This window comes from Acutalibacter sp. LFL-21 (assembly GCF_025630755.1).
Classification (GTDB): Bacteria; Bacillota; Clostridia; order Oscillospirales; family Acutalibacteraceae; genus Acutalibacter; species Acutalibacter stercoravium.
Window position 1 is genome coordinate 1 of the sequence record NZ_JAOTNT010000013.1, and the last position, 53,896, is coordinate 53,896.

Sequence of the window (53,896 nt, forward strand, 5' to 3'; positions counted from 1 at the left end):
AGATTCAGATTTACCCGGAACGCCAAGCCAATGGACAGTGGTTAAAATCCATCAAATTTAAGCTGCCGATTATCGAGGAAGACATGAGTATTAGTTTGGACAATGAAGAACAAGTCGAGTGCGTGGTGCGGCTGACCCGGAAGTGACCTACAGCCGCAGCCCCTTGATGTCCTTAATCCGGGAGAGGATGACGTTGCAGCTGCACTTCTCCAGGCCGGGCAGGGGGTCGATGACGCTGCGGAGCAGGTCCTCCATCTCCTGGTTGGTGGCGGCCACGGCGTGGACGTGGAGCTTGTGGCTGCCGGTTACCCGGTAGATTTGGGTGACGGTGGGGCAGGCCTCCAGCCGGGCCACAGCCTCCCCAAAGCCTACGGGGGAGAACTCCAGCTCAAAGTAGCAGGACACCGCCCCGCTGATTTTCTGGGGGTTGATGATGGTGGTGTACTCCTCGATGACGCCCCGCTGCTCCAGGGCCTGGATGCGGCTTTTCACCGCCACCCGGGAAAGGCCCACCTTTTCCCCAATGTCCGAGTAGGAGAGCCGGGCGTTCTCGATGAGCAGGGAGACAATCTGTTGGTCCAGGGCGTCCAAACCTTCTAAAAACATGGCGCTTCCTCCTTTGCGTGATAGCTCGATTATACAGGGTTTCTTTCTAAAAGTAAAGAGCAGATTGACTTTGGAAATTTGTTTTGCTATAATCCTTTCGTAATGTAACATTTAAATTACGAAAGGTTTGAGAAGCGGATGAATCGAGATTTGACCCGGGGCCCTGTCACCAAAGGGATGCTGCTGTTTGCCCTGCCCATGATTTTGGGCAACCTGCTCCAGCAGTTCTACAACGTGGCCGACACCCTGATTGTGGGGCAGTTTTTGGGGGCCACGGCCCTGGCGGCGGTGGGGTCCTCTTACACGCTGATGACCTTTCTCACCTCCATCCTGCTGGGGATGTGCATGGGCAGCGGGGCGGTGTTCTCCATCCGCTTTGGAGAGGGGGACCGGGCCCGGCTGAAAAACAGCCTGTCCCTCTCCTTTTTGATGATTGCCGGGTTCACCGTGGTGATGAACCTGGCGGTGTTCCTGCTCATCGACCCCATGATGGGGCTGCTGCAGGTGCCGGAAGAGGTCTATCCCCTGATGCGCTCTTACCTGTGGGTGATCTTCTGGGGCATTGGGGGCACTTTTCTGTACAACTACTTTGCCTGCCTGCTGCGGGCCATTGGCAACTCCGCCACGCCCCTGTTGTTTTTGGGTGTCAGCGCTGTGCTGAACATTGTGCTGGATTTGGTGTTTGTGGTGGTGGTGCCCTGGGGCGTGGCGGGGGCCGCCTTTGCCACCAGCCTTTCCCAGTGGGTGTCGGGGCTGGGGCTGCTGGTGTTTACGCTGGTTAAAATGCCCCAGCTGCGCCCCAGCCGACAGGACGTGCGCTGGAAAAAGGACCGGGTGCTGGAGATTGCCCGGTTCTCCCTTCTCACCTGCGTGCAGCAGTCGGTGATGAACTTTGGCATTTTGATGGTGCAGGGGCTGGTCAACTCCTTTGGCACCGTGGTGATGGCCGCCTTTGCCGCCGCGGTGAAGATCGACTCTTTCGCCTATATGCCCGTGCAGGACTTTGGCAACGCCTTTTCCACCTTTATCGCCCAGAATTACGGCGCCAAGCGGATGGACCGGGTGGGCCGGGGCATCAAAAGCGCGGCGGTCTCCTCGGTGGTGTTCGCCCTTCTCATCTCCGTTCTGGTGTTTGTGTTTGCCAAGCCCCTGCTGCTGCTCTTTGTCAAGCCAGAGGAGACAGAGATCCTGGCGGTGGGGGTGCAGTACCTGCGCATTGAGGGGGCCTTCTACTTTGGTATCGGCATCCTGTTTTTGCTGTACGGCCTGTACCGGGCCATCGAGCGGCCGGGCATGAGCTTGGTGCTGACGGTCATCTCCCTGGGCACCCGGGTGGCCCTGGCGTATATTCTGTCGGCCATCCCGGCCATTGGGGTGGTGGGCATCTGGTGGAGCGTGCCCATTGGCTGGGCCCTGGCGGATGTTACGGGTGTGCTGTATTATAAAAAGCTCAGGGGGCAGCTGGCGGGCCGCCCTTGACGTTTGGAAAGGAGAAAAAACTATGAAATCGGACCGGCCCTATCCCTTTGTGACCATCGACGCCCGGGGCGCCAAGCGTGCCCAGCAGGGCCACCCCTGGGTGTTCGACAACGAGATCACCGCCCAGGAGGGCGCCCTGGAGGACGGCGCCCTCTGCGACGTGCGCAGCCCCAAGGGGCGGTATCTGGGCACGGGGTATTACAACTCCCACTCGAAAATCCGGGTGCGGCTGCTCTCTCAAAACGCCAACGACAAGTTCGACCAGGCCTTTTTCGCCCGGCGGGCCCAGTACGCCTGGGACTACCGCAAGACCGTTATGGGCCCGGACGCGGGCAGCTGCCGCGTCATCTTTGGGGAGGCGGACCGCTTCCCCGGCCTGACCGTGGACAAGTTTGGGGACATCCTGGTCACCCAGACGTTGTGCCTGGGCACCGAGCTGCGCAAGGGCTGGATCTTCCCCGCCCTGGTACAGGCCATCGAGGCCGGCGGCGAGCACATCCGGGGCATTTATGAGCGCAACGACGTGAAGATTCGGGAGCTGGAGGGCATGGAGCAGAACAAGGGCTGGTATCCCCTGGAGGGCAAGCCCCTGCCGGAATCCACCCAGACGGAGATTGTGGAGAACGGCATCCGCTACCTGGTGGACTTTGAGAACGGCCAGAAGACCGGCTTTTTCCTGGACCAGAAGTACAACCGGGCCGCGGCGGCCCGCATTGCCCCGGGGAGGGCCGTGCTGGACTGCTTCACCCACACGGGCTCCTTTGGGCTCAACTGCGCCAAGGCCGGGGCCAAGCGGGTACACTCGGTGGACGTGAGCGAGACGGCCATTGCCTGCGCCAAAGAGAACGCCGCCCGCAACGGCCTCTCGGTGGAGTATGAGGTGGCCAACGTCTTCGACCTGCTGCCCAACCTGACCCCGGGGGAGTACGACTACATCATCCTGGACCCGCCTGCTTTCACCAAGTCCGGCAAGACGGTGAAAAACGCGGAGCGGGGCTACAAGGAGATCAACTACCGGGCCATGAAATCCCTGCCCCGGGGCGGGTACTTGGCCACCTGTTCCTGCTCCCACTTTATGACGGACGCCCTGTTCCGGAAGATGCTGCAAAGCGCCGCCAGCGACGCCCAGGTGGAGCTGCGCCTGGTGGAAGCCCGCGCCCAGGGCCCGGACCACCCCGTCCTATGGAACGTCCCGGAAACAGACTATTTGAAATTTTATATTTTCCAAGTGGTCTAGGTCCGTGACCGGACTGGACAAGACGCGAACGGCGCTTTAGGGCGCCGGGGCTTGCTGAGGGCGGCTGGCAAGCGGCCCGCGCTTGGGTCCGTGACCGGACAGGACAAGACGCGGCGGGTGACCCCGCGGGACAATTCGCGCTATGGGGTGTTGGTGCCCAGTGGGCACCGTTAAACACCGACCGAGGCGGCAGCCGAGACCGGCGGCTACGGCCGCGCCTGTGCTGACAGCCAGCGCACGTCCGCGCCGTAGGCGAGTAAAAGTTTTTGGTCCAGCTTTTTTCAAAAAGGTGGCAGAGCGCGAGACAGCGTCTCGCGGCCTTCTTCGCCTCCGGCAAACGCAGGAAGACCTTGGGGCTTGGTCTCGCCTGCCGGCTCGGTTGGCCGCTGGGCAACGTCCCACCGGGACGTAGCGGCCCCCAAACCCCGCAGCTTTTGAAAAAGCTGGCAAAACTTTTACTTGTCTTTACCCAACTTGAGCGCGGGCCGCTTGTTCGCCGTCCCCCGCAAATTCCGGCGCCTTTAAGCGCCGTTCGCGACATGTCCTGTCCGGCCACGGACGGCTTGAGAGAGAAAAAATGACAAGTTAACGATTTTCCTAGGAAACATGCGGGTTTTGAACTTGTCATGTGACAAGTTAACCGCCGTAAACTTGTCACTTTCAAAGTGAACTTGTCAGAGTGACAAGTTAGCAACCCCGCATAAACACTGGGTTTTTCCTTAACTTGTCACTTTTCTGATCTCAAGTAGGGGCGCCCCTTGCGAAAAGCAGGTGCGGCGCCCTTTTTTTGCGCCTGTTCACCCTTTCCCTTTTGGGAAAGCTGTGGTATAGTATATTTATAATACCCGGAAGGAGGCGGCGCCTGTGGCGGACTTTTTCACGGCAGCCTTGCCCTTTATCGCCATCGGCCTGGCCATTGCGCTGCTGGCGGCCAATGCCCGGCGGGGCAGGGAGCGGAAGAACTACCTTACCGAGGGCATGTGCCTGGGCCTGGCCCTGGGCGCGGGGCTCTCTGGCCTGCTGCAAATGGAGCTGGGGCTGGCCATGTCCCTGGGCCTTCTGCTGGGGGCGGCTTTGGGCCAGCTGGTGCCCAAGGGCGAAGTAGACAAAACAGAGGAGGAAGAACGGGATCATGGCGAAGATTGACGCATTTTCCTATAAACTGGGGGCAGCGGACTGCTTCTGCGAAATGGTGCAGACCGGGGTGAAGCAAATCGCCCTGGCCCATCCCTGCGATACCAGGGAGGAGCGGGACAGCTTTCTGCCGGAGTTTGAAAAGCTGTGCCAGGAGTACGGCGTGAAGATGTACCTGGAGGACGAGGGCTTCCTCACCGATTTGTTCCCGGTTTCCATGAACAAGGACCGGTTCAACACCATTTTTTATGTGGAGGACGGGGTGCTCCAGGCCTATCTGGATTTGAAGGCGGAAAAGAAGCGCGCCCAGGAAACGGGGACTTATACCCCGGAAAAGCGGTACGACATCGCGTACCGGTACGGCAAGCTGCTGTCCTATACCGACGCGGGCATCCAGCGGCTGCTCCGGGAAAACCAGGAGAAAGAGCCCTGAGCCCCTTTGACAAAAACCAGAGAAAGAGTGTGAGTATCCATGTCTATGAGGTATAACCGGCAGCTGCCCAGCCCCCAAGAGCTGAAGAGGGAGTATCCCCTCTCCGCCAAGCTGCACCTGGGCAAGTCCCAGCGGGATGAGGAGATCCGGGCGGTGTTTGAGGGCAGAAGCCAGAAGTTTCTGGTGGTGGTGGGGCCCTGCTCCGCCGACCGGGAGGACGCGGTGCTGGAGTACGCCGTCCGCCTGGCCCGGCTTCAAGAGCAGGTGAAGGAGAAACTGCTCTTGATCCCCCGGGTGTACACCAACAAGCCCCGCACCACCGGCGCGGGCTACAAGGGGATGCTCCACCAGCCCAGCCCGGACAAGGCCCCGGACCTGCTGGGGGGCATCATCGCCATCCGGCGGCTGCACCTGCGGGTGATGGAGGAGAGCGGCCTCACCGCCGCCGACGAGATGCTCTATCCCGAGAACCGCAGCTATCTGGACGACGTGCTCTCCTACGAGGCGGTGGGCGCCCGGTCCGTAGAGAACCAGCAGCACCGGCTCACCGCCAGCGGCATGGAGATCCCCGTGGGCATGAAGAACCCCACCAGCGGCGACCTTTCGGTGATGCTCAACTCCATCCAGGCGGCCCAGAGCGGCCACACCTTCCTCTACCGGGGCTGGGATGTGTCCACCACGGGCAACCCCCTGGCCCACGCCATCCTGCGGGGCGGCGTGGACAAGTACGGCACCTGCGTGCCCAACTACCACTACGAGGATTTGATGCGCCTGTGGGAGCTGTACCAGAAGCGGGGGCTCTCCTTCCCGGCGGCGGTGGTGGACGCCAACCACTCCAACTCGGACAAGAAGTACAAGGAGCAGCCCCGCATTGTCAGCGAGGTGCTCCACAGCCGCAGCCACAGCCCGGAAGTAAAGGCTCTGGTGAAGGGCGTGATGATCGAGAGCTATTTGGAGGAGGGCTGCCAGCCCATTGAGGGAGAGCGGGCCTACGGCAAGTCCATCACCGACCCCTGCCTGGGCTGGAAGGACACAGAGCGCCTGCTGCTGGAAATGGCCGGGCGGGTGTGACAAGGCGATGAAAGGAGGACCTCCCATGAAGGAGCGGATTGTGAACAAGCTGGTGCGGGACTACATCCCCGATATCATCCAAGAGCAGGGGCAGACCCCTGTCTTTCGCACGTTGGACGACCAGGAGTACGCCCAGTGCCTGGAGCAGAAGCTGCGGGAAGAGGTGGGGGAGTTCCTGCAGGAAAAGAACCTGGATGAGCTGGGGGACATTTTAGAGGTGCTGGAAGAGCTGGCCCACCTGCAGGGCTGGACCGACGGGGAGATCCGCCACACCCGGGAGGAAAAGGCCCAGACCACCGGCCTGTTCCGGGAGCGGGTGTTCCTGGAAAAGGTCATCGAGGAGTGAGGCCCATGGAAGCCCAGGAGCGCACCCGCCAAAAGCTGGCTGCCGCCATCAAGGAGGAGATGGAGCACACCTCTCTGGACAAGATCACCGTCACCCAGATTGTGGAGCGGGCGGGGGTCACCCGGCAGACCTTCTACCGCAACTTTAAGGACAAGTACGACCTGGTGAACTGGCACTTTGAGCAGCTGGCCCAGAAGTCCTTCAAGCAGATGGGCGCCGGCCTCACCCTGCGGGAGGCCCTCATCAAAAAGTTCCAGTTCCTCAAAGGGGAGCGCACCTTCTTCACCCAGGCCTTCCGCTCTCAGGACTGCAACTCTGTGGTGGCCTATGACTACCAGTGCATCTTGGAGTTTTACACCGGCATCATCCAGCGGAAGCTGGGGGTGGAAAAGCTGCCCCCGGACATCGCCTTTCTGCTGCGGATGTACTGCGAGGGCTCCATCCACATGACCGTGGAGTGGGTGACCACCGGCATGGAGCGGCCCATCCCCCAGCTGGTGGACCTGCTGATCGAAGCCATGCCCCAGCGGCTTCAGGAGCTGCTGTCGGATCTGGGCAAATGACAACCGGATAAAACGCTTTCCAAGTGACACTTTCCCCAAAGTGTCACTTGTTTTTTGAAAAACTTCTTGCTACAATTTTTTCAGAAGCAACCAACCGGGGGCCGCCACGGGCCCCAGCGTACAGAGAAAGGAAGTTTTTTCTATGGCCAACCGTTTTGTTTTGAACGAGAGATCCTACCACGGCAAGGGCGCGATCCAGGAGATCGCCGGAGAGGTGAAGAGCCGCGGCCTGCAGAAGGCCCTGGTCTGCTCCGACCCCGACCTGCTGAAGTTCGGCGTCACCCAGAAGGTCACCGCCGTGCTGGACGCCGCCGGCATCGCCTATGAGGTCTACTCGGAGATCAAGCCCAACCCCACCATTGAGAACGTGAAGGACGGCGTGGAGGCCGCTAAGGCCGCCCAGGCCGACTGCATCATCGCCATTGGCGGCGGCTCCTCCATGGACACCGCCAAGGCCATCGGCATCATCATCACCAACCCGGAGTTCGCCGACGTGCGCTCCCTGGAGGGCACCGCCGACACCAAGAACCCCTGCCTGCCCATCATCGCCGTGCCCACCACCGCTGGCACCGCCGCGGAGGTCACCATTAACTACGTCATCACCGACGTGGAGAAGAACCGCAAGTTCGTCTGTGTGGACCCCCACGATATCCCCGTGGTGGCCATTGTAGACCCGGACATGATGGCCTCCATGCCCAAGGGCCTGACTGCCGCCACCGGCATGGATGCCCTGACCCACGCCATCGAGGGCTACATCACCAAGGGCGCCTGGGAGCTCTCTGACATGTTCCACCTGAAGGCCATCGAGATCATCGCCAAGTCCCTGCGGGGCGCGGTGGAGAACACCCCCGAGGGCCGGGAGGGCATGGCCCTGGGCCAGTACATCGCCGGCATGGGCTTCTCCAACGTGGGCCTGGGCGTGGTCCACTCCATGGCCCACGGCCTGTCCGCCCTGTATGACACCCCCCACGGCGTGGCCTGCGCCATCATCCTGCCCACCGGCCTGGAGTACAACAAGCCCGTGGCTGGCAAGCGCTACCGGGCCATTGGCAAGGCCATGCAGGTGCCGGGCATCGACAACATGACCGATGAGGAGGCCGCCGACGCCGCCATCGCCGCGGTGAAGCAGCTCTCCGCCGATGTGGGCATCCCCGCCGACCTCCACGGCATTTTGAAGGAGGAGGACGTGGCGTTCCTGGCCAAGTCCGCCTACGCCGACGCCTGCTGCCCCGGCAATCCCCGCGACACCAGTGAGGCGGAAATTGCGGAGCTGTACAAGAGCCTTTTGTAAAGAGTGTAACCGCGAAGCGGCGTTAAGTTTGCCCGTGACCGGGCAGGACAAGCCGCCCTCTTGCCTGCGGCAAGGGCGGAGGCGCGACGCCGTAGGCGTGTAAAAGTTTTTGGTCAAACTTTTTTCAAAAAGTTTGCGGTTGGTAAGGCGGAGCCTTACGGCCTTAAAAGCAACGCAAAGCGTTGCAAAAGAAAAACTAGGGAAACAGGGGGTCCTGGTCCCCAGTGGGGACCGTTCAGGACCGGTCTACGTTGCCACTTCGGTCGGTGCTGGGCGTCTGCCACTGGCAGACAGCACCCGAGGCGGCAGCCGAGAAACAGCTCCGCCTTTCCCGGCCGTCAAGACAGCCCGCTTAGAAGGGAAAAACCCATAAAACAAGAAGCCCAGGAACGCCCTGGGCTTCTTTTCTGTGAGGAGGAATTTCTATGGAATACACCTTGCGGGAGGAGCTCTCCCCCCAGGAGCGGGCCGCCATCGCTTCCGGCATTCTGGCCGCGTTGCCGGAGTGGTTCGGCATCCCGGAGTCCACCGCGGAGTATGTGGAGGGCTGTAAGTCCCTGCCCTTTGTGGCTGTTTGTGACGGGGAGGCCCCCGTGGGCTTTTTGGCCCTGCGGCAGACCGCGCCCCAGGCGGGGGAAGTGTATGTCATGGGCACGCTGCCCGCCTATCACCGCAAGGGCGTGGGCCGGGCCCTGCTGGCCTGGGCGGAGCAGTACGCCCGGGCCGCCGGGTGGAAGCTGCTCCAGGTGAAGACCCTGGACGCCGCCCACCCCAGCCCGGAGTATGCCCGCACCCGGGCCTTTTACCACGCTATGGGCTTTGTGGATCTGGAGTGCTTCCCCACCCTGTGGGATGAGGGCAACCCCTGCCTGGTGCTGGTGAAGGCGCTGTGAGTCCATGGAGGAAATTCTGAACTTCCGGAATTTGTAAATTTTCGTGCCCAAGTCTTGCTTTTTTGCGTGCTGTGCGCTATTCTGTAAATACGAAATTCCGAAATTACAGAACAGGAAGGAGAGGCGCTATGGAGCGGGACTATGGGCAGGAACTGGACCAGCTGAAAGAGCAGATGGAGGCCCTTAGGCAGGAGATGGCCTCCCAAGTGGAGCGTTTGCGGGAGGAGGCCCAGGCCGCCCTTCCCAACCAGCCCACCATGGAGCGGCTGGGCCGGGTGGAGGTGCCCCGGGGAATGCACCCGGACAGCCGCCTCAGCCAGCAGATGGAGGAGCTGTGCCGCCGCACGGAAGCCCAGGGCGCCAGCGGCTATGTGACCTACCTGGGGGTGTACAACGCCGGGGGGCGGCAGTCCAACTGGATTCGGAACGCCGTTTCCACCGACGGGCTGCTGGCCCAAATCGAAAGCGGCGTGGCGGAAAAGGTGCTGGCCTGCATCGGCAACGCCAACCGCCTCGCGCTGCTGCTGGAAATCCTGCGGGGGCCCAAGACGGTAGCCCAGCTGGTGGATACGTGCGGGTTTGGCTCTACCGGTCAGGCGTACCACCACATGAAGCCCCTGCTGGCCGCCGACCTGATTCAAGAGGAGGGCCGCGGGGTGTACGTGTGCTGCCCCCACAAGGTCCAGGGCATCATCATGCTGCTGGCGGGCATCAGCGACATGGTGGACGAAACCTATACCCAGGGCGCTTGGGATAGCCCCCAGGAGGAGTAAAAACGAGAAAAGGGAGGAGCCAAAGCTCCTCCCTTTGTCTATCCAGCTTCTCAGCCAAAGGCCGCCTGGTTCTGATTGGGGCTGGAGCGCTTCTCCAGGTCGGGGAAGCGGTGCTCGATGGCGGCCAGGGAGATCTCGATGTCCTCCTCGGCCTCTTGGGCGGAGAAGGCCCCCACGGTGACCATGTCCTTTTCCCGGATGGCGTTCCAGGAGAAGGTCAGCCCCACATAGGGGCTGCACCGCCCGGCGGCCATGGACTTGATGGTCATGACAGGCTTTTTGGCGTTCTGGATGATGGAGGCCACGGTCTCGATCTCCACCTGCATCAAAAAGCCCATGCAGTTGAAGATCTGGATGTAGGTCTCCACGTCATAGCCGTTTGCGTCAGAGTAGACCACCAGCTCGGGCATGTGGGCGGAGAGGCCGGGGATCATGCCCGCGTCCCGGATCATCTTGGTGTAGTCATCCAGCCGGTCGATGATGCCCTTGTTCTTGTTCACCAGCTGCTCGGCGCAGGAGTGGTGCAGCAGGCAGAACTTGGCCCCCCGCCGGGCGGATTCCTTCACCAGGGCCTCGGCCTCCTGCCGGGCCTGGGGGTTGTTGTCCACGTTCAGGGTGGGGGTGTCCACCAGGATGATGCCCCGGCCCATTTTCTGCTCTGTGTCCCGAATGGCGTCCATCAGCTGGGGAGAGGCCCCGAAAGGTGCCATGATGGTGTCCACCCCATGGCGCAGGTAGGCCTCCAGCACGGGCTTAAAGGCCTGGGCGCTGTCGTAGCGGCGGCGGATCATCTCGTCGGCGGAAACGCTGGTGTGGCTCCAGCCCAGCAGCCAGTTGGTGCCAATCAGCATGCGGGAGAGGGAGACCCCTCCCACGGTGGTGCGCGGAAATTCTTTCATAGCAGTACAGCTCCTCTTGCCTGGGGGCGCCCCAGGGATTTCAGCGCGGGGGCAGCCCCGGCGCCGGTTTTTCTCTCTACGTTATTCATACTGGAAACACCCAAAAAAGTCAAGGGCTTTTTTGAAAATGTAAAGATTTGTGCTTAAAATCATGGATTTGTGAAAGCGGCTGTGCTACAATGGCATCATATTTTAGGGGGAGGCGGCAGCCATGCAGAACACCTTATACGTTTCCGACCTGGACGGCACCCTTTTGGGCCCACAGGGGCGGGTGACGGACTTCAACGCCCGGGTGATCAACCGCCTGGTGGACCGGGGGGTCCGTTTTACCTATGCCACCGCCCGGTCCCTGTACTCCTCGGGGGCTGTCACCCAGGGGCTTACAAAGAGGCTGCCGGTCATCCTGTACAACGGGGCCTTTGTCCGCTGGGCGGACACCGGGGAGGACGTGGCCTCTTTGGGGTTTTCCACCGCCCAGCGCCAGGCGGTGGAGAAAATTCTGAAGAGCCGGGGGCTGTCCCCTCTGGTCTACACCGTGGACCGGGGGGCGGAGCGGGTGCTCTGGCGGCCGGACCGGGCCTCTCCCGGCGTCGCCCGGTACATCGCCTCCCGGAACGGGGACCCCAGGCTGCTGCCTGTGGAAGCGGGGGAGCCCCTCTGCCGGGGCGGCGTCTTTTATTTCACCTGCATCGGCCGGCGTGAGGAGCTTCTCCCCGCCTGGGAGGCCCTGCGCCGGGAGGAGGGGGCCTGCGCCCTGCTGCAGGAGGAAATCTACCAGCCGGGGGAGTTCTGGCTGGAGGTCATGCCTGCCGGGGCCACCAAGGCCAACGGGGCCCGCAGGCTGAAAGAGGGCCTAGGCTGTTCTTCCATAGTGTGCTTTGGGGACGGCCTCAACGACCTGCCCCTGCTCCAGGCCGCGGACCACGCCTGCGCCGTGGCCAACGCCGTGCCGGAGCTGCGGGCCGCCGCGGACGAGGTCATCCCTTCCAACGCCCAGGACGGGGTGGCCAAGTGGCTGCTGGCGGACACGGCCCCCGCCCTGGCCCTGGGGGAGCGGGCCGGGGCCTTCCGGCTGCGGCTGTACCGGCCGGAGGACCTGGAGGAGCTGGTCCAGCTGTTCTATGAGACAGTGCACACCGTGAACCTGGGGGACTACACCCGGGAGGAGACAGACGCCTGGGTGCCTTCCCCGGCGGCTGTGGACCGGGCCGCCTGGGGGGAGAGCCTTTCCGCCCACTACACCGTGGTGGCGGAGCGGGAAGGCCAGCTGCTGGGCTTTGGGGACATGGACGCCACCGGCTATTTCGACAGGCTCTACGTCCACCGGGAGTTCCAGGGGCGGGGGGCGGCTTCCGCCATTGCGGAGGCCCTGGAGGGTTACGCCCTGGGCCTGGGCCTGGGGCGGGTCACGGTCCACGCCTCCCGCACGGCCCGGCCCTTCTTCCAGCGGCGGGGCTATAAGACGCTGTACGCCCAGCAGGTGGAGCGCCGGGGCGTGCTGCTGGAAAATTTCGCCATGGAGAAAACGCTGTAAAGGGGGAAGACGCATGGGAGCGATCAAGGCGCTGCGGGCCCTGCTGGGGGTGCTCCTCTGTGCCCTGCTGGCCCTCAGCCTGTGGCTGACGGCCCAGCGGCAGGTGCTGGGCCGGGAAGAGGCGCAACTGTTCGGCTATACCTTGAAGGCGGTGGAGACCTCCGCTATGGAGCCAGCCCTGCCCCAGGGCGGCCTGGCGGCGGTGGCTGCCAGCCCCTCTTATGAACTGGGGGACCCGGTGCTCTGCGGGGACGGAACCCTTACCCGGCTGGTAGGCGCCGTGGACGGGGACTTCATCGCCCGGGGCGACGGGCAAGGAGAGGAGGCGGAAGCCCTTCTTTCCCCCGGGGACATCCGGGGAAAGGTGGAGGCCCTGGTTCCCGGGGCAGCGGGGGTTTACGGGTTCCTCAGCTCTTGGTGGGGGCCGCCGGCGGTTCTGGCGGCGGGGGCGCTGCTGCTGTCCCTCCCCGCCCTTCTGGGCCTGGGAAGGGACCCGGACGCCCCGCCCAAAAGGGGCAGGCACAGAGGCCGCCACGCCCGCAGGGATTGAAAAAGCGCCTTCCCCGTTGGGGGAGGGCGCTTTCTTTGCGGCCACGGATCAGCGGTCCAGATACCACCGGAAGGTCTCCTTCCGGTGGGAGAGCAGCCAGCTTTCTGGGTACATGTTGTTCTGCCAGTCCAGGGGGTAGGCCCCGGCGCTGCTGTGCTGGGAAGCCATGGCGTAGGCGGCCCGCACCTCTTCCTCCTGCTCTGGGGTGAGCACGCCGGGCTGGATAGAGGTGAACAGGGGGGTGCCGCTCTCCGCCAGCAGCTGAAGCCACTGGCGGTTCAGCTCCCAGGGGATCTCCCCGGTGACGCCCACGCAGTCCGCATCAATGGCGAACAGGGCGCCGTGCTGGGGCAGGGAGAAAGAGAGGGTGTTCACGCCCATTTTCCGGGTCTGCTCCCAAGAGCGGCCGCTGGTGTCATCGCCGGTGCGGTTCAGGTGCATCAACCCGGCGCCCAGGTGGCCGATGCAGTTGCAGCCCAGGATCAGCCCGTTGCCGGCGGCCTCCCGCACGGCCTTGTAAAAGTTGAGGACAGCCTCAGCGCTGGTGACGGTCTCGTCGGCAAAGCGCCAGCCCCCGCCGGTGATTTGGCTGCCCATTTGGAAGCCCCAGCGGCCGAAGATGTCAAAGGTGGAGAAATCGTGCTTGATGAGCTCATAGCCCCAGCGGCGCAGGGTGCGCAGGTCCTCCTGGATGTAGGAGAGCACCTCCGGCACGGTGGGGTCCAGGTATTCCCGGTCCCGCTTCGAGCGCCAGCTCTCCGGGATCTGGGGGTCACGGTTCCACAGCAGGCGGATCCAGATGCCGGGCCGCGCCCCCCGATTGGCGATCTCCCGGGCCAGGGCGCCCATGTCCGGGAACTTTTCGTTGCCCGCTCTCCAGGGGCCGCCGTTGTAGCCCGGTTCCATGTTGTGAAGGCTTTGCCAGCCGTCGTCGATGACCATGTAGGGCCGGTTCTCCAGCCCCTGGGTCAGAGAGGCCAGGTAGTCCGCGTCCTGTAAAATATCCTGATGCGAGCTGTTCCCATAGGCATAGTACCAGTTGTTAGAGCCGTACACGGGGTGGTCCGGCAGGAGCGGTACGGGGCAGAGCTCCTTGAAGAACCGCTGCAGCGCCTGGAAGGCCGTGGCCCCGCTGCGGCGGAACACCACGCTGGCCGCGGGCAGGGTGCGCCCCCGCAGCTTTACCCCTTCGCCGCCGCAGCGCAGGTCCAGGTGCAGGGAGAAGCCGTGGGGGTCGGCGCTCCACCAGCAAAGGGCGTGGGGCTGGGCCTTCACGCCGAAGCACAGCACCTCTTGGCCGTTGTCCGCCGCAAAGTACCAGGCCATCACCCGGTCGGGGGCAAAGCCGCGCCACTCCTGGCTGCCGTAGCCCCGCTCCCAGGGGCCGCCGAGGAACCGGCAGCCTTGGGGGAAATCCAGGTCCCAGCGGAGGACCAGCTCCTTTAGGGGCGTCTCCTGGGCGGTGATGGAGACATCCAGGCCGTGGGTGGTTTCGGCCAGCTCCCAGGAAATGTCCCGGAAGCGGCGGGCGGCCAGCTGGCTGCTGGAAAGGGGCACCTGCTCCTCTTGAGTGCGCAGCAGGGCCCGGTCGGGCAGATGGTGGAAGGGAGAGATCATACGGCAAAACCTCCTATAAGCAGGATATTTCCTATTCTGCCCACCATTGTAACGCGAAATGGGGAAAAGCGCCAGGGCTTTTTTGGGCGCGCCCTGTTCTAGAAAAAATTTTGGGCGCCCGCTTTGTGTTTTCCCCCGGATGTGCTACAATGGCAGAAGAAGGGAGTGTTGCGGGAATGACGGCGGTATGGGTGCTTTTGGGTGTGCTGGCGGCGCTTTTGGCGGCGCTGCTGGGGGCGGCGGCGTTCTTTTTCAAGTTCTCCATCTGCCGCTATAAGCGGGAGCGCGCGGACGAGCAATATGAGGAACAGGATTCCATCTGGAACCCCTTCGCGCCGCGGATGAAGGAGGCCCAGGCCTTTATCCGCGCCCATACCGCGGAGCATGTGAAGCTGACCTCCTTTGACGGGCTGGCCCTTTCGGCCCTGTACCTGCCCGCCCAGGGGGAGTCCCGGGGGACGGTGGTGGCCTTTCACGGCTACCGTTCCCTGGCCACCATCGACTTTGCCCTGGAGGCGGAGTTCTTCCACGGCCTGGGCTACGATGTGCTGCTGCCCTACCAGCGCTCCCACGGGGAGAGCCAGGGCAAGTACATCACCTACGGGGTGAAAGAGCGCTTTGACTGCCGGGATTGGGCCCGCTACGCCGCCCAGCGCTTTGGGGAGGACAAGCCCCTGTTCCTGATGGGCATTTCCATGGGGGCGGCCACGGTGCTGATGGCCTCTGGGCTGGAGCTGCCGGGGAACACCCGGGGCATTGTGGCGGACTGCGGCTTTACCACCCCCTGGGACATTATGGCCCATGTGGCCCGGCGGGATTACCGCCTGCCCCCCTTCCCGCTGCTGTACCTGCTGGATGGGCTGGCCCGGCTGCGGGCGGGCTTCCGCCTCAAGGGGGCGGACACCCGCAAGGCCCTGGAGCGGAACCGGATTCCGGTGCTGTTCCTCCATGGGGAGGAGGACAGCTTTGTGCCCCTCTCCATGACCGAGGAGAACTTTGCCGCCTGCCGGGCGGAAAAGCGGCTGTACACCGTGCCGGGGGCGGGCCATGCCCAGAGCTTTGGCGTGGACCCGGAGGGCTGCAAACGGGTGCTCCGGGAGTTTTTAGAGCGCTGTGGAACGCAGCGCTGAGGCGGGGAGCGGGGAAAAATATTTTTTCCCCGCCGCCCAAATAGTGATTGCAAAGCGGCATGAGACATGGTAAGATACTCTGAGAACATACGGCGTAAGTGGAGACCGGGGGACCGGGAGCTGCCTTCGTCGTACTTTTTTCGCCTGGAAACAGGCGCAGAATGAAGAAAGGGGTCGTTTTATGGCACAACGGATCCGCAGTATGACAGAAGGTTCTCCCACCCGGCTGATCTTCACCTTTGCCCTGCCGCTGATGGTGGGCAATGTGTTCCAGCAGCTGTACACCGTGGTGGACACGGCTGTGGTGGGCCAGTTTGTGGGCGTGGGCGCCCTGGCCTCCCTGGGCGCGGCGGACAGCCCCAACTGGGGGGTGCTTGGCATCATCCAGGGCCTGACCCAGGGCTTTTCCATTTTGATGGCCCAGCACTTTGGCGCCAAGGATTACCGGGAGCTCTCCCGCACGGTGGGGGTTTCCACCACGCTGTGCGTCCTTTTCACGGTGCTGCTGGGGGTGGGGGGCCAGCTGTGGGCCGGGCCCCTGCTGCGGGTGCTGAACACCCCGGAAGACGTGCTGGGAGGGGCCCTGCTGTACCTGCGCATTGTGTATGGGGGCATTCCCGCCATTATGGCTTATAATTTCCTGGCGGCCATCCTGCGGGCCCTGGGGGACAGCAAAACGCCCCTGTACGCCATTGTGGTGGCGGCCCTGATGAACGTGGTTCTGGACCTGCTGTTCGTGGTGGGCTTCCACTGGGGCATTGCGGGGGCGGCCATTGCCACGGTGGTCTCTCAGGTGGCCTCTGCCGTTTACTGTTTCCTGAACGTGCGGCGCATCTCCATCCTCAGCGTGCAGCGGCAGGACCTGCGGCCCGAAAAAGTCCTCACCCTTACCCTGCTGAAGCTGGGCTTCCCCATGGCGCTGCAGAACGCCATCATCGCTGTGGGAAGCATGGTGGTGCAGTTTGTCATCAACGGCTACGGGATGCTGTTCCTGGCGGGCTTTACGGCCACCAACAAGCTTTACGGCATTTTGGAGATCGCCGCCACCTCCTACGGCTTCGCGGTGACCTCTTATGTGGGGCAGAACCTGGGGGCGCGGCTGGTGCACCGCATCAAGCAGGGGCTGCGCTCGGCGGTGGCCATTGCCCTGGTCACCTCGGTGATCATTGGGCTGGCCATGCTGCTGTTTGGCCGGCTGGTGCTGGGGCTGTTTATCTCTGGCGAACCCCAGCAGGTGGAGGCCTCCATGCAGATTGCCTACCACTACCTTTCCATTATGAGCGTGTGCCTGCCCATCCTGTACATGCTGCATATCTACCGCTCGGCCCTGATGGGCCTGGGGGACACAGTGGTTCCCATGTTCTCCGGTGTGGCGGAGATGGTGGTGCGCATTGGCGTGGCCCTGCTGCTGCCCCTGGCCCTGGGCCAGGAGGGCATCTACTACGCAGAGGTGGGGGCCTGGACCGCCGCGGCCGTCATCCTGGTTACGGCCTATTACCTGCGGATGAACGCCCTCTCCAAGCGGAAGGGCTTTGCCTTGGATGAAAAACAGTGAAAGGAGCGCGTTTATGGAGCAAACGGTCAAGGAAAACAGCATCACCCAAGGGGTGATCTGGAAACAGCTGCTCATCTTCTTTTTCCCCATCCTGATCGGGACCTTCTTCCAGCAGCTGTACAACACGGTGGACACCATTGTGGTGGGGCAGTATGTGGGCACTAGCGCCCTGGCGGCGGTGGGCACCACCAGCACGCTGATCAACCTGCTGCTGGGCTTTTTTGTGGGCGTCTCCTCTGGCGCCACGGTCATCATCTCCCAGTTTTTCGGCGCGGGAGACGCTAAAAACGTCAGCAAGGCGGTGCACACCTCCATGGCCCTGGCCCTGGCGGGGGGCCTCATCATCATGGTGCTGGGGCTGCTGACGGCCCGCCCCTCCCTGGTCATGCTGGGCGTGCCCCAGGAGATCATGGGCGACGCGCTGACCTATGTGAACGTGTATTACTGCGGCATCATCGCCAGCATGATCTACAATGTGGGCACGGGCATTCTGCGGGCCATCGGCGACAGCCGCATGCCCCTGTATGTGCTGATGGTCTGCTGTTTGGTGAACATTGTGCTGGACCTGCTGTTTGTGCTGGCGTTTCACTGGGGCGTGTTCGGCGTGGCCATTGCTACGGTGCTCTCCCAGGTGGTCAGCGCGGTGCTCATCATGGTGCGCCTTATGCTCACCCGGGAGTCCTACCGGGTGGAGATCCGCAAGATCCGCTTCGACCGCGGCATCCTGCGCAACGTCATCCGCATCGGCCTGCCCGCGGGGCTGCAGTCGGTGCTGTACTCGGTCTCCAACCTGGTGGTGCAGGCCAGCATCAACTCCTTTGGCACGGACGCCATCGCCTCTTGGGCGGCCATCGGCAAGATTGACGGCTTTATCTGGATGGTGATGAGCGCCTTTGGCATTGCCATCACCACCTTTGTGGGGCAGAACTTTGGCGCCCAGAAGTACGGCCGGGTGAAGCGGAGCATCAAGATCTGCCTTGTTATGGCCCTGAGCACCACCATTGCCTTGAGTATCCTGCTGCTGCTGTTTATGGAGCCCTTGCTGCGGTTCTTCACGGGGGATGAAACCGTTATTGCCATTGGCCAGAACTTTTTCTGGGTGCTGGCCCCCAGCTACTTCACCTATGTGTTTATTGAGATCCTCTCCGGCGCCATTCGGGGCGCGGGGGAGTCCTTCCAGCCCATGCTCATCACCTGCTTTGGGGTGTGCGGCCTGCGCATCATCTGGCTGGCGCTGGTGGGCTTTATCCCGGCCATGCACTCCATGCAGATGGTGGCCATGAACTACCCCATCACCTGGGTCATTGCCGCGGCGGTGTTTATCGTGTATTATCTGCGGATGAACTGGCTGCGCCGCTGCATCCAGCGCAGCGGCCAGCCCGTGCCGGAAGCGCTGTGAGGGGCGTTTTCCATAAAGGAGCGCGGTCCCTGCGGGGGCCGCGCTTTTTATGGCTCTTTTCCCGGGAAAAAGGGGAAACCCGGCCTCTGGGGCACTTTTCCCCATTGCTTTTTTGCGGGATCTGCGGTATGATAAGAACACAAATTGGTGCGTACAACCTGCGCACGGAAATCTCAGTTTTGAATATGGGAGGAATTGCAAATGACCAATATCCCGCAGGTAAAGCTGGGCATTGTGGCGGTCTCTCGAGACTGCTTCCCCATCGGGCTTTCCCAAAGCCGCCGGGCCGCCGTTGTGGCCGCCTGCGCCCAGAAGGGCCTGGAAGTCTATGAGGCCCAGACCACCGTGGAAAACGAAAAGGACATGCTGGCTGCCGTGGAAGAAGTCACCAAGGCTGGCTGCAACGCCCTGACTGTGTTTTTAGGCAACTTTGGCCCCGAAACCCCCGAGACCCTCATCGCCAAGTACTTTGACGGCCCCTGCATGTTTGTGGCTGCCGCCGAGGGCGACGGCGACCTGATCAACGGCCGGGGCGACGCCTACTGCGGCATGCTCAACTGCTCCTACAACCTGGGGCTGCGGGGCCTGACCGGCTACATCCCCGAGTACCCCGTGGGCACCGCCCAGGAGCTGGCGGACAAGATGGAGGAGTTTGTGCCCATTGCCCGGGCCATCATCGGCATTAAGAACCTGAAGATCATCACCTTTGGCCCCCGGCCCCAGGACTTCTTCGCCTGCAACGCCCCCATCCAGGGCCTGTACGACCTGGGCGTGGAGATTGAGGAAAACTCCGAGCTGGACCTGCTGGTCTCCTACAAGGAGCACGCGAAAGATCCCCGCATCCCGGATGTGTGCGCCGACATGGCCCGGGAAATGGGCGAGGGCAAGTACTACCCCGACATGCTGGAGCGCATGGCCCAGTTTGAGCTGACCCTGCTGGACTGGGCGGAGAACCACAAGGGCAGCCGCCAGTATGTGGCCTTTGCCGACAAATGTTGGCCTGCCTTCCCCAGCCAGTTCGGCTTCGAGCCCTGCTACGTCAACTCCCGCCTGGCCACCCGGGGCATCCCCGTGGCCTGCGAGGTGGACATCTACGGCGCCCTCTCCGAGTACATCGGCATGTGCGTCTCCGGTGACACCGTCACATTGCTTGACATCAACAACTCCGTGCCCGCCTCTATGTACGAGGCCCAGATCAAGGGCAAGTTCGGCTACGACTACCAGCTCACCGACACCTTTATGGGCTTCCACTGCGGCAACACCCCCAGCTGCAAGCTGTGCGCCGACCGGGCCGTGAAGTACCAGCTCATCCAGCACCGCCTGCTGGAGCCCGCCGGCTCTGACCCGGACTTCACCCGCGGCACCCTGGAGGGCGACATCGCCCCCGGCGAGATCACCTTCTTCCGGCTGCAGAGCACTTCCGACGGGAAGCTGCGCTCCTATGTGGCAGAAGGCGAAGTGCTGCCCGTGCCCACCTGCTCCTTCGGCGGCATCGGCGTGTTCGCCATCCCGGAGATGGGCCGCTTCTACCGCCATGTGCTCATCGAGAAGCGCTATCCCCACCACGGGGCGGTGGCCTTCGGCCATCACGGCAAGGCCCTGTTCGAGCTGTTCAAGCTGCTGGGCGTGCAGGACATCGGCTTCAACCAGCCCAAGGGCATGCTTTACAAGACCGAGAACCCCTTCGCGTAAGGGAAAACACATCCGGATAAAACAGAGGAAGGCCGTCCATTTCTTGGACGGCCTTCCTCTTTTCAGCGAATTTTCAGCGAAGCCAAAGGGGTTTATGGCGGGATTTTACATTTCAAAGGTTACGTCGCTGAGGCCAGCGTTCACATGGAGCAGGGTGCCCAGCTCGGTTTCCTCGGCTTCGGCGCCGTTCAGGGCCTTCACACCCTTCACGTTGCGCAGGAGCACTTTCAGCCCTTCGGCCTTGCCCTCGAAGGTGAGGGTGACTTTGCCCCCGTCGTTCTGGGCCCAGGCCTTCAGCAGGTCGTTGCCGTACATGTCCTTCACGTCGGCGCTGGCCCGGTCCTTCAGGGCGAACAGGTGCAGGGTCAGGTCCTTGCCGTAGTCGTACTCCACCTCCTGGTCGTTGCAGCCCACGGGGATGAGGGAGTTCTCCCGGGCCATCAGGGGCAGGCTCATAAAGCCGTGGACCTCATGCTGCCACTTGCCGCCTTCCACCACCCGGTTGTCCAGGAAGCTGGTCCAGGTGCCCTCGGGCAGGTAGTAGTCCACGTCCCCCTCCTTGGTGAAGACAGGGGCCACCAGCAGGTCGCCGCCCAGCATGTACTGGCGGTCCAGGTCGGCGCAGGGGATGTCCTGGGGGAACTCCAGCACCATGGCCCGCATGGTGGGCACGCCGGTTTTGTGGGTGTACACGGCGTTGGAGTAGAGGTAGGGCATCAGGGTGCACTTCAGGTTGGTGAACCTGCGCAGCACATCCACGGCCTCCTCGCCGAAGAGCCAGGGCACCCGGTAGGAGTTGGAGCCGTGGAGACGGCTGTGGGTGGAGAGCAGGCCGAAGGCCGCCCAGCGCTTGTATACATCGTCGGGAGCGGTGCCCTCAAAGCCGGAGATGTCGTGGCTCCAGAAGCCGAAGCCGGACATGCACAGGGAGAGGCCCCCCCGCAGGGACTCGCTCATGGAAAGGTAGTTGGAGGAGCAGTCGCCGCCCCAGTGCACGGGGAAGCGCTGGCCGCCCACGGTGGCGCTGCGGGCGAACAGGCAGGCCTGCCCCTTGCCCTTGTACTCCTCCAGCAGCTGGAACACGCACTTGTTGTACAGGTGGGTGTAGTAGTTGTGCATCAGCTCGGGGTCGCTGCCGTCGTAGTAGGCCACGTCGGTGGGGATGCGCTCGCCGAAGTCGGTCTTAAAGCTGTCCACGCCCTGGTCCAGAAGGGCCCGCAGCTTGTCCTGATACCATTTCCAGGCGCCGGGGTTGGTAAAGTCCACCACCGCCAGGCCGGCCTGCCACAGGTCCCACTGCCACACGTCGCCGTTGGGGCGCTTCAGCAGGTAGCCCAGCTCCATGGCCTCCCGGAAGAGGGGGGACTTCTGGCCGATGTAGGGGTTGATCCACACGCAGATGTGCAGGCCCCGCTCCTTCTTCATCCGGGAGAGCATGCCGGGCACATCGTCGAACATGGCCTCGTCCCAGGTGAAGTTGCACCACTCGTTCTCCTTCATCCAGTAGCAGTCAAAGTGGAACACATGCAGGGGCAGCTGCCGCTGGGCCATGCCGTCCACAAAGCTGCGCACGGTCTTTTCATCGTAGCTGGTGGTGAAGCTGGTGGTCAGCCACAGGCCGAAGCTCCAGGCGGGCAGCAGGGCGGGCCGGCCGGTGAGGGCGGTGTAGTTTTGCAGCACGGTCTTGCCGTCGCCGCCGCCCACCACCATGAAGTCGATCTTCTCCCCGGGCAGGGAGAACTGCACCCGGGTGACCATTTCCGAGCAGACCTCATAGGAGACGCGGCCGCTGGAGTTGACCAGCACGCCATAGCCCCGGTTGGTCATGTAGAAAGGGATATTCTTGTAAGAGATCTCGGTGCAGGTGCCGCCGTCCTCGTTCCAGATGTCCACCACCTGGCCGTTCTTCACAAAGGGAGTGAAGCGCTCTCCCAGGCCGTAGACCTTCTCGCCGATGCCCACGTCCATCTGCACCCGCATGAAGGGGCCCTCGGGAGTCTTCAGGGTGCTGATCATGGCGTGGCCGAACCGGTCGCCAATGCGGGTGAGGTACTTGTCCTCATAATAATAGACAAAGGAAGCGGGGTTTTTGGTGATCCGCAGCTCGGTTTTGCCGCTCTTGATGGAGAGGCCGCCCTCGAACTCCTCTACCTCCAGGGTTCGGGCTTCCGCGTCCAGCTCGAACTGGGGCTCCTTTTTGGCGCTGCCCATGAAGTGGAACGCCTGGGTGCGGAGGATGTCCTCCTTGGGGGAGGAGATGAACATTTCCAGCACAGGGCCGCCCATGCCCCGTTCGTCCTGGGGATAGGGCACCGCGTAGAGATACACCTTGTCTGGGAACACCTTCACCTCCCGGATCTGCACGCAGTCGGCGCACTCCACGCCGGGTTGGTTCATCCAATAGCCTTTTGTGAATTTCAAGATGCCAGCTCCTTTCAAGCAGGCGGGCCCTTTCTAGGGCCCGCGAAATGGGGGGACTTTTTCTTGCCCGGGCGGGTTGAAAAACCTGCCGGGATGCTATATAGTATTGATATATGCCCTTTGTGGGCGGGCCCTTGGGCCCCTGTACCTATTGGGGCTATTCTACCGCGTTTTTCCGGAAAATGCTTGTGGGAAACAGACGGCTTGTTGCACGATTTTGATTTTTTATTGGGAAAGGCGGGGCTTGCGTGGTGGACAAACGGCTGAAAGAGGCGCGGCAGCACGGGGCCATGGGCCTTCCGGTGGGCTGTTACCGCATCCGGCCGCCCTATCCCGCCCACTGCGAGGAGCTGGAGTGCCACTGGCACGACGAGATGGAGCTCTTCAAGGTGGAGCGGGGCACGGTGCGGGTGCGCTGCGGCAGCGAGTATTTCGAGGCCCGCGCCGGGGAGATGGTGTTCTTCAACAGCGGAGAGCTCCACGCCGCCCAGCCCCTGGAGGGCGGCCCCCTGGACTACACGGCGGTGGTGTTCCGCCCAGAGATGCTCTGCGGCGGCGAGGACGACATTGCCCGGGTGAAGTATGTGGCCCCGGTGCTGGAGGGGAGGCTCCATCCCCAGCGGGTGACGGACGGCTCCACCCCCCAGGGCCGGCGGGCCCTGGAAGCCTTTGACCAGGCGGCGCTGCTGCTGGAGCAGCGGCCCCCGGTCTATGAGCTGCGGGTGCGGGCCCAGCTGCTGGAGGTTTTCTCTGTGCTGGCAGAGGGCGGCGGGCAGAGCCCTGCCCCCAGGGAACAGGCCCCAGCCCAGGGGGTGAAGGCGGCTATCGAGTACATTCAGGAGCACTACCGGCAGCCCATTACCGTCTCTCAGCTGGCGCAGCTCAGCCACATGAGCGACGGGCACTTCTGCCGCCTTTTTAAAAGGTACACGTTTAAGACGCCGGTGCAGTATGTCAACGGGGTGCGGCTCTCCGCGGCGGCGGACCTGCTGTTGGAAAGCGGCCGCAAGGAGCTGGATATCGCCCTGGAGACGGGCTTTAACAGCCTGAGCTACTTTATCGGGGTCTTTAAGCAGAACATGGGCTGTACGCCCACGGAGTTCCGACGCCAAGGCGGGCGGGACACAACAGGGAGGAATGAATAGATGACGGCTGTTTTGATTGCGCTGGGAATTGTGGCGGCGGCGGGGGCGCTGTTCTGGCTGTGGGCCATTGCCCCCTCTCTGCCCCGGGCGGACTTCTCCGCCTTTCACAGGTTTGACTACGCCCACCGGGGCCTCCACGACAAGGACAAGGGCGTGCCGGAGAACTCCCTCATGGCCTTCGACCTGGCGGTGCGGGGTGGCTTTGGCATGGAGTTCGACCTGCAGCTGACCCGGGACGGCCAGGTGGTGGTCCACCATGACCGCTCCATCGCCCGCACCTGCGGGGTGGACAAGAACATCGACGAGATGACCTATGAGGAGCTTTCCGGCTACCGGCTGCTGGGCACGGAGGAGAGGGTACCCCGGTTTACAGAGGTGCTGGAGCTGGTGGGCGGCCGCACGCCTCTCATCATCGAGCTGAAGAGCTACACCCGCCAGCAGGAGCTGTGCGAAAAGACGGTGGGGCTGCTGGAGGGCTATCAGGGCCTGTACTGCGTGGAGTCCTTTGACCCCCGCATCGTCCGGTGGTTCAAAAAGCACCGGCCCCAGGTGGTGCGGGGCCAGCTGATGTGCCGCATGCCGGAGAAGGGCATGTCCCCCCTGGCGGACTTCATCGGCCGGAACCTGATGACCAACTTCCTGACCCGCCCCCACTTTGAAGCCTATGACTTCCACCTGCGCCGCAACCCGTCCCTGCGGGCCGCCCGCAGGGTGTGGGGCATGCAGGAGGTCAGCTGGACCCTGCGCTCCCTGGAGGATTACCAGGCCGCCAAGGCTGACGGCTGCCTGTGTATTTTCGAGAAATTCCTGCCCCTGGAGACCTCTGCCAGCAAGCACCCTTCTTTCTCTGACCTTTTGAAACAGTACCAGACGGCGGTGTGCCTGCGGGCCGCTGAGCCGCCCCAGGGAAAGAGCAGCGCGGCCAAGTGAAATCTGTAGGTCTTTCCCAGGAAAAGAGGGGGATTGCCCCCTCTTTTTTGGCAGGAGGGGCAAAGGCGGGGGGCTCCGGAAAAATTCTGAAAAAATTTCGAAAAATCCTTGCAAAACCTGGGGTTGTATGGTATTATAATCAAGCGTGACTGCACAGGCGTTCCAGACAAGGGGACGCCAGATATGCGATGAAGCGGGAGGTTGCGGCCCACAGCGGCCGGTTTTTCCGTGGAGTATGTCCGATTTGAAACCGGGCGAAGGAATTTGAAGGGATGGGAACCGCCGGGCGTGCCCGGAAGGCCAAGATTATGCCCTTTGAAGGATCAATATGGGTTTGTCCTTGCCCCGGAGTCCGTGAAACGCGGATTTCCGGTTTTCTTATGTCCAGGGTGGAAACACCCGGAACAGTGTTGAAAAACCCAGCCCGCCTAAAAGAAATGTATAGGAGGCGATTCTAGTGGCAGTCAAGGAAAAAATTCGCATCAGGATCAAGGGGTACGATCATCAGCTGGTGGACCAGTCTTCTGAGAAGATCGTCGCCACCGCAAAGCGCACCGGCGCCCGGGTCTCCGGCCCCGTGCCGCTGCCCACCGAGAAGCAGATCATCACCATTCTGCGGGCCGTTCACAAGTATAAGGACAGCCGCGAGCAGTTTGAGATGCGCACCCACAAGAGACTGATCGACATTCTCCGGCCCAGCAACAAGACCGTTGAGGCTTTGATGGGCCTGGAGCTCCCCGCCGGCGTAGAGATCGAGATTAAGCTGTAAGGCTTGTTCTTAAACTACACCGGAGCAGGAGGGTCATGTTGGAGGAATCCAACCAATAACTCTACAGGAGGAAAAGAAAGATGAAAAAAGGGATCATCGGCAAGAAGATCGGCATGACGCAGATCTTCGACGAAAAGGGAAGAGTCATTCCCGTCACGGTCATCGAGGCAGGCCCCTGCGTGGTCACCCAGAAGAAGACCGAAGAGAACGACGGCTACAACGCCGTGCAGATCGGCTTCGGCGACCAGAAGCCCCAGCGGGTCTCCAAGCCCCTGACCGGCCACTTCAAGAAGGGCGACGTGGCCCCCAAGAAGACCCTGCGCGAGCTGCGCCTGGACGACATCAGCGCCCTGAACGTGGGCGACCTGATCAAGGCCGACGCCTTTGAGGCCGGCGAGAAGGTGGACGTCACCGGCAAGAGCAAGGGTAAGGGATACGCCGGCGTCATCAAGCGGTGGAACTTCCGCCGCCTGAAGGAGACCCACGGTTCCGGTCCCGTTGCCCGCCACGGCGGTTCCAACGGCGCCTGCTCCACCCCCTCCCGTGTGTGGAAGGGCCTGAAGATGGCCGGCCACCTGGGCGCTGAGACTGTCACTGTGCAGAACCTCACCGTTGCCAAGGTGGACGCCGAGAACAACCTGATCGCGGTCAAGGGCGCCATCCCCGGCCCCAACGGCGGCATCGTCGTGGTCCGCGACAGCGTGAAAGCGTAAGGGAAGGAGGAAACAAGCATGCCTAGTATCGCAGTTTTGAACATGCAGGGCAAGGAAGTCGGCCAGCAGGAGCTTTCCGAGGCTGTGTTCGGCATTGAGCCCAACGTGTCCGTGATGAACGACATGGTCAAGAATTACCTGGCCAACCAGCGCCAGGGCACCCAGTCTGCCCTGACCCGCTCTGAGGTTTCCGGCGGCGGCAAGAAGCCGTGGCGCCAGAAGGGCACCGGCCGCGCCCGTCAGGGCTCTACCCGGGCTCCCCAGTGGACCCACGGCGGCATTGTGTTTGCCCCGAAGCCCCGGGAGTACCGCTACACCCTGAACAAGAAGGTGCGCCGCCTTGCAATGAAGAGCGCCCTGTCTTCTAAGGTGCGGGACAATGAGATGATCGTCATTGACCAGATCACTGCCGATTCCTATAAGACTAAGACCATCGCCGACATGCTCAAGGCGGTGGGTTCTGAGAAGAAGGCCCTGATCGTGCTTTCCACCATGGATGAGAAGGTCATCGCTTCCGCTCGGAACATCCCCGGCGTGAAGACCGCCCAGGTCAACACCCTGAACGTGTACGACATCCTGGGCGCCGATAAGTTCATCGTCGTCAAGGATGCAGTCGCTAAGATCGAGGAGGTGTATGCATAATGGCAGCCCAGGATATCATCATCCGCCCCATCATCACCGAGAAGACCATGGACGGCAACAGCCAGAAGAAGTACACCTTCGAGGTGAGCAAGGACTCCACCAAAATCGACATCAAGAGAGCTGTGGAAGAGCTCTTCGGCGTTAAGGTCAGCAAAGTGAACACCCTCCACGTCAGGGGCCGCATGCGCCGCCAGGGCCGGTATGAAGGCTACACCAGAAGCTGGAAGAAGGCCGTTGTCACCCTGACCGAAGACAGCAAGACCATCGAGTTCTTTGAGAGCATGATCTAAAAGCCGCCGGCGCGTCCGGCGCCTCCGGGCGGGGCCCGGGGGATCATGTAAGCCCAAAGATGGGCACGAATGGGGGCAGACGCCGCCCCCGCAAAGCCAAACTTAGGAGAGTGAAAACCAAATGGCAATTAAGAATTACAAGCCGACCACCGCGGCAAGGCGGAACATGTCCGTAACGGACTACACCAGCCTTTCCAAGAATGGTCCTGAGAAGAGCCTGCTGGCTCCTCTGGATAAAAAAGCCGGCCGCAACAGCTACGGCCGCATCACCGTCCGCCACCGGGGCGGCGGCAACCGCAAGAAGTACCGCATCATCGACTTCAAGCGCCAGAAGCACAATGTAGAGGCCACCGTGCTGGGCATCGAGTACGATCCCAACCGCTCCGCCTTCATCGCCCTGGTGCAGTATGAGGACGGCGAGAAGCGCTACATCCTGGCTCCCCACGGCCTGAAGGCTGGGGACAAGGTGGTTTCCGGCGCGGACGCCGACATCAAGCCCGGCAACGCCCTGCCCCTGAAGAACATCCCTGTGGGCACCTTCATCCACAACGTGGAGCTGTACCCCGGCAAGGGCGCTCAGCTGGCCCGGGCCGCCGGCATCATGGCTCAGCTGATGGCCAAGGAGAACGGCATGGCTCTGCTGCGGCTGCCCTCTGGCGAGCTGCGCAACGTGCCTGAGACCTGCATGGCCTCCATCGGCCAGGTCTCCAACATCGACCACGAGAACGTGAAGATCGGCAAGGCCGGCCGCAAGCGCCACATGGGTTGGCGTCCTACCGTGCGCGGTTCTGTGATGAACCCCAATGACCACCCCCACGGCGGCGGCGAGGGCAAGAGCCCTGTGGGCCGTCCCGGGCCTGTCACTCCCTGGGGCAAGCCGGCCCTGGGTTATAAGACCCGCAAGAAGAAGAACCGCAGCGATAAGTTTATCGTGAAGCGCAGAAACGGCAAGTAAGGCGCACGGGAAAGGAGCAGAGATACTATGAGCAGAAGCCTGAAGAAGGGACCCTTTGTACAGCCCGTGCTGCTGAAAAGGATCCAGGCCATGAACGAGGCCGGCGAGAAGAAGATCGTCAAGACCTGGAGCAGGTCTTCCATGATCTTCCCGGATTTTGTCGGCCACACCATCGCCGTCCACGACGGCCGCAAGCATGTGCCGGTGTATATCACCGAGGACATGGTGGGACACAAGCTGGGCGAGTTTGCCCCCACGCGGACCTTTAAGGGCCACGCGGGCGCGAAGACCTCCAAGTAAGGGAAAGGAGAGAAGAAGCAATGGAAGCGAAAGCAACACTGAACTACACCCGCATCTCTCCCCGCAAGGTCGGAATCGTCCTGGACCTCATCCGTAACAAGCCGGTGGACCTTGCCGCCGCTATTTTGAAGCACACCCCCAAAGCCGCCTGCGAGGACCTGGAGAAGCTGCTGAAGTCCGCGGTGGCCAATGCGGAGAACAACTTCAATATGGACCGGAACAGCCTGTATGTTTCTCAGTGCTATGTCACCCCCGGCCCCATTCTGAAGCGGATCCGTCCCAGCGCCCACGGCCGGGCGTTCCGGGTGTTGAAGAGAACTTCTCACATCACCATTGTGGTGAAGGAAAAAGAAGCGTAAGCGGTAAGGAGGCAAAGATATGGGTCAGAAAGTGAATCCCCACGGTCTCCGTGTGGGTGTTATCAAGGACTGGGATTCCCGGTGGTTTGCCAATGACAGCCAGTTCGGCGACATCCTGGTGGAGGATTACAACCTCCGTAAAACGCTGAAGAAGCAGCTGTACGCCGCCGGCGTTCCGAAGATTGAGATTGAGCGCGACGCCTCTAAGGTGCGCATTCACATCCACTGCGCCAAGCCGGGCATGGTCATCGGCAAGGGCGGCTCTGAAATTGAGAAGCTGCGCCAGCAGTGCGAGAAGATGCTGGGCAAGCCCGTTGTCATCAACATTGTGGAAGTGCGGCAGCCCGACCTGAACGCGCAGCTGGTGGCCGAGAACATCGCCTCTCAGCTGGAGCGCCGGATCTCTTTCCGCCGCGCCATGAAGGGCTGCATCGGCCGCAGCATGAAGCTGGGCGCCAAGGGCATCAAGACCAAGGTTTCCGGCCGTCTGGGCGGCGCCGAGATCGCCCGCAGCGAAGAGTACCATGACGGCACCATCCCGCTGCAGACCATCCGCGCCGACATCGACTATGGCTTTGCCGAGGCCAACACCACCTACGGCCGCATTGGCGTGAAGGTTTGGCTGTACAAGGGCGAGGTTTTGAATGACCGCGGCGGCGAGCGCCGCGAGCGTCCTGAGCGCCGGGAGCGCCGCGACCGCCGGGATGACCGCCGGGACCGCCGTGACCGCCGCCCCAATGGAAATAGGGAAGGAGGCCGCAGATAATGTTACTTCCAAAGCGCGTAAAATACCGCAGAGTTCAGAGAGGCCGCATGAAGGGCAAGGCCCTGCGCGGCAATAAGGTGACCTATGGCGATTTTGGCCTGCAGGCCCTGGAGCCCGCTTGGATCACCTCTAACCAGATCGAGGCCGCCCGTGTGGCCATGACCCGTTACTGCAAGCGTTTCGGCAAGGTCTGGATCAAGATTTTCCCCGACAAGCCCGTCACCCAGAAGCCCGCTGAAACCCGAATGGGTTCTGGTAAAGGCTCTCCCGAGTACTGGGTGGCCGTTGTAAAGCCCGGCAGGGTGATGTTCGAGCTGGGAGGCGTCAATGAGGCCACGGCCCGCGAGGCCCTGCGCCTGGCCGCCAACAAGCTCCCCATCAAGTGCAAATTCGTCATGAAAGAAACGGAGGCCAGTGAGTGATGAAAGCTGCAGAAATCAGAGAATTGACCGCTGACGAGCTGAACACCAAACTCGCCGACCTGAAGGCTGAGCTCTTCAACCTGCGTTTCCAGCTCGCTATCAATCAGCTTGACAACCCCATGCGCATTTCGGCTGTGAAGAAAGACATTGCCCGTGTGAAGACTGTCATCCGGGAGAACGAGCTCCGCGCCGACAACGCCTAAGGGAAGGGAGGATTAACAAGTGAGCGAACAGAGAAACATGAGAAAGACCGTTGTGGGCCGTGTTGTCAGCGACAAGATGGACAAGACCGTGGTCGTGGCCATTCAAGACAGCGTGAAGCACCCCATTTACAACAAGGTCATTAAGCGCACTGTGAAGCGCAAGGCCCATGACGAGAACAACGAGTGCCGCGTGGGCGACCGGGTCCGCATTATGGAGACCCGCCCCCTCTCCAAGGACAAGAGATGGCGCCTGGTGGAGATCATCGAAAAAGCCAAATAAAAACTGTTTGGCAGCTTTTTCAAGAACAAAACTATTTGGCTTTTAAGCAAAGGAGGAACGCACTGTGATTCAGCAGCAGTCTTACCTCAAGGTGGCCGACAACACCGGCGCGAAGGAGCTTATGTGCATCCGTGTGCTGGGCGGCACTGGCAGGAGGTATGCCAATATCGGCGACGTGGTGGTTGCTTCCGTTAAAAAAGCAGCACCCGGCGGCGTGGTTAAAAAAGGCGACGTGGTGAAGGCCGTTATCGTTCGGACTTCTTCCGGCGTTCGCCGCGAGGACGGCACCTACATCCGTTTCGACGAGAATGCGGCCGTTATCATCCGTGACGACAAAAACCCCCGGGGCACCCGTATTTTTGGGCCCGTGGCCCGCGAGCTGCGCGACAAGGAATACATGAAGATCCTGTCCCTGGCTCCCGAAGTTCTTTAATGGAGGTGCACTGATAATGAATAAGAAGATTCATGTAAAAACCGGTGACACCGTTATGATCATCAGCGGCAAGGACCGCGGCAAGGTGGGCAAGATCATGCAGGTCAGCCCCAAAGAGGGCAAGGTCATCGTAGAGAACGCCAACTTTGTCCAGAAGCATGTCAAGCCCCGCAGAATGGGTGAGCCCGGCGGCATTATCAAGGCCGAGAGCGCCATCTATGCCTGCAAGGTGCAGCTGATGTGCCCCCATTGCAACAAGCCCCGGCGTTTCCGCACCAAGGTGTTGGCTGACGGCACCAAGGAGCGCGTTTGCGTCAAGTGCGGCAATTCGCTGTAAGGGAGGAACAATCATGGCTAGAATGAAAGATTTCTATAAAGAAGAAGTGGCTCCCGCTCTGATGAAGAAATTTGGCTACAAGAGCGTGATGCAGATTCCCAAGCTGGATAAAATCGTCATCAACGTAGGCGCCGGCGAGGCCAAGGAGAACGCCAAGGCCATTGATTCCATCAGCGGCGACCTGGCCAAGATCACCGGCCAGAAGCCCGTGGTGTGCAAGGCCAAGAAGAGCGTGGCTAACTTTAAGCTGCGCGAGGGCATGCCCATTGGCGTGAAGGTCACCCTGCGGGGCGACCGCATGTACGAGTTCCTGGACCGCCTGTTCAACGTGGCCCTGCCCCGTGTGCGCGACTTCCGCGGCATTAACCCCAACAGCTTTGACGGGCGCGGCAACTACAACATGGGCATCCGCGAGCAGCTGATCTTCCCCGAGATCGACTACGACAAGGTCGACAAGGTGCGGGGCATGGACATCTGCTTTGTCACCACTGCCAATACGGACGAAGAGGCTCGGGAGTTCCTCACTCTGATGGGCGCTCCGTTTACGAAATAAGGAGGGATTATTGTGGCCAAGACTTCGATGAAGGTAAAACAGAAGAGACCCCAGAAGTATTCCACTCGGGAGTACAACCGCTGCAAGATCTGCGGCCGGCCGCATGCCTACCTTCGGAAATTCGGCATCTGCCGTATCTGCTTCCGGGAGCTTGCGTATAAGGGCGAGATCCCCGGGGTGAAAAAGGCAAGCTGGTAAATCATCAAGGAGGTACTAAGACATGCAAGTTACAGATACAATCGCCGATCTGCTGACCCGCATCCGCAACGCCCAGGCCGCCCGGCATGACACCGTGGAGGTGCCGGCCTCCAACATGAAGAAGGCCATTTGCCAGATCCTGGTGGACGAGGGCTATGTGAAGGGCTTTAACGTGACAGAAGACGGCAAGCAGGGGATGATTACCATTACCCTGAAGTACGCGAACGGCAAGCAGCCGGTGATCAAGGGCCTGAAGCGGGTTTCCAAGCCCGGCCTGCGCATCTACTCCAACGCGCAGGACCTGCCCAAGGTTATGAAGGGCCTCGGCGTGGCCATCATCTCCACCTCTAAGGGGATTATGACCGACCGGGCTGCCCGGAAAGAAAACGTCGGCGGCGAAGTGCTGGCGTTCATTTGGTAAAGAAGGGGGTGCGAGAGCATGTCGAGAATTGGAAGAAAACCCATCAATATTCCCGCTGGCGTTGAAGTGACTGTTAACGGCAGCGAAGTGACGGTAAAGGGCCCCAAGGGCACCCTGGACCAGACCTTCAACCCCAAGATGGCCATTGCCGTTGAGGGCAGCGAGATCCTGGTTACCCGTCCTGACGACGAAAAAGAGTCCCGTTCGCTCCACGGCCTGACCCGCACGCTCATCCACAATATGGTGGTTGGCGTGACGGAGGGCTTTTCCAAGACCCTGGAGGTTCAGGGTGTTGGCTACCGTGTGCAGAAGCAGGGCAAGGACCTGGTGATGAACCTGGGCTTTTCCCATCAGGTGGTGGTCTCTGAGAATGAGGACATCAAGATTGATGCCCCCAACCCCAACACCATCGTGATCTCTGGCATTGACAAGCAGAAGGTGGGCCAGTTCGCCGCCGAAGTGCGCGAGAAGCGTCCGCCGGAGCCTTACAAGGGCAAGGGCATCCGCTATGCTGGCGAGTTTGTTCGCCGCAAGGAAGGCAAGGCCGGTAAGGGCTCTAAGTAATAGGTAGAAGGAGTGAGAAATAATGGTCAATAAGGCAGATACAAACAAGGCGCGCCTCCGCCGCCACAAGAGAGTGCGCGGGAAGATCTCCGGCACGGCCGAGCGGCCCCGCCTGAACGTGTTCCGCTCCAGCGCCAATATCTATGCCCAGATCATCGACGACACCACCGGCCGCACCCTGTGCGCCGCATCCACCCTGGATAAGAGCTTTAACGGCTACGGCGGCAACAAAGAGGCCGCCCGCGAGGTGGGCAAGATGATCGCCCAGAAGGCAGCAGAAAAAGGCATCACCAACGTGGTCTTCGACCGCGGCGGTTATATCTTCCACGGCCGCGTCAAAGAGCTGGCCGAAGGCGCCCGCGAGGGCGGCCTCAACTTCTAAGCAAGGAGGAAATGATTTTGGCTAACATTGACGCTTCTACGCTGGACCTGCAAGAGCGGGTTGTGGCGATTAACCGTGTTTCTAAAACCGTCAAAGGCGGCCGGGTGATGAAGTTCTCCGCCCTGGTTGTGGTGGGCAACGGCGCCGGCATTGTGGGCTTTGGCATCGGCAAGGCCGCTGAGGTTCCGGACGCGATCCGCAAGGGCATCGAGGACGCCAAGAAGCATCTGACCACCATTGCCCTGCGGGGTTCTACCATTCCCCATGACATTATGGGCGAGTTTGGCGCCGGCCGCGTCATTCTGAAGCCCGCCGCCCCCGGTACCGGCGTTATCGCCGGCGGCCCGGTGCGTGCCGTGGTGGAGTGCGCCGGCATCCGGGACATCCGCGCCAAGGCGCTGCGTTCCAACAACCCCTGCAATGTGGTGCGGGCCACTCTGGCCGGCCTGACCCAGCTGCGCACCGCTGAAGAAGTGGCTGCCCTGCGTGGGAAGACCGCCAAAGAGATCCTGTAAGGGAGGGCCTGAACATGAAAATTACGCTGAAGAAGAGCCTGATCGGCTCTAAAAAGGACCAGATCGCCACGGCGATTTCTCTGGGGCTGAAGAAGGTGGGCGACACCACCGAGCAGCCCGACAACGCCCAGACCCAGGGCAAACTGAAGAAGATCAGCCATCTGATCGAGGTAAGCGAATAACTAGCTAAGGAGGTGCGTGACAATGAAGCTCAATCAGCTGACAGCTACGCCCGGCGCTACCAAGGAGCGCAAGCGTATCGGCAGAGGGTATGGCTCTGGCACCGGCAAGACCGCCGGTAAGGGCCACAAGGGCCAGAAGGCCCGCGCCGGCCACGGCCAGCGCCCCGGCTTTGAAGGCGGCCAGATGCCCATGCAGAGACGCCTGCCCAAGCGTGGCTTTAACAATATCTTTGCCAAGGAGATCGCCGCGGTGAACGTGGGGGCTCTGAACAAGTTTGAGGACGGCGCTTCTGTAGACGCCGCTGCCCTTGTTGAGGCTGGCATCCTGAATAAGAACTGCGACGGTGTGAAGATCCTTTCCAACGGGAAGCTGGAGAAGAAGCTTACCGTGAAGGCCAACGCCTTTTCCGCGGCTGCCAAGGAGAAGATCGAAGCCGCTGGCGGAAAGGCCGAGGTGATCTAAGTGTTTAACACGATCCGAAATGCATGGCGGATCCCGGACCTGCGCAAAAAGCTGCTGTACACGCTGCTCATCATCATCGTGTTCCGCTTTGGTTCGGTTATTCCAGCGCCCTTTCTGGACGCTGCGGCCCTTTCGGAACTGATGGCGAACGCGGGGCAGAACTCCGCCCTGGGCTACATCAACATGCTCACCGGCGGCGCGTTCTCCTACGCCTCTTTGTTTGCCATGGGCATCACGCCCTACATCAACAGCTCCATCATCATGCAGCTGCTGACCATTGCCATTCCGCCCCTGGAGCGCCTTGCGAAAGAGGGCGAGGAGGGCCGCAAGAAGATAGCCACCATCACCCGCTATGTCACTGTGGTGCTGGGCCTGATCCAGGGCGTGGCGTACTACTTCTATCTGCGGACCAACGGCATTGTGGCCTATACCGACGGCTTTGCCGGCGTGTTTGTGGCCGTGGTCATTGTGCTGACCTTTACGGCCGGCACCGCCCTGATCATGTGGATGGGCGAGCAGATCAATGAGAAGGGCGTGGGCAACGGCATCTCCATCATCCTGTTTGCCGGTATCGTCGCCCGGCTGCCGGTCACCTTCGGCACCGTGTGGCAGTATATGCAGCTGGGCATGGAGAGCGCGGCCACCAGCGGCCAGTACCTGGTGCTGGCGCCCCTGTTCATCGTGCTGTTCCTGATCGTCATTTGGGTCATCGTCTTTATGAACGAGTCCGAGCGGCGCATCCCTGTGCAGTACGCCAAGAAGGTGGTGGGCCGCAAGATGTACGGCGGCCAGAGCACGTTTCTGCCTGTTAAGGTGGCAATGAGCGGCGTGATGCCGGTGATTTTCGCCAGCTCCATCCTGTTCATTCCCCAGTTCATCCAGTTCTTCTGGAACCCCTCTGGCGGTTTTGGCAAGGCGGTTTTGGACGCCTTCTCCCAGACTGGGTGGCTGTATATCGTGCTCTACTTCCTGCTGATCGTCATGTTCGCTTATTTCTATATGTCCATCCAGTATAACCCGCTGGAAATGGCCAATAATCTCCGCCAGAACAACGGCACTATCCCGGGCATCCGCCCCGGCAAGCCCACGGCGGACTTTATCGCGAAGATCCTTTCCAAAGTCACCCTGATCGGGGCCCTGTTCCTGGCTTTTGTGGCCCTGATTCCGATTATCTATACCAACGTGACCGGCATGTATGGCCTCTCCCTGGGCGGCACTTCTATCATCATTATTGTGGGCGTTGCCCTTGAGACCGTCAAGCAGCTGGAATCCCAGATGATGCTGCGTCACTACAAAGGCTTTTTGGATTAACGGAAACGGAGGACGATACCATGAAGCTGATCCTGTTAGGTGCGCCTGGCGCCGGCAAAGGCACCCAGGCGGAAAAGATCTGCCAGAGAAACAACATCCCCACCATCTCGACGGGGAACATTCTCCGTGAGGCGCTGAAGAGCGGCACGGAAATGGGCCTGAAGGCCAAGACCTACATGGAGAGCGGCCAGTTGGTGCCCGATGAAATCCTCATCGGCATCATCAAGGACCGCCTGGCCCAGGAGGACTGCAAAGGCGGTTTCATCCTGGACGGCTTCCCCAGGACCATTCCCCAGGCCGAGGCTCTGGACAACATGGGTGTGGAGATCGACGCTGTCCTCGACATCGAGGTGGCGGATGAAGACATCATCACCCGTATGTCCGGACGCCGTGTTTGTGAAAGCTGCGGATCCTCTTACCATGTGCTGTACAAGCAGCCCAAGGAGGAGGGCAAGTGTGACATCTGCGGCGGCACCCTCGTCCAGCGCAAGGACGACCACCCCGACACTGTCAAGGAGCGGCTGGAGGTCTATCACACCCAGACAGAGCCCTTGAAGGAATATTACAGCAAGCAGGGCAAGCTGCTCGTGGTGCATGGGCAGGATAAGGTGGAGGACACCACCCGCCTGGTTATGGAGGCCCTGGAGGACCTCACATGATCGTGCTCAAAACGAGCCGCGAGCTCTCCATTATGCGCAAGGCAGGGAAGATCTCGCAAAAGGCTTTGCGGCTGGCTGGAGAGGCGGTCGAGCCCGGGGTTTCCACTTGGGAAATCGACAAGATTGTCCGCCAGTATATCGAGAGCGAGGGGGCAACCCCCAGCTTTCTGGGATACAGCGGCTATCCGGCCAGCGCCTGCATTTCTGTAAATAACGTGGTCATCCACGGCATACCCTCCAAAAGCACCATTCTAAAGCACGGCGACATCGTCAGCGTCGACGTAGGGGCGTTTTACCAAGGGTTCCATGGCGACAATGCCTGGACCTTCCCCTGCGGGCAGATCAGCGAGGAAGCCCGGGCGCTTTTGGAAGCCACAGAGAAGAGCCTGTTTTTAGGCATTGAGCAGGCCCGTCCCGGCAACCGCATTGGCGATGTGGGCCATGCGGTGCAGGGGTATGTCGAAGCTCGCGGTTACTCGGTGGTACGAGAATTCGTCGGCCACGGAGTAGGTGCGAAGCTCCATGAAGATCCCAGCGTTCCCAATTACGGCACGCCCGGCAGGGGCGTGCGGCTGATGCCCGGCATGGTCATCGCCATCGAGCCCATGATCAACGTGGGCAAGCCCGGGGTGAAGATCCTGGACGACGGCTGGACCACCGTGACCCAGGACGGAAGCCTTTCCGCCCACTTTGAGCACACCGTGGCCATCACTCCCGATGGGCCCGTGCTCCTCACCGCTTTGGACTGAGGAACGGCCATGGAGTGGAAACGGGGCCAGGTTGTGCGGTCGCTTGCCGGCCATGATCAAGGCAGCTTCCTCACCGTGCTGGAAGCCGCCCCGCCCTACGCGGTGGTGGCGGATGGAAAGCGCCGGCCCCTGGAGCGGCCCAAGCGGAAAAAGCTTTTCCACTTGGCGCCCACCAGCCAGGTGCTGCCCGAGGAGGCCTTAAAAACCAATCGACAAATTCGCGCCGCCCTGCGCTCCTTTGAGCAAGCGGCGGTAAAGTGAAGCGGAGGTTTTCCTATGTCAAAGCAGGACGTAATTGAAGTGCAGGGGGTCGTAAAGGAAGCGCTGCCCAATGCCACGTTTCAGGTAGAGCTTCCCAACGGGCACACGGTGCTGGCCCACATTTCCGGCAAGCTGCGGATGAACTTCATCCGCATCCTTCCCGGAGACAAGGTCACCATGGAAATGTCACCCTATGACCTGACCAAGGGCCGCATTACCTGGCGCTCGAAATAAACGCGAACAAGAACTGTATCCTTATAAAGGAGGCACATCATGAAAGTAAGACCTTCTGTTAAGAAAATGTGCGAAAAGTGCAAGATCATCAAGCGCAAGGGCAAGGTCATGGTCATCTGTGACAACCCCAAGCATAAGCAGCGCCAGGGCTAAGGGCCGGCGCAATACCATGGAGGTGTAAGAATGGCTCGTATTTCCGGTATTGACTTACCCAGAGACAAGCGGATTGAGATTGCCCTGACCTATATCTACGGCATCGGCCGCAAGACTGCCAGCAATATCTGCGCCCAGACCGGCGTGGACCCTGACATCCGGGTGAGAGACCTTTCTGAAGACGATACAGCGAAGCTGAGAGATTATATCGACAAGAACTGCCATGTGGAGGGCGACCTCCGCCGGGACGTTGCCTTTGATATCAAGCGCCTGATCGAGATTGGCTGCTATCGCGGTGTGCGCCACCGCAAGGGCCTGCCGGTCCGCGGCCAGCGCACCAAGACCAACGCCCGCACCCGCAAGGGCCCCCGCAAGACCATGGCCAACAAGAAGAAGTAAGAGGAGGGATTCTACATGGCAGCACAAAAGGGTACTAAGGGCGCTGTGCGCCGCCGCCGTGAGCGCAAGAATATCGAGCGCGGCGCCGCCCACATTCAGTCTACCTTCAACAACACCATCGTCACCATTACCGACACCCAGGGCAACGCTGTTTCCTGGGCCAGCTCTGGCGAGCTGGGCTTCCGCGGCTCCCGGAAATCCACTCCCTTCGCCGCGCAGACGGCCGCTGAGACCGCTGCCCGCCTGGCAATGGAGCATGGCATGAAGTCCGTGGAAGTTTACGTGAAGGGCCCCGGCGCCGGCCGTGAGGCCGCTATCCGCGCCCTGCAGGCCGCCGGCCTGGACGTGAGCATGATCAAGGACGTCACCCCCATTCCCCACAATGGTTGCCGCCCGCCGAAGCGCCGCCGCGTCTGAGTTGAAAGGAGAACAAAGCTATGGCTAAGAATATGCAGCCCATCGCAAAGCGCTGCCACGCGCTGGGGATCTCTCCTGCGGTTATGGGCTACGCGAAGAAAACCACCCACCGCAACCCCGGCAGCCAGATGAGAAGAAAGAAGGGCGAGTATGCCCTGCAGCTGCAGGAGAAGCAGAAAGTCAAGTTCGTTTACGGCATTCTGGAGAAGCAGTTCCGCTCTTATTATGAGAAGGCTACCCGCATGCCCGGCCGTCCCGGCGAAAACCTCCTGATCCTGGTGGAGCGCCGCCTGGACAACGTGGTGTACCGCCTGGGCTTTGCTACCACCCGCCGGGACGCCCGGCAGCTGGTGACCCACGGCCACTTCACTGTCAACGGCCAGAAGGTGGACATCCCCTCCTACCTGGTGAAGGTGGGCGACGTCATCGAGGTGAAGGCTTCCAGCCGTTCCTCTGTGAAGTTCTCCAAGCTCACCGGTGAGGACGCCCCCCTGGTGACCGTTCCCCAGTGGCTGGACCGGGAGAAGAACGCCCTGAAGGGCACTGTGGTACAAATGCCCGTCCGCGAAGATATCGACCTGCCCGTGGAAGAGCACCTCATCGTGGAGTTGTACTCCAAGTAATGCGGGCTCCCATTTTAAGCAGCAAAGTTTGCACTGTGTAAAAAGGAGGATCGCGGATGATTGAGATCGAGAGACCCAAGATTGAAATTGCTGAAATTTCGGAAAACGGCACATACGGCAAATTCGTGGTCGAGCCCCTGGAGCGGGGATTTGGCACCACGCTGGGCAACAGCCTGCGGCGGGTGCTGCTCTCCAGCCTGCCTGGGGTAGCCGTGAAATCCATCAAGATCGACGGCGTGCTCCACGAATTTTCCACCATCCCGGGGGTAAAGGAAGACGTCACCGAGATTGTGCTCAACATCAAGGGCCTGGTGGCGAAGCTGTACTGCGACGGCCCCAAGACCGTGGAGATCTCCGCGGAGGGCCCCTGCGAGGTTACGGCCGATTCCATTAAAAGCGACAGCGAGGTAGAGGTGCTGAACCCCGAGCTGCACATCGCCACCCTGGGCGAAGGGGCCAGGCTCTATATGGAGCTTACCCTGGATAAGGGAAGGGGCTATGTCTCGAACGAGCGCAACAAGCAGAATATGCCCGAAGGCGTGATCGGAGAGATTGCGGTCGATTCTATTTACACACCTGTGCTCAAGGTCAACTTCAATGTGGAAAGTACCCGCGTGGGCCAGAGCATCGACTATGACAAGCTGACACTGGAAGTTTGGACCAACGGCGTCATCAACGCCCAGGAGGCTGTCTCTCTGGCGGCCAAGGTCCTCACCGACCACCTGAACCTGTTTGTGGACCTGTCCGACAAGGGCAAGAGCACCGAGATCATGGTGGAAAAGGACGAGGGCGGCAAGGAAAAGGTGCTGGAGATGACCATTGAAGAGCTGGACCTGTCCGTCCGCTCCTTCAACTGCCTCAAGCGCGCCGGTATCAACACGGTGGAGGATCTGATCAACAAGTCCGAGGAGGACATGATGAAGGTCCGCAACCTGGGACGCAAGTCCCTGGAGGAAGTCGTGTGGAAGCTGGCTTCCCTGGGCTTCAGCCTGCGCAAGGAAGACGAATAAGAGCAACCTACTTTTTGATACGATAGGAGTGAATATCCATGCCGGGAACGAGAAAGCTGGGCCGTGAGACCGCCCATCGCACCGCTATGCTCCGTGGCTTGGTGACCTTCTTCCTGGAGAACGGGAAGATCGAGACCACCGTGACCCGCGCCAAGGAAGTGCGCGCCATGGCGGAAAAGATGATCACCATTGCCAAGCAGGATAACCTGCACAACAAGCGCCTGGTGATGAGCTTCATCACCAAGGAGAGCGTGACCAACAAGCTGTTCACGGAGATCGCCCCCAAGTATGCTGACCGCAACGGCGGCTACACCCGCATCACCAAGCTGGGGCCCCGCCGCGGCGACGCTGCTGAGATGGCGATTCTGGAGCTGGTTTAAGGAAAAAGCTCTGAGAAGAGCAGTGATCTAGAAATACAAGCCGCGGCCAGCATTGGAAAAGGGACCTTCTTTTCCAATGCTGCGGCAAAGAGGAAGCCCGTGGGCGCAAGCCTGCGGGCTTCCTCTTTGCAATGCGAGCGACGCTGCTGAGATGGCGATTCTGGAGCTGGTTTAAGGAAAAAGCTCTGAGAAGAGCAGTGATCTAGAAATACAAGCCGCGGCCGGCATTGGAAAAGGGACCTTCTTTTCCAATGCTGCGGCAAAGAGGAAGCCCGTGGGCGTAAGCCTGGGGGCTTCCTTTTTTTGCGCAAAAAAGAGAGGGCAGCCGCTGCCCTCTCTTTCCCATTCTATGTGAGAAGAAAATGCCGTTCAGTTTTCCCAGTACATCTTGGTCTTGGTGTTGATTTCCCCGGACTCCAGCGCAAGGGTCATGGGGGCGGGGGCCGCTCCCGCCAGGCCGCCCCGCTCGGGGATGGTCAGGTCGCTGTGCAGGGTGAGCTTGCTGCCGGTGAACTCCAGGGTCAGCACCAGGCCGGTGGACATGCGGGTGTTGCGGATCTCCACCTCCAGCCGGTCGTGGGCCCTCCAGGCGCCGTTGGCCCCAAAGACCGTCCCGTCGATGAGGGAGTCCTCAAAGTGGCCGGTCATGCCCAGGCGCAGCTCCCGGGTGCCGTTGTCCTGGTGGAACAGCAGCCGGGCGTCGTCCCCCTGAAAGTGGAACTCCAAGCGCTGCAGCTTGCCACCCACGTCGCTGAAGTGTCCGCCCCCGGCTACCAGGTCGTACAGGCCGGGGATAGAGCCCTCCGGCAGGTACACGGCGCCGTGGAGGGAGGCCTCCGCCCCGGGGTTGCGTTTGCCCAGCTTGGGGTTCAGCTCCAAACGCTCCAGGCGTTTTTGAAGCCGGTGCTGGGCGTGGGGGTCCTCCGGCAAGGGGCTGTCGGAAAAGGCGGGAAGCAGCTTGTCCCACAGGGCGGTGAGGACTGCCTGCAGCCGCATAGAGGCGGACTGGATGACCACCACCGCGTCCTGGGGCCCCAGCACTACGCCATACTGCCCAAAGGCGCCGTCCCCCCGGAAAATGCCGGGCTTCGAGCAGCGCCAGAATTGGAAGCCGTAACCGGCGTGCCAGTCCGGGTCCCCATCCCAGCCGGGGCCCTTGTTCTCAATCTGCTTGGATGTGGCCGTCTCAAACCATTCCGCGTTTAAAAGCTGGCGGCCCTCCCAAACGCCCTTGTTGGCCACAAATTGGGTGAAGCGCGCCATAGCGTCCAGGGTGAGGTAAGAGCCGGCGCCGCCCATTTCTGTGCCGTCCGACAGGGCGTGGCAGTGCACATCCCCCATGCCCAGGGGCTCGAAGAGCCGGGGCTTTAGGAACTGGGTCAGGGTTTGCCCCGTCTTCCGTGCCAGGATGGCGGCAAGCAGGTTGGTGCCGGCGGTGTTGTAGAGGAAATGGGTGCCGGGCTCGTAGACGAAGGGGTGATGGAGGAAGGAGGCAATCCAATCCGGGTCATCCTGCCCCAGGTTGGGGATCTCGGTGGCGTGGCCGCAGCCCATCATCAGCAGGTGGCGCACCTGGCACTTTTGCAGGTTCTCGCTGGGTTCCTCCGGGATCTTGTCCGGGAAGAGGTCCACCAGCCGGTCATCCAGGGAGAGCAGCCCCTCCTGTACGGCAAAGCCGATGGCAGTGGAGGTCAGGCTCTTGGTGAAGGAGAACATGGCGTGGGGGGTCTGAGGGTTGTAGGGCTTCCAATGGCCCTGGGCAAAGACCTTGCCGTGGCGCAGCAGCATAAAGCTGTGCATCTCAATGCCATAGCGGTAGAGCTCATCCAGCAGGTCCAGCACGGCCTGGGAGGGCACGCCCACACTTTCGGGAGAAACGCGGGGAAATTCCATGAGGCAGCATCCTTTCTAAAACGGTTTTTATCGCAAGAGCGGAAAAGCTCCGGTGTCTTTTCAAGCAAAGGGGCCTATGCCGGCACCCTGCTAAAAAGCCCTGTGAAAAAAGTGTAGCACAGATTAAACGGGAATGCAATGCGGCATACTAGCCATGACCGGATGAAAAATGAAAAGAGAGGGGACCATCACATGGTAAAGATCCAGAAGGTATATGGCTGCGAGATCTTGGATTCCCGGGGGAATCCCACGGTTAGCGCCACGGTGCAGCTCTCCGACGGCACCATGGGCACAGCCGCGGCGCCCTCCGGGGCTTCCACCGGCAAGTTCGAGGCCGTGGAGCTGCGGGACGGGGACCAGCGCCGGTATGGGGGCAAAGGGGTGCTCAAGGCGGTGCGGAACATTGCGGAGGTCATTTCCCCGGCACTGGAGAAAATCCCCAGCCTGACGGTCCGGGAGATTGACCGGGTGCTGCTGCGGCTGGACGCCACCCCCAACAAGGCCCGCTTGGGGGCCAACGCCACTCTGGCAGTGTCCATGGCGGCGGCCCGGGCCATTGCCGCTCACTACCGCATGCCCCTGTACCGGTTTTTGGGCGGGGCCAACGCCCACACCCTGCCCCTGCCCATGATGAATATTCTCAACGGCGGGGCCCACGCGGGCAACAACATCGACATCCAAGAGTTTATGATCGTTCCCACCGGGGCCTGCTGCTTCCGGGAGGGGCTGCGCTGGTGCGCGGAGATCTATCACACCCTGGGCGCCCAGCTGAAGGAGCGGGGGCTTTCCACCGGCGTGGGGGACGAGGGCGGCTTTGCCCCCGACCTGGAGAGCGACGAGGCCGCCATTGAGGCGGTGCTGGCGGCCATCGAAAAGGCGGGATACGGCGGCAAGGTGCAGCTGGCCCTGGACGCCGCTGGCAGCGAATGGGCCCAGGGGAACCGCTACCGCCTGCCCAAGCGGGGGAAGGAGCTCTCCACCCAGGATTTGATCGCCTATTGGGAGGGGCTGGTGGAGAAATACCCCATCCGGTCCATTGAGGACCCCCTGGGGGAAGAGGACTTTGCGGGCTGGGCAGAGCTGACCCGCCGCCTGGGGGACAGGGTCCAGCTGGTGGGGGACGACCTGTTTGTCACCAACCTGGAGCGGCTGCAGCAGGGTATCGACGAGGGGGCTGGCAACGCCATCCTCATCAAGCCCAACCAGATCGGCACCCTCTCCGAGACCTTGGACTGCATGGAGCTGGCCAAGCGCAGCGGATACAGGACCATCGTCTCCCACCGCTCCGGCGAGACGGAGGACACCTTCATCGCCGACCTGGCGGTGGGTGTCAACGCCGGGCAGATCAAGACCGGCGCCCCCTGCCGCACAGAGCGGGTGGCCAAGTACAACCGCCTGCTGCGCATTGAGGAGTGCGAGTGCCCCGAGGCCCAGCGCCGGGAAAAGTGACCTCTGCATAAACCTGCCTCCCGCCGGGAAGACTGGGGGAGAAGACCGGCCGGAAGGAGGGGGAGAGATGGAAAAGCATGTGCTGATCGTGGCCACCACCCAGGATTTCCTGCTGAAATTTGAGAGGGACAATGTAAGGCTCCTTCAGGAGATGGGCTATACGGTCCACTATGCCGCCAACCTGAGGGAGCCCGCCTATGTTTCGGACGGGGCGCGCATCCGGGCCCTGGGGGTGGAGGTCCACCACATCAGAGCTGCCCGCTCCCCCTATCTGCTGCGGGAAAACCGCGCTGCCCTGTCCCAGCTGCTAGAGCTGGTGGGGCGCTACCCAATTCGGGCTATCCACTGCCACACCCCGGTGGGGGGCCTGCTGGGAAGGCTGACGGGGCGTTTCTCCCGGGAGCGGCCAGTGGTGGTGTACACGGCCCACGGGTTCCACTTTTTCCGGGGGGCGCCCCTGTACAACCGGCTGGCCTTTTATCCCGTGGAGCGGGGCCTGGCCCGCTTTACGGATGTTTTGGTCACCATCAACGCGGAGGACTACCGGGCGGCCCGAAAGCTGCCCTTGCCCCCCGGCGGCAAGGTGTTCCGCCTGCCGGGAGTGGGCCTGGACCGGGCCCTGTTTTCCCCTCTGCCCGCCCCGGAGCGCCAGGCGCTGCGCAGGCGGCTGGGGGTGGGGCCCCAAGAGCTGTTCCTCCTCTCGGTGGGGGAGCTGAACTTGAACAAGAACCACCGGGTGGTGCTGGAGGCCCTCTCCCTGCTGAAAGGGCAGCCCGGTGGCCTGGAGGGCATCCGCTACGGCATCTGCGGGGAAGGCTTCTCCCGGCCCATGCTCTCCCAGGAGATCCGGGAGAGGGGCCTCTCGGACACGGTGACCCTTTACGGCTACCGGCCGGATATCCCCCAGCTGTTGGCCTGCGCCGACGCCACCGTGTTCCCCTCCCGCCGGGAGGGGCTGGGCATGGCGGGGCTGGAATCCCTGGCCATGGGGGTGCCCGTGCTGGCGGCGGACAACCGGGGCACCCGGGAGTACATGGTCCACGGGAAGAACGGGCTGGTCTACCCCTGGGATGACCCGGCGGGCTTTGCCCGGGGCATTGCCCTGCTGCGGGGGATGGACCCGGCCCGCCGCCAGGCCATGAGCCGGCGGTGCGTGGACTCGGTGGCACCCTTTGACAGGAGCCGGTCCCAGCAGGTGATGAGGGCTGTGTACCGGGAGATGGACAGAAAGGTGAGGGAGCGTTATGAGACAGGACCCCTTGGTCAGCGTAGTAATGGGCTCGTTTGAGCCCTGCTGGAGCAGGCTCCGCCGGGCGGTGGACTCCCTGGTGGGACAGACCCTACCAGAGTGGGAGCTGCTCCTCTGGGACGACGGCTCCTCCCCCCAGGGGGCTCTGGCGCTGGAACAGGCCGCCCGGCTGGACCCCCGGGTGCGGCTGGTCCACGCCGGGGAAAACCGGGGGCTGGCCCATGGCTTGAACCAGTGTGTGGAAAGGGCCCGCGGCCCCTACATCGCCCGTCTGGACGACGACGACCTGTGTTTTCCACAGCGGCTGCGGCGGCAGGTGGATTTTTTGTGGGAACACCCCGCCTACCAGTGGGTGGGGTCGGCGGCGCTGCTGCTGGATGAAAGCGGCCCCTGGGGCAGGCTGCGTCCCCCCACCCGCCCGGGGCGGCGGGACTTCCTCCGCGCCTCTCCCTATATCCACCCCTCGGTGATGTTCCGCCGGGAGGTGCTGGAGCTGGCCGGGGGCTACCGGGAGGACAAGGCCCTTTTCGGCTGCGAGGACTACGAGCTGTTTGCCCGGCTCCACAGCCGGGGCTTTCGGGGCTATAATCTGCCGGAGTGCCTTTTGGGCTATTGGGAGAGCCGGGCCTCCTACGCCAAGCGCACCCCGGCCCGCCGCCTGCGGGAGGCAGCCCTCCGCTGCCGGGCGCTGCCCCGGCTGGGCCTCCCCCTGCCGGAGGCTCTGTGGGGTGCAGCCCGCCCTCTGGCGGTGAGCCTGGTGCCCCCTGGGGTGCAATACCGGCTCAAGCGCTGGGAAAGGGGGCTGCCCCATGGATGAGCGGAGCGCCCTCTACCGCAGCTTGGCGGGGGATCCCATCGCCCGGCGGGTGGAGGGGCTGCCCGGCTCCTCCCCGTGGGAGCAGGCCGCCTGCTGGGCGCTGGCCCCGGCCGTGGGGGCCTTTTCCCAGTGGGTGCTGGGCCGGGCCCTGAAGGACGGGGTAAGGCGGCTGTACTTCCTCTCCCGGGACGGCTGGCACTTCTATCACATGGCCCAAAGGCTGTGCCGCGCCTGGAGCTTGCCGGTGGAGTGCCGGTATCTCTACGGCTCCCGGTACGCCTGGCGGCTGCCCCTGTACCACACGGACCACCGGCGGGCCCTCTCCCAGCTGTGCGGGAAGTTGCTTTCTCCCACGCTGGAGGGAGTGCTGCGCCAGGCGGGGCTTTCCCCAGAAGAACGCGCCGGGGTGCTGGGAGAGCTGGCGGTTTCGGGGAACAGTGTCCTTTCCCCCGGGGAGCGAAGGGCGCTGTTCCAGAAGCTGAAAGCCTGTCCCCGGTTCCTGTTCCTGATGGACCGGAGCTCCCGCCAGGCATTGCCCGGGCTTGCCGGGTATCTCCGGCAAGAGGGCCTTTTGGAGGGCGTCCCCTGGGCCCTGGTGGACAGCGGCTGGATGGGCTCTACCCAGGAGACCCTGGCCCAGGCCCTGGCTTTGCTGGGGGCCGCTCAGGGGCCCCGGGGCTATTACTGGGGGCTGTACCGGGCGCCCCAGCTGGGGCGGTGGGCTTGCTATTCCTTTTCTCCGGGGAGGGAGCTGAAGCGCCAGGCGGGCTTCTGCCCCGGTTTTTTCGAGGCGGCGCTGGCTGCCCCCCAGGGCATGGCCTTGGGCTATGAGGAGCGCCGGGGCCGCTTTATCCCCCGGCTGGGAGATCCTCCGCACGGGGGAACGGTTTCCCAGGAGCTGGAGGAGCTCTTCGCAGACTATGGGGAAAAGCTGCTCCAAGAGGGAGCGCCCCGGAACCTGCTGGGCCGGGCTGCGGCGGAGCTGCCCCGGGTCTGCTCCCTTTTGGAACAGCTGATGACTTGGCCCACCCGCCAGGAGGCGTCCGCCTTTGGGGCGCTGCCTTTTTGGGACAGCCCGTTGGAGGGAGCGGCCGGGCCCCTGGCCTCCCCGCCGGGCGGGAAAAGCCCTTGGCCCGAGGGCAGCGCCGCGCTGTATGGAAAGTGCCCAAAACAAGAGCTGGCGGCCTTGCGGGCCCGCCGTTGGGCCAGGGTGTTCAAGCTGGCCTGGAAGGCTTAGAAAGCGGAAAGGAGCGCGTTATGGAAAAACGGGAGCAGTGGCGGCAGTATGGCTTTGTCATCCAGCAGCTTACCAGCCGGGAGCTGAAGAGAAAGTACGCCCGGTCGGCACTGGGGGTGCTGTGGAGCGTTCTCAACCCCCTGCTCTCTATGGGGGTGCTTTCCCTGATCTTCTCCCAGATGTTCCGGCGCTCCATCGAGAACTACCCCATCTACTACCTGACGGGGTACCTGCTGTGGCAGGCCTTTACCGCCACCACCAACACGGCCATGACTACCCTGGCGGACAACCGCCCCCTTCTTTTGAAGGTGAAGTTCCCCATGGAGCTGTTCATCCTGGCCAGGGCGGCCACCGCCCTGGTGAACCTGGGATATTCCTTTTTGGCCTATGGGGTGATGCTGCTGGTGTTCCGCATCCCCCTCAGCGGGGCGGCCTTGGCCGTGGTGCCGGTGGTGGCCTGCCTCTCCCTCTTTTCCCTGGGAATGTCCTACGCCCTTGCCGCGGCCTATGTATTCTTTGGGGATGTGAAGCACCTGTACGCCGTGGCCTTGACCCTGTGGATGTACTGTTCAGCCATCTTTTACCCGGCGGACCAGCTCTCCGGGCCCATCCGCTGGGTGGTGGAGGTAAACCCCCTGTACCTGTTTATCCGGGTGCTGCGCAGCGCGGTGATGGAGGCCCAGCCCCCCAGCGGGGGAGAGCTGCTGCTCATGGTCCTGTGGGGCGGGGGCGTGTACCTGGTGGGCCGGGGGATCTTCCGGGCCTGCCGGGAGGCCGTCCTGCGGCGGCTGTGAGGGTACCGGCATGGAACAGAACACACCTGTCATCCAAGTGGAGCATGTAACCATGGAGTTCCGCCGGTCCCAAAGCCCGGCGGACAGCTTGAAAGAGCTGCTGCTCTCCCGGCGGCAGCGACCCCAGCCCTTCCGGGCTCTGGAGGACATGAGCTTTTCCGTGGCCCAGGGCCAGGTGGTGGGCATTGTGGGGAAAAACGGTTCGGGGAAGAGCACCCTGCTAAAGCTCATTGCCGGGGCATTGACCCCCACCGCCGGGCGCATCCTGGTGGACCGGGACAAGGTGCAGCTGCTGACCTTGGGCACCGGCTTTGACCCGGAGCTGACCGGCCGGGAGAACCTGTTCTTGAACGGGGCTCTCATCGGCCGCAGCCGGAAATTTCTTCAGGAGAATTATAATTCCATCGTGGAGTTCGCGGAGCTGGCGGGCTTTATGGAGGAGCGGGTGAAGAACTACTCCTCGGGCATGGTGTCCCGGCTGGGGTTTGCCATCGCTACCGCCGGGGACGCCCCAGAGATCCTGATTTTGGACGAGGTCCTCAGCGTGGGGGACATGTTCTTCCGCAAAAAGAGCGAGGCCCGCATCCGGGAGCTGATCCACGGGGGCTCCACGGTGCTGATTGTCTCCCACTCGCCGGGGGTCATCCGGGAGAACTGCACCCAGGCCCTCTGGTTGGACCGGGGCCGCCTGCGCCGGCAGGGAAGTCCCCAGGAGGTCTGTGCCGCCTATGAGGCCCAGACCTGACGACGATTTTGGAAAGGAGCATGGCTGTGAAAGAGCAGTTGTACCGGATGATCTTCCGTTCCCCCCAGGCGCGGGAGCGCTGGGAGGCCCTGCGGCGGGAGGGAACCCCCCGGTGGAGGGCCTTGGCCGCCCTGCCTCTGGGCGCCCGGGAGGAGGGCCGCCCCCTGCCCGCTCAGGAGAGCGAGTCCGCCCGCAGCCGCCGGGAACCGCCCCGGGCGCTGGCCCGCAGGCTGGCGCATTTCGATGTGGTGAGCTTCGATGTCTTCGACACCCTCCTCCTTCGGGACGTGGACCGGCCGGAGGAGGTGTTCTCCTTTGTGGGGGCCAAGCTGGGCTATCCGGACTTCCGCCGCCTGCGGGTGGAGGCGGAGCGCCGGGCACGGGAGAAGAAGAGCCGGGCCCCAGGCGCCGGGGAGGTGACCCTTTCGGAAATTTGGCAGGAGCTAGAGCGGATGACCGCCCTGCCCCCGGCGGAGGGCATGGCTGCCGAACGGGAGGCGGAGGCCGCCCTCTGCCGGGCCAACCCCTATTTCCTGCCGGTGGTGGCAGAACTGCGCCGCATGGGAAAGGAGCTGGCGCTCCTCTCTGACATGTACCTGCCGGGGGAGTTCCTCCAGCAGCTGGTGGAGCAGGCGGGCTACGGCCGGTTCTCCCGCTGCCTGGTCTCCGGGGAGGCAGGCGTTTCAAAAGGAGCGGGCGGGCTGTTCCGCCGCCTGCGGGAGGCGTACCCGCCCGGCACCGCTTTTGCCCATGTGGGGGACCACCCCCTGTCCGATGGGGCCCGGGCCCAGGAGCAGGGATTTGTCCCTTTCCCCTACGAGAACGTCCACCGGGCTGGAGGGCCCTTTCGGGCCAAGGATCTCTCCCCCCTGGTGGGCAGCGTGTACCGGGCCCTGGTAAACCGGAAGCTACACAACGGCCGGTGGGAATTTTCCCGGGCGTATGAGTACGGCTTTGTGTACGGCGGCCTCTTTGCCTTGGGTTATTGCCGGTTTATCCGGGAGTACGCCCAGAGGAAGGGTGTGGACCGCCTGCTGTTCCTCTCCCGGGACGGGGCGGTTTTGCGCAAGCTCTACCAGCGGCTGTACCCGGAGGACCCCCGGCCGGTGTACGCCTACTGGTCCCGCCGGGCGGCCATGAAGGTCTGCGCCGGGCTGTTCCCCGAGGACTTTTTCCGGCGGTTCCTGTCCCACAAGGCGGACGGCCGCCGGACTTTGGGGGAGGCCCTGCACAGCATGGAGCTGGAGGCCCTGCTGCCCGGCCTGTGCCGTTCTCTAAAGCTGGGCCCCGCCGCCCCGCTGACGCATAAAACCGCCCGGGCGGTCCAAGACTACCTCACAGAGGCGTGGGACCAGGTGCTGGCGGTGTATGCCCCCCAGCGGGAGGCCGCCGGCGCCTACTATAAGAAGCTGCTGGAAGGCTGCAAGCGGGCTGCCGCCGTGGATATCGGCTGGGCGGGCACTGGGGCGGTGAGCCTCTCTTTTGCCGCCCAGAAGCTGTGGGGCCTGCCCTGCCGGATCAGCGGCCTGTTGGCAGGCACCAACGCCCAGAGCACCCCGGAGTGGGACAGCGCCGAGCCCCTGCTTCTCACCGGGCAGCTGGAAAGCTACCTTTTCTCCTCCCGGGAAAACCGGGACCTGTGGAAGCGCCACGACCCGCGCCTGGGGCACAACCTCTTCTGGGAGCTGCTGCTGGGGGCGGAAGAGGGCAGCTTGGTGGGGTTTTACCCCGCCCCTGAAGAGGGGTACCGGCTGGAGTTTTCCCCCGCTCCCCATAGGGAGGCGGTGGGGGACATCCACCGGGGGCTGCTGGACTTCGGGGAAGAATTTGTGGACACGGAAAAACGGCTGGGGCTTTCCTTGCCCATCTCCGGCCGGGACGCTTACGCCCCCCTGCTGGAGGTGTTCTCTGGAAAAAACGCCCCCTACCGCCGGGAATGGGAGGCGTTTCTGGATGAACCGGGCATTGGGTAAAGGGGTGCTGTACCACGCGGTCAGTTCCTATCAGTTGTTGGAGGCGATGCTGCACCGGCGGCTGTTTCACCGGGAGGAGCGGGCCACCCTGCTGCTGCCGGACTTTATCGTGGGGAAATACCCCCAGTGGCAGCGGCTGGAAGGGCCCTTCTTTGACCGGGTGGCCCTGTTCCCCTATCTGCTGATCCCCCACGGGGAGGAGGGCCGGGTCCTTGCGGACACAGCCGCCGCCTGGCAGAGCCTGGGCCTGCCCCCGGCAGAGAGCTTCTTCAAGCGGTATGTGATGGGGGCACACTTCTACTTTTCCCTGTATCTGGAGGCCAAGGGCCTGCCCTTCTCCTTTTTCGAGGACGCGGCGGGAGCCTTGAGCCGCCCGGACCAGGCTGCCGCCATCCTGGGGAGGAAGTTCCCCCAGCACGCGGAGCTGGCCCGGCGCCACGGGCTGTTCTCCGGGGAGAACCCCCTCATCCGGGAGGTGTTCTGCTGCCTGGAAGCCCAGGCCCGCTTCCCCCAGCTGCCCGTGCCGGTGTGGGACTTTTCCGTGGAGCGGGCCCTGGAGGCCCTCTCCCCCTGGGAGCGATGGCGGCTGGTGCGGTTTTTCGTGCCCCAGCCCCTCCGTTGCAGGGGAGAGGCCCTGCTGCTGACCCAGCAATTCTCCGCCCTGGGCATGCTCACGGAGGAGCAGCAGCGGGAGCTGTACCGCTCTCTGGCGGAGGGCCTTTTGCGGGGGGTGCCCCTGCTCATTAAAAAACACCCGGACGACCCCCTAAACTATGGGGAGGTGTTCCCCGGGGCTAGAACCATCGGGCCGGTGTTCCCCGCGGAGCTTTTGCCCTATGTGTTCCGGGGGAAGCGGCCCCAGCGGGTGTACGCCTTCGATTCCGCCAGCCTGGCAAACTTAGGGGAGCACTTTGAGACCGTGGGGCTGGGCAGCGTAGAGGTGACCGCCCCCAAGGGAAAACCTGTTGGAAAGGAGGAGCTTCATGCCTAAGAGCCTTGCCCTTGTCAATTCTGTGTACCATCTGCTCACGGTGGTGAATCTGCAGCACTTGGCTCCCCCCGGGGAGGAGACCGACCTGCTGGTCTCGGACATCACCCCTGGCCTTCAGGACCTCATTCCCCGCCTGGGGGAGACCGGCCTGTTCGCCCGGGTCCTTCCCGTGGGGAGCAAGGACTTGGGGGAGCGCTTTCCCATGAACCAGGAGGGGCCGGCGGCCCGCTGCCTGGAGGAGGGGGAGGCCCACCTCCGCTGGGCCTTGGGCGGGGAGCTGGAGGGGGAGTACCGCCGGGTGCTGTTCCCCAACTTCGACTGGCTGGCCCGGCTGCTGGCCTGCCGCTACAGCTGCCCCTTCTACTGGGTGGAGGACGGCTTTTCCAGCTATGTCATCGACTTTGCCCGGCCGGACCGGGCGGCGGTCAACCGGCACCCGTTGGGGGCTAGGCTGGGGGAGAGGACGGAGGCCGCCCTGCTCTACGAGCCCCGCCTGGCCATGCGGGGGGACGGGCGGAAAAACCTGCCCCTGCCCAAGCTCTCCCGGCAGGATGGCGCCCTGCGGGAGCTGCTGAACTTTGTCTTTGCCTATCACCCGCCCCAGGACCTGCCCCCCTTCCTCTTTTTGGAGCAGTCCTTCCGGGCGGAAAACATTCCAGGCAACGACCTGGAGCTGATGGCCCAGTGCCAGCAGGCGGTGGGGCCGGGCCGCTTCGGCGTGAAGCCCCACCCCAGGAACGGGGACCACCTGCTCCAGGCTTTGGGGCTCTCCCGCAAGGTGGGCTTGTCCGTTCCCTGGGAGCTGTTTTTGCTCAACCAGGAGCCGCCCCGGCCCACGGTGCTGACGGTGTGCTCTAACGGGGCTCTCAGCGGCAGGCTGTGCCTGGGGCTGGAGGACGATACAGTGATGCTCTACAAGCTCTACACCGGAAAGGTGCTGTGGAAGGAAAACCAGGTGCTCTCCCGGTATTTGGAGGCGTTCCGGCGCCAGTTTGCCGGGCGGAATTACTATGTGCCGGAGACCGTGTTCGAGCTGCGGAACGTGCTGAAGGTTTTGGGAGGACAGTATGGAGGTTAAGGTTTCCCTGATTATCCCCGTGTATGGGGTGGAAAATTACCTGGAGCGGGCGGTGGATTCCGCCCTGGCCCAGACCTTGGAGGAGAAGGAGGTCATCCTGGTGGATGACGGCAGCCCCGACGCCTGCCCCCAGATCTGCGACCGCTATGCCGCCGGATATCCAGGGGTGGTGCGGGTGCTCCACCAGGAGAACCAGGGCCTGGGCATGGCCCGCAACGCCGGGGCCCGCCTGGCCCGGGGGGAGTATATCGCCTTTATGGACTCGGACGACACCATCGAGCCGGAGATGCTCTCCTCCCTCTATGAGAAGGCCAAGGAGGGGGATTTCGACTGGGTGATGTGCGACGTGCGCATCCGCTATGTGGAGGAGGGGCGGGAGGTGGAGGTGCCCTCCTATCCCCGGGAAGAGGTGGACCTGGCGGACTACATCGCCCACGGCAACAACATCACCTACAGCGTGAACAAGCTGTACAAGCGCTCCATTTGGGAGAGGGAACGCTATGAGAAGATGCTCTTTGAGGATATCGCCCTCATCCCCTCCCTGGTGACCCGCTACCACCGCATGGCCTATGTGCCCCGGGCCTTTTACAATTACTACCGCCGGGGGAACACCATCTCCACCACCCCCACCGGGGACACGGTGGATATCGTCAAGGCCTTCCGGAAATTCCTCACCACCTGCGACCCCGCCTACCGGGAAGAGGCCGTGTACGCCGCGGCCCGCCAGCTGCTGTGGAACATGACCCAGTCCCGTCCCCTGTTTTTGCCGGACTTTATCGCCTTCCTCCACGAGTTTGAGGCGGATTTCCGCCTGAACCCCTACCTCAGGCAGGATAAGGAAGCGGGAAAGCTGGTGGACTATTTGGAGACCCCCGTGCTGCCGGACACCTTGGTCTGCGCCCACTGCCGCCGGGAGCTGCCTCCAGAGCTTTTGCGGGCCGTAAAGGAGCACTTTCCCCATGCCCGGGTGGTGGAGCCGGACGAAAGCTGGCTCTCCCGGGAGGAGGTGCCGGAAAATGTGCGCCAGGC

Annotated in this window: 65 protein-coding genes (1 of these 65 cut by a window edge); 60 read left to right on the forward strand and 5 right to left on the reverse strand. The window is 62.4% G+C overall.

Annotation, left to right across the window (positions count from 1 at the left end; genetic code table 11):
- Positions 1-147: 147 nt before the first annotated feature.
- The gene (locus ODJ80_RS12570; RefSeq protein ID WP_263042362.1) at positions 148-606 is read right to left on the reverse strand and encodes an Lrp/AsnC family transcriptional regulator; all 459 of its coding nucleotides are present in this window, start codon (positions 604-606) and stop codon (positions 148-150) included.
- Between the two features lie 138 nt (positions 607-744).
- On the opposite strand from ODJ80_RS12570, the gene ODJ80_RS12575 reads away from it, so the two are divergent.
- The 10 genes from ODJ80_RS12575 (at position 745) to ODJ80_RS12620 (ending at position 9,826) form a co-directional block, all read left to right on the forward strand.
- The gene (locus ODJ80_RS12575) at positions 745-2,085 is read left to right on the forward strand and encodes an MATE family efflux transporter (protein WP_263042363.1); all 1,341 of its coding nucleotides are present in this window, start codon (positions 745-747) and stop codon (positions 2,083-2,085) included.
- Positions 2,086-2,107: 22 nt separating this feature from the next.
- Positions 2,108-3,322: a class I SAM-dependent rRNA methyltransferase gene (locus ODJ80_RS12580; RefSeq protein WP_263042364.1), complete on the forward strand. Its 1,215-nt coding sequence runs from the start codon at positions 2,108-2,110 to the stop codon at positions 3,320-3,322.
- Between the two features lie 864 nt (positions 3,323-4,186).
- Positions 4,187-4,468 (forward strand): hypothetical protein, encoded by a 282-nt coding sequence (locus tag ODJ80_RS12585; RefSeq protein ID WP_263042365.1) that lies wholly within the window; start codon positions 4,187-4,189, stop codon positions 4,466-4,468.
- Positions 4,455-4,889: a hypothetical protein gene (locus ODJ80_RS12590; protein WP_263042366.1), complete on the forward strand. Its 435-nt coding sequence runs from the start codon at positions 4,455-4,457 to the stop codon at positions 4,887-4,889. The genes ODJ80_RS12585 and ODJ80_RS12590 overlap by 14 nt, the downstream gene beginning before the upstream one ends.
- A 39-nt stretch (positions 4,890-4,928) precedes the next feature.
- On the forward strand, positions 4,929-5,960 hold the full coding sequence (locus tag ODJ80_RS12595) for a 3-deoxy-7-phosphoheptulonate synthase (RefSeq protein ID WP_263042367.1): 1,032 nt from the start codon (positions 4,929-4,931) through the stop codon (positions 5,958-5,960).
- 25 nt (positions 5,961-5,985) lie between these two features.
- Positions 5,986-6,306, forward strand: a complete 321-nt coding sequence (locus tag ODJ80_RS12600; RefSeq protein ID WP_263042368.1) for a nucleoside triphosphate pyrophosphohydrolase — start codon at positions 5,986-5,988, stop codon at positions 6,304-6,306.
- Between the two features lie 5 nt (positions 6,307-6,311).
- The gene (locus ODJ80_RS12605; protein ID WP_263042398.1) at positions 6,312-6,869 is read left to right on the forward strand and encodes a TetR/AcrR family transcriptional regulator; all 558 of its coding nucleotides are present in this window, start codon (positions 6,312-6,314) and stop codon (positions 6,867-6,869) included.
- A 142-nt stretch (positions 6,870-7,011) separates the two neighbouring features.
- Positions 7,012-8,160, forward strand: a complete 1,149-nt coding sequence (gene fucO, locus ODJ80_RS12610; RefSeq protein WP_263042369.1) for a lactaldehyde reductase — start codon at positions 7,012-7,014, stop codon at positions 8,158-8,160.
- A gap of 425 nt (positions 8,161-8,585) precedes the next feature.
- A complete protein-coding gene (locus tag ODJ80_RS12615; protein ID WP_263042370.1) occupies positions 8,586-9,053 on the forward strand; it encodes a GNAT family N-acetyltransferase in 468 nt (155 codons plus the stop codon).
- Between the two features lie 128 nt (positions 9,054-9,181).
- Complete coding sequence (locus ODJ80_RS12620; protein WP_263042371.1) at positions 9,182-9,826, forward strand: ArsR/SmtB family transcription factor; 645 nt, start codon at positions 9,182-9,184, stop codon at positions 9,824-9,826.
- 50 nt (positions 9,827-9,876) lie between these two features.
- Here ODJ80_RS12620 and ODJ80_RS12625 read toward each other — a convergent pair whose 3' ends face one another.
- Positions 9,877-10,725, reverse strand: a complete 849-nt coding sequence (locus ODJ80_RS12625; RefSeq protein ID WP_263042372.1) for a hypothetical protein — start codon at positions 10,723-10,725, stop codon at positions 9,877-9,879.
- A gap of 211 nt (positions 10,726-10,936) precedes the next feature.
- Between ODJ80_RS12625 and ODJ80_RS14110 the strand changes: the two genes are divergently transcribed.
- Together ODJ80_RS14110 and ODJ80_RS12640 are read left to right on the forward strand one after the other, a co-directional pair.
- On the forward strand, positions 10,937-12,259 hold the full coding sequence (locus tag ODJ80_RS14110; protein ID WP_317619971.1) for a GNAT family N-acetyltransferase: 1,323 nt from the start codon (positions 10,937-10,939) through the stop codon (positions 12,257-12,259).
- Between the two features lie 13 nt (positions 12,260-12,272).
- On the forward strand, positions 12,273-12,809 hold the full coding sequence (locus tag ODJ80_RS12640; RefSeq protein ID WP_263042373.1) for a hypothetical protein: 537 nt from the start codon (positions 12,273-12,275) through the stop codon (positions 12,807-12,809).
- Positions 12,810-12,857: 48 nt separating this feature from the next.
- Here the strand turns inward: ODJ80_RS12640 and ODJ80_RS12645 are convergent, their stop codons facing one another.
- Positions 12,858-14,426, reverse strand: a complete 1,569-nt coding sequence (locus ODJ80_RS12645; protein ID WP_263042374.1) for a glycoside hydrolase family 36 protein — start codon at positions 14,424-14,426, stop codon at positions 12,858-12,860.
- 176 nt (positions 14,427-14,602) lie between these two features.
- On the opposite strand from ODJ80_RS12645, the gene ODJ80_RS12650 reads away from it, so the two are divergent.
- The 4 genes from ODJ80_RS12650 to ODJ80_RS12665 all read left to right on the forward strand — a co-directional run bounded on the left by ODJ80_RS12650 (position 14,603) and on the right by ODJ80_RS12665 (position 20,202).
- Positions 14,603-15,556, forward strand: coding sequence for an alpha/beta hydrolase (locus ODJ80_RS12650; protein WP_263042375.1), 954 nt, complete (start codon positions 14,603-14,605; stop codon positions 15,554-15,556).
- A 181-nt stretch (positions 15,557-15,737) separates the two neighbouring features.
- Positions 15,738-17,111, forward strand: a complete 1,374-nt coding sequence (locus ODJ80_RS12655) for an MATE family efflux transporter (protein WP_178863908.1) — start codon at positions 15,738-15,740, stop codon at positions 17,109-17,111.
- 13 nt (positions 17,112-17,124) lie between these two features.
- On the forward strand, positions 17,125-18,510 hold the full coding sequence (locus ODJ80_RS12660) for an MATE family efflux transporter (protein ID WP_263042376.1): 1,386 nt from the start codon (positions 17,125-17,127) through the stop codon (positions 18,508-18,510).
- 201 nt (positions 18,511-18,711) lie between these two features.
- Positions 18,712-20,202, forward strand: coding sequence for an L-fucose/L-arabinose isomerase family protein (locus ODJ80_RS12665; RefSeq protein ID WP_263042377.1), 1,491 nt, complete (start codon positions 18,712-18,714; stop codon positions 20,200-20,202).
- Positions 20,203-20,307: 105 nt separating this feature from the next.
- On the opposite strand, the gene yicI is transcribed toward ODJ80_RS12665, so the two are convergent.
- Positions 20,308-22,623 carry an alpha-xylosidase gene (gene yicI / locus ODJ80_RS12670; protein WP_263042378.1) on the reverse strand — a complete coding sequence of 772 codons (2,316 nt, stop codon included), beginning with the start codon at positions 22,621-22,623 and terminating at the stop codon, positions 20,308-20,310.
- A gap of 248 nt (positions 22,624-22,871) precedes the next feature.
- On the opposite strand from yicI, the gene ODJ80_RS12675 reads away from it, so the two are divergent.
- The 34 genes from ODJ80_RS12675 (at position 22,872) to rplQ (ending at position 40,641) form a co-directional block, all read left to right on the forward strand.
- Positions 22,872-23,768 (forward strand): helix-turn-helix transcriptional regulator, encoded by an 897-nt coding sequence (locus ODJ80_RS12675; RefSeq protein ID WP_263042379.1) that lies wholly within the window; start codon positions 22,872-22,874, stop codon positions 23,766-23,768.
- Entirely contained in the window at positions 23,769-24,698 is a 930-nt protein-coding gene (locus ODJ80_RS12680) for a glycerophosphodiester phosphodiesterase family protein (protein ID WP_178863916.1), read from the forward strand.
- A 457-nt stretch (positions 24,699-25,155) separates the two neighbouring features.
- Positions 25,156-25,467, forward strand: coding sequence for a 30S ribosomal protein S10 (gene rpsJ, locus ODJ80_RS12685; protein ID WP_016405529.1), 312 nt, complete (start codon positions 25,156-25,158; stop codon positions 25,465-25,467).
- Positions 25,468-25,547: 80 nt separating this feature from the next.
- The gene (gene rplC, locus ODJ80_RS12690; RefSeq protein ID WP_178863918.1) at positions 25,548-26,180 is read left to right on the forward strand and encodes a 50S ribosomal protein L3; all 633 of its coding nucleotides are present in this window, start codon (positions 25,548-25,550) and stop codon (positions 26,178-26,180) included.
- Between the two features lie 18 nt (positions 26,181-26,198).
- Positions 26,199-26,822 carry a 50S ribosomal protein L4 gene (rplD, locus tag ODJ80_RS12695; RefSeq protein ID WP_178863920.1) on the forward strand — a complete coding sequence of 208 codons (624 nt, stop codon included), beginning with the start codon at positions 26,199-26,201 and terminating at the stop codon, positions 26,820-26,822.
- A complete protein-coding gene (gene rplW, locus ODJ80_RS12700; RefSeq protein WP_178863922.1) occupies positions 26,822-27,112 on the forward strand; it encodes a 50S ribosomal protein L23 in 291 nt (96 codons plus the stop codon). Before rplD ends, rplW begins: the two co-directional genes overlap by 1 nt.
- A 121-nt stretch (positions 27,113-27,233) precedes the next feature.
- A complete protein-coding gene (gene rplB / locus ODJ80_RS12705) occupies positions 27,234-28,067 on the forward strand; it encodes a 50S ribosomal protein L2 (protein WP_263042380.1) in 834 nt (277 codons plus the stop codon).
- Between the two features lie 27 nt (positions 28,068-28,094).
- The gene (gene rpsS, locus ODJ80_RS12710; protein WP_178863926.1) at positions 28,095-28,367 is read left to right on the forward strand and encodes a 30S ribosomal protein S19; all 273 of its coding nucleotides are present in this window, start codon (positions 28,095-28,097) and stop codon (positions 28,365-28,367) included.
- Between the two features lie 20 nt (positions 28,368-28,387).
- Positions 28,388-28,726 carry a 50S ribosomal protein L22 gene (gene rplV / locus ODJ80_RS12715; protein WP_178863928.1) on the forward strand — a complete coding sequence of 113 codons (339 nt, stop codon included), beginning with the start codon at positions 28,388-28,390 and terminating at the stop codon, positions 28,724-28,726.
- A gap of 19 nt (positions 28,727-28,745) precedes the next feature.
- The gene (gene rpsC, locus ODJ80_RS12720) at positions 28,746-29,492 is read left to right on the forward strand and encodes a 30S ribosomal protein S3 (RefSeq protein ID WP_178863931.1); all 747 of its coding nucleotides are present in this window, start codon (positions 28,746-28,748) and stop codon (positions 29,490-29,492) included.
- The gene (gene rplP / locus ODJ80_RS12725) at positions 29,492-29,914 is read left to right on the forward strand and encodes a 50S ribosomal protein L16 (RefSeq protein ID WP_178863933.1); all 423 of its coding nucleotides are present in this window, start codon (positions 29,492-29,494) and stop codon (positions 29,912-29,914) included. The genes rpsC and rplP overlap by 1 nt, the downstream gene beginning before the upstream one ends.
- Positions 29,914-30,117 carry a 50S ribosomal protein L29 gene (gene rpmC / locus ODJ80_RS12730; protein ID WP_016404105.1) on the forward strand — a complete coding sequence of 68 codons (204 nt, stop codon included), beginning with the start codon at positions 29,914-29,916 and terminating at the stop codon, positions 30,115-30,117. The genes rplP and rpmC overlap by 1 nt, the downstream gene beginning before the upstream one ends.
- Before the next feature lie 37 nt (positions 30,118-30,154).
- A complete protein-coding gene (gene rpsQ / locus ODJ80_RS12735) occupies positions 30,155-30,397 on the forward strand; it encodes a 30S ribosomal protein S17 (protein ID WP_178864001.1) in 243 nt (80 codons plus the stop codon).
- A 64-nt stretch (positions 30,398-30,461) separates the two neighbouring features.
- Positions 30,462-30,830 (forward strand): 50S ribosomal protein L14, encoded by a 369-nt coding sequence (rplN, locus tag ODJ80_RS12740; RefSeq protein WP_016404103.1) that lies wholly within the window; start codon positions 30,462-30,464, stop codon positions 30,828-30,830.
- 16 nt (positions 30,831-30,846) lie between these two features.
- Positions 30,847-31,167, forward strand: a complete 321-nt coding sequence (gene rplX / locus ODJ80_RS12745; protein WP_178863935.1) for a 50S ribosomal protein L24 — start codon at positions 30,847-30,849, stop codon at positions 31,165-31,167.
- A 13-nt stretch (positions 31,168-31,180) separates the two neighbouring features.
- On the forward strand, positions 31,181-31,720 hold the full coding sequence (gene rplE, locus ODJ80_RS12750) for a 50S ribosomal protein L5 (RefSeq protein WP_178863938.1): 540 nt from the start codon (positions 31,181-31,183) through the stop codon (positions 31,718-31,720).
- A 12-nt stretch (positions 31,721-31,732) separates the two neighbouring features.
- Positions 31,733-31,918, forward strand: a complete 186-nt coding sequence (locus tag ODJ80_RS12755; protein WP_178863940.1) for a type Z 30S ribosomal protein S14 — start codon at positions 31,733-31,735, stop codon at positions 31,916-31,918.
- Positions 31,919-31,940: 22 nt separating this feature from the next.
- The gene (gene rpsH, locus ODJ80_RS12760; protein ID WP_178863942.1) at positions 31,941-32,339 is read left to right on the forward strand and encodes a 30S ribosomal protein S8; all 399 of its coding nucleotides are present in this window, start codon (positions 31,941-31,943) and stop codon (positions 32,337-32,339) included.
- A gap of 18 nt (positions 32,340-32,357) precedes the next feature.
- Entirely contained in the window at positions 32,358-32,903 is a 546-nt protein-coding gene (rplF, locus tag ODJ80_RS12765; protein ID WP_178863944.1) for a 50S ribosomal protein L6, read from the forward strand.
- 22 nt (positions 32,904-32,925) lie between these two features.
- A complete protein-coding gene (gene rplR, locus ODJ80_RS12770) occupies positions 32,926-33,285 on the forward strand; it encodes a 50S ribosomal protein L18 (protein ID WP_178863946.1) in 360 nt (119 codons plus the stop codon).
- A 17-nt stretch (positions 33,286-33,302) separates the two neighbouring features.
- Entirely contained in the window at positions 33,303-33,800 is a 498-nt protein-coding gene (gene rpsE, locus ODJ80_RS12775) for a 30S ribosomal protein S5 (protein ID WP_317619975.1), read from the forward strand.
- Between the two features lie 14 nt (positions 33,801-33,814).
- Positions 33,815-33,982 (forward strand): 50S ribosomal protein L30, encoded by a 168-nt coding sequence (gene rpmD, locus ODJ80_RS12780; protein WP_178863948.1) that lies wholly within the window; start codon positions 33,815-33,817, stop codon positions 33,980-33,982.
- Between the two features lie 22 nt (positions 33,983-34,004).
- The gene (gene rplO, locus ODJ80_RS12785) at positions 34,005-34,445 is read left to right on the forward strand and encodes a 50S ribosomal protein L15 (protein ID WP_178863950.1); all 441 of its coding nucleotides are present in this window, start codon (positions 34,005-34,007) and stop codon (positions 34,443-34,445) included.
- Positions 34,446-35,756, forward strand: a complete 1,311-nt coding sequence (secY, locus tag ODJ80_RS12790; protein ID WP_178863952.1) for a preprotein translocase subunit SecY — start codon at positions 34,446-34,448, stop codon at positions 35,754-35,756.
- A gap of 20 nt (positions 35,757-35,776) precedes the next feature.
- Positions 35,777-36,415, forward strand: a complete 639-nt coding sequence (locus ODJ80_RS12795; protein ID WP_178863954.1) for an adenylate kinase — start codon at positions 35,777-35,779, stop codon at positions 36,413-36,415.
- Positions 36,412-37,164: a type I methionyl aminopeptidase gene (gene map, locus ODJ80_RS12800; protein WP_178863956.1), complete on the forward strand. Its 753-nt coding sequence runs from the start codon at positions 36,412-36,414 to the stop codon at positions 37,162-37,164. The genes ODJ80_RS12795 and map overlap by 4 nt, the downstream gene beginning before the upstream one ends.
- A 9-nt stretch (positions 37,165-37,173) precedes the next feature.
- Positions 37,174-37,425, forward strand: coding sequence for a KOW domain-containing RNA-binding protein (locus ODJ80_RS12805; RefSeq protein WP_263042381.1), 252 nt, complete (start codon positions 37,174-37,176; stop codon positions 37,423-37,425).
- Positions 37,426-37,440: 15 nt separating this feature from the next.
- Positions 37,441-37,659 (forward strand): translation initiation factor IF-1, encoded by a 219-nt coding sequence (infA, locus tag ODJ80_RS12810; RefSeq protein ID WP_016404089.1) that lies wholly within the window; start codon positions 37,441-37,443, stop codon positions 37,657-37,659.
- A 39-nt stretch (positions 37,660-37,698) separates the two neighbouring features.
- Positions 37,699-37,812 carry a 50S ribosomal protein L36 gene (rpmJ, locus tag ODJ80_RS12815; RefSeq protein ID WP_016404088.1) on the forward strand — a complete coding sequence of 38 codons (114 nt, stop codon included), beginning with the start codon at positions 37,699-37,701 and terminating at the stop codon, positions 37,810-37,812.
- Positions 37,813-37,842: 30 nt separating this feature from the next.
- Positions 37,843-38,211, forward strand: a complete 369-nt coding sequence (gene rpsM / locus ODJ80_RS12820) for a 30S ribosomal protein S13 (protein WP_178863958.1) — start codon at positions 37,843-37,845, stop codon at positions 38,209-38,211.
- A 15-nt stretch (positions 38,212-38,226) separates the two neighbouring features.
- Positions 38,227-38,628 carry a 30S ribosomal protein S11 gene (rpsK, locus tag ODJ80_RS12825; RefSeq protein ID WP_178863960.1) on the forward strand — a complete coding sequence of 134 codons (402 nt, stop codon included), beginning with the start codon at positions 38,227-38,229 and terminating at the stop codon, positions 38,626-38,628.
- A gap of 20 nt (positions 38,629-38,648) precedes the next feature.
- Entirely contained in the window at positions 38,649-39,251 is a 603-nt protein-coding gene (gene rpsD, locus ODJ80_RS12830; protein ID WP_178863962.1) for a 30S ribosomal protein S4, read from the forward strand.
- 56 nt (positions 39,252-39,307) lie between these two features.
- Positions 39,308-40,261 (forward strand): DNA-directed RNA polymerase subunit alpha, encoded by a 954-nt coding sequence (locus tag ODJ80_RS12835; protein ID WP_178863964.1) that lies wholly within the window; start codon positions 39,308-39,310, stop codon positions 40,259-40,261.
- 38 nt (positions 40,262-40,299) lie between these two features.
- Complete coding sequence (gene rplQ, locus ODJ80_RS12840; protein ID WP_178863966.1) at positions 40,300-40,641, forward strand: 50S ribosomal protein L17; 342 nt, start codon at positions 40,300-40,302, stop codon at positions 40,639-40,641.
- A gap of 369 nt (positions 40,642-41,010) precedes the next feature.
- Here the strand turns inward: rplQ and ODJ80_RS12845 are convergent, their stop codons facing one another.
- Entirely contained in the window at positions 41,011-42,534 is a 1,524-nt protein-coding gene (locus tag ODJ80_RS12845; RefSeq protein WP_263042382.1) for a serine hydrolase domain-containing protein, read from the reverse strand.
- 192 nt (positions 42,535-42,726) lie between these two features.
- Here ODJ80_RS12845 and eno point away from each other — a divergent pair, with 192 nt between their 5' ends.
- The 10 genes from eno to ODJ80_RS12895 all read left to right on the forward strand — a co-directional run.
- The gene (gene eno / locus ODJ80_RS12850) at positions 42,727-43,983 is read left to right on the forward strand and encodes a phosphopyruvate hydratase (RefSeq protein ID WP_263042383.1); all 1,257 of its coding nucleotides are present in this window, start codon (positions 42,727-42,729) and stop codon (positions 43,981-43,983) included.
- A gap of 67 nt (positions 43,984-44,050) precedes the next feature.
- On the forward strand, positions 44,051-45,271 hold the full coding sequence (locus tag ODJ80_RS12855; RefSeq protein WP_263042384.1) for a glycosyltransferase: 1,221 nt from the start codon (positions 44,051-44,053) through the stop codon (positions 45,269-45,271).
- On the forward strand, positions 45,228-46,049 hold the full coding sequence (locus ODJ80_RS12860) for a glycosyltransferase (protein WP_263042385.1): 822 nt from the start codon (positions 45,228-45,230) through the stop codon (positions 46,047-46,049). The genes ODJ80_RS12855 and ODJ80_RS12860 overlap by 44 nt, the downstream gene beginning before the upstream one ends.
- A complete protein-coding gene (locus ODJ80_RS12865; RefSeq protein ID WP_263042386.1) occupies positions 46,042-47,286 on the forward strand; it encodes a hypothetical protein in 1,245 nt (414 codons plus the stop codon). The genes ODJ80_RS12860 and ODJ80_RS12865 overlap by 8 nt, the downstream gene beginning before the upstream one ends.
- A gap of 20 nt (positions 47,287-47,306) precedes the next feature.
- Positions 47,307-48,080: an ABC transporter permease gene (locus tag ODJ80_RS12870; RefSeq protein WP_263042387.1), complete on the forward strand. Its 774-nt coding sequence runs from the start codon at positions 47,307-47,309 to the stop codon at positions 48,078-48,080.
- Positions 48,081-48,090: 10 nt separating this feature from the next.
- Positions 48,091-48,825 carry an ABC transporter ATP-binding protein gene (locus tag ODJ80_RS12875; RefSeq protein ID WP_263042388.1) on the forward strand — a complete coding sequence of 245 codons (735 nt, stop codon included), beginning with the start codon at positions 48,091-48,093 and terminating at the stop codon, positions 48,823-48,825.
- A 26-nt stretch (positions 48,826-48,851) separates the two neighbouring features.
- Positions 48,852-50,798, forward strand: a complete 1,947-nt coding sequence (locus ODJ80_RS12880) for a hypothetical protein (protein WP_263042389.1) — start codon at positions 48,852-48,854, stop codon at positions 50,796-50,798.
- Positions 50,779-51,789, forward strand: coding sequence for a hypothetical protein (locus ODJ80_RS12885; RefSeq protein ID WP_263042390.1), 1,011 nt, complete (start codon positions 50,779-50,781; stop codon positions 51,787-51,789). The genes ODJ80_RS12880 and ODJ80_RS12885 overlap by 20 nt, the downstream gene beginning before the upstream one ends.
- Entirely contained in the window at positions 51,782-52,867 is a 1,086-nt protein-coding gene (locus ODJ80_RS12890; protein WP_263042391.1) for a hypothetical protein, read from the forward strand. Before ODJ80_RS12885 ends, ODJ80_RS12890 begins: the two co-directional genes overlap by 8 nt.
- Positions 52,857-53,896, forward strand: the 5' portion of a protein-coding gene (locus ODJ80_RS12895) for a glycosyltransferase family 2 protein (protein ID WP_263042392.1). It continues 694 nt past the right edge of the window; only the first 1,040 of its 1,734 coding nucleotides appear in the window; its start codon is at positions 52,857-52,859; the stop codon falls past the right edge of the window. Before ODJ80_RS12890 ends, ODJ80_RS12895 begins: the two co-directional genes overlap by 11 nt.

Excerpts from the sequence above, each read along its gene's own strand:
- ODJ80_RS12570 (WP_263042362.1), bottom strand. The coding sequence starts at position 606 with ATGTTTTTAGAAGGTTTGGACGCCCTGGACCAACAGATTGTCTCCCTG.
- ODJ80_RS12575 (WP_263042363.1), top strand. The coding sequence starts at position 745 with ATGAATCGAGATTTGACCCGGGGCCCTGTCACCAAAGGGATGCTGCTG.
- ODJ80_RS12580 (WP_263042364.1), top strand. The coding sequence starts at position 2,108 with ATGAAATCGGACCGGCCCTATCCCTTTGTGACCATCGACGCCCGGGGC.
- ODJ80_RS12590 (WP_263042366.1), top strand. The coding sequence starts at position 4,455 with ATGGCGAAGATTGACGCATTTTCCTATAAACTGGGGGCAGCGGACTGC.
- ODJ80_RS12595 (WP_263042367.1), top strand. The coding sequence starts at position 4,929 with ATGTCTATGAGGTATAACCGGCAGCTGCCCAGCCCCCAAGAGCTGAAG.
- ODJ80_RS12600 (WP_263042368.1), top strand. The coding sequence starts at position 5,986 with ATGAAGGAGCGGATTGTGAACAAGCTGGTGCGGGACTACATCCCCGAT.
- ODJ80_RS12605 (WP_263042398.1), top strand. The coding sequence starts at position 6,312 with ATGGAAGCCCAGGAGCGCACCCGCCAAAAGCTGGCTGCCGCCATCAAG.
- fucO (WP_263042369.1), top strand. The coding sequence starts at position 7,012 with ATGGCCAACCGTTTTGTTTTGAACGAGAGATCCTACCACGGCAAGGGC.
- ODJ80_RS12615 (WP_263042370.1), top strand. The coding sequence starts at position 8,586 with ATGGAATACACCTTGCGGGAGGAGCTCTCCCCCCAGGAGCGGGCCGCC.
- ODJ80_RS12620 (WP_263042371.1), top strand. The coding sequence starts at position 9,182 with ATGGAGCGGGACTATGGGCAGGAACTGGACCAGCTGAAAGAGCAGATG.
- ODJ80_RS12625 (WP_263042372.1), bottom strand. The coding sequence starts at position 10,725 with ATGAAAGAATTTCCGCGCACCACCGTGGGAGGGGTCTCCCTCTCCCGC.
- ODJ80_RS14110 (WP_317619971.1), top strand. The coding sequence starts at position 10,937 with ATGCAGAACACCTTATACGTTTCCGACCTGGACGGCACCCTTTTGGGC.
- ODJ80_RS12640 (WP_263042373.1), top strand. The coding sequence starts at position 12,273 with ATGGGAGCGATCAAGGCGCTGCGGGCCCTGCTGGGGGTGCTCCTCTGT.
- ODJ80_RS12645 (WP_263042374.1), bottom strand. The coding sequence starts at position 14,426 with ATGATCTCTCCCTTCCACCATCTGCCCGACCGGGCCCTGCTGCGCACT.
- ODJ80_RS12650 (WP_263042375.1), top strand. The coding sequence starts at position 14,603 with ATGACGGCGGTATGGGTGCTTTTGGGTGTGCTGGCGGCGCTTTTGGCG.
- ODJ80_RS12655 (WP_178863908.1), top strand. The coding sequence starts at position 15,738 with ATGGCACAACGGATCCGCAGTATGACAGAAGGTTCTCCCACCCGGCTG.
- ODJ80_RS12660 (WP_263042376.1), top strand. The coding sequence starts at position 17,125 with ATGGAGCAAACGGTCAAGGAAAACAGCATCACCCAAGGGGTGATCTGG.
- ODJ80_RS12665 (WP_263042377.1), top strand. The coding sequence starts at position 18,712 with ATGACCAATATCCCGCAGGTAAAGCTGGGCATTGTGGCGGTCTCTCGA.
- ODJ80_RS12680 (WP_178863916.1), top strand. The coding sequence starts at position 23,769 with ATGACGGCTGTTTTGATTGCGCTGGGAATTGTGGCGGCGGCGGGGGCG.
- rplC (WP_178863918.1), top strand. The coding sequence starts at position 25,548 with ATGAAAAAAGGGATCATCGGCAAGAAGATCGGCATGACGCAGATCTTC.
- rplD (WP_178863920.1), top strand. The coding sequence starts at position 26,199 with ATGCCTAGTATCGCAGTTTTGAACATGCAGGGCAAGGAAGTCGGCCAG.
- rplW (WP_178863922.1), top strand. The coding sequence starts at position 26,822 with ATGGCAGCCCAGGATATCATCATCCGCCCCATCATCACCGAGAAGACC.
- rplB (WP_263042380.1), top strand. The coding sequence starts at position 27,234 with ATGGCAATTAAGAATTACAAGCCGACCACCGCGGCAAGGCGGAACATG.
- rpsS (WP_178863926.1), top strand. The coding sequence starts at position 28,095 with ATGAGCAGAAGCCTGAAGAAGGGACCCTTTGTACAGCCCGTGCTGCTG.
- rplV (WP_178863928.1), top strand. The coding sequence starts at position 28,388 with ATGGAAGCGAAAGCAACACTGAACTACACCCGCATCTCTCCCCGCAAG.
- rpsC (WP_178863931.1), top strand. The coding sequence starts at position 28,746 with ATGGGTCAGAAAGTGAATCCCCACGGTCTCCGTGTGGGTGTTATCAAG.
- rplP (WP_178863933.1), top strand. The coding sequence starts at position 29,492 with ATGTTACTTCCAAAGCGCGTAAAATACCGCAGAGTTCAGAGAGGCCGC.
- rpmC (WP_016404105.1), top strand. The coding sequence starts at position 29,914 with ATGAAAGCTGCAGAAATCAGAGAATTGACCGCTGACGAGCTGAACACC.
- rpsQ (WP_178864001.1), top strand. The coding sequence starts at position 30,155 with ATGAGAAAGACCGTTGTGGGCCGTGTTGTCAGCGACAAGATGGACAAG.
- rplX (WP_178863935.1), top strand. The coding sequence starts at position 30,847 with ATGAATAAGAAGATTCATGTAAAAACCGGTGACACCGTTATGATCATC.
- rplE (WP_178863938.1), top strand. The coding sequence starts at position 31,181 with ATGGCTAGAATGAAAGATTTCTATAAAGAAGAAGTGGCTCCCGCTCTG.
- rpsH (WP_178863942.1), top strand. The coding sequence starts at position 31,941 with ATGCAAGTTACAGATACAATCGCCGATCTGCTGACCCGCATCCGCAAC.
- rplF (WP_178863944.1), top strand. The coding sequence starts at position 32,358 with ATGTCGAGAATTGGAAGAAAACCCATCAATATTCCCGCTGGCGTTGAA.
- rplR (WP_178863946.1), top strand. The coding sequence starts at position 32,926 with ATGGTCAATAAGGCAGATACAAACAAGGCGCGCCTCCGCCGCCACAAG.
- rpmD (WP_178863948.1), top strand. The coding sequence starts at position 33,815 with ATGAAAATTACGCTGAAGAAGAGCCTGATCGGCTCTAAAAAGGACCAG.
- rplO (WP_178863950.1), top strand. The coding sequence starts at position 34,005 with ATGAAGCTCAATCAGCTGACAGCTACGCCCGGCGCTACCAAGGAGCGC.
- ODJ80_RS12795 (WP_178863954.1), top strand. The coding sequence starts at position 35,777 with ATGAAGCTGATCCTGTTAGGTGCGCCTGGCGCCGGCAAAGGCACCCAG.
- map (WP_178863956.1), top strand. The coding sequence starts at position 36,412 with ATGATCGTGCTCAAAACGAGCCGCGAGCTCTCCATTATGCGCAAGGCA.
- ODJ80_RS12805 (WP_263042381.1), top strand. The coding sequence starts at position 37,174 with ATGGAGTGGAAACGGGGCCAGGTTGTGCGGTCGCTTGCCGGCCATGAT.
- infA (WP_016404089.1), top strand. The coding sequence starts at position 37,441 with ATGTCAAAGCAGGACGTAATTGAAGTGCAGGGGGTCGTAAAGGAAGCG.
- rpmJ (WP_016404088.1), top strand. The coding sequence starts at position 37,699 with ATGAAAGTAAGACCTTCTGTTAAGAAAATGTGCGAAAAGTGCAAGATC.
- rpsM (WP_178863958.1), top strand. The coding sequence starts at position 37,843 with ATGGCTCGTATTTCCGGTATTGACTTACCCAGAGACAAGCGGATTGAG.
- rpsK (WP_178863960.1), top strand. The coding sequence starts at position 38,227 with ATGGCAGCACAAAAGGGTACTAAGGGCGCTGTGCGCCGCCGCCGTGAG.
- rpsD (WP_178863962.1), top strand. The coding sequence starts at position 38,649 with ATGGCTAAGAATATGCAGCCCATCGCAAAGCGCTGCCACGCGCTGGGG.
- ODJ80_RS12835 (WP_178863964.1), top strand. The coding sequence starts at position 39,308 with ATGATTGAGATCGAGAGACCCAAGATTGAAATTGCTGAAATTTCGGAA.
- rplQ (WP_178863966.1), top strand. The coding sequence starts at position 40,300 with ATGCCGGGAACGAGAAAGCTGGGCCGTGAGACCGCCCATCGCACCGCT.
- ODJ80_RS12845 (WP_263042382.1), bottom strand. The coding sequence starts at position 42,534 with ATGGAATTTCCCCGCGTTTCTCCCGAAAGTGTGGGCGTGCCCTCCCAG.
- eno (WP_263042383.1), top strand. The coding sequence starts at position 42,727 with ATGGTAAAGATCCAGAAGGTATATGGCTGCGAGATCTTGGATTCCCGG.
- ODJ80_RS12855 (WP_263042384.1), top strand. The coding sequence starts at position 44,051 with ATGGAAAAGCATGTGCTGATCGTGGCCACCACCCAGGATTTCCTGCTG.
- ODJ80_RS12860 (WP_263042385.1), top strand. The coding sequence starts at position 45,228 with ATGAGACAGGACCCCTTGGTCAGCGTAGTAATGGGCTCGTTTGAGCCC.
- ODJ80_RS12865 (WP_263042386.1), top strand. The coding sequence starts at position 46,042 with ATGGATGAGCGGAGCGCCCTCTACCGCAGCTTGGCGGGGGATCCCATC.
- ODJ80_RS12870 (WP_263042387.1), top strand. The coding sequence starts at position 47,307 with ATGGAAAAACGGGAGCAGTGGCGGCAGTATGGCTTTGTCATCCAGCAG.
- ODJ80_RS12875 (WP_263042388.1), top strand. The coding sequence starts at position 48,091 with ATGGAACAGAACACACCTGTCATCCAAGTGGAGCATGTAACCATGGAG.
- ODJ80_RS12885 (WP_263042390.1), top strand. The coding sequence starts at position 50,779 with ATGAACCGGGCATTGGGTAAAGGGGTGCTGTACCACGCGGTCAGTTCC.
- ODJ80_RS12890 (WP_263042391.1), top strand. The coding sequence starts at position 51,782 with ATGCCTAAGAGCCTTGCCCTTGTCAATTCTGTGTACCATCTGCTCACG.